Origin of the sequence: Pararhizobium sp. PWRC1-1 (assembly GCF_049897905.1) — a bacterium.
Taxonomy (GTDB): Bacteria; Pseudomonadota; Alphaproteobacteria; order Rhizobiales; family Rhizobiaceae; genus Pararhizobium.
The window spans coordinates 1-56198 of record NZ_JAFCXE010000030.1; the positions used below are offsets into that span (position 1 = coordinate 1).

The window sequence follows — 56198 nt, forward strand, 5'->3', positions numbered from 1 at the left end:
CGAATGCTCGCCTGCGGACGCTCGAAATCCATTCGTTGCGAGGCACCGACGGCAGCAACGAAATAAGTAACGCATCAAAGACCGAATGATGACCCGTCGCTGAGCGGTGCACCAACGCCCACCCGGATTGGTTCCGAGCCATGTTCAGCCCTTCGGTAACCGCGGGTATCATCAACGCGCACCAACTCGCGGGTTACCGATCGCACAATGTCTATCTGCGGGGATCCTCGCATGTCCCCTTACCGCCTCATGCAATCGCCGACGCCATGGACGCACTGTTCGAGAGCATATCGGAGGAATCCGATGTGCGCGTGAAGGCAATCCTCGCCCCGTTCCTATTCACCTATATCCACCCATTCCCGGACGGGAACGGACGCACAGCGCGCTTTATTATGAATGCGCTTCTTGCCGAGAGCGGAGCGCCGTGGACCATCATACCTGTCGTGCGCCGTGACGAGTACATGAACGCCCTGGAAGAGGCGAGCCAGTACGAAAACATCGTGCCTCTCACGAACTTTGTCTCCGAGCTGGTTAAAGCGCCAGCACCGTCCACGCAAGCCACTGCTGGCCGGAAAGACAACTAGAGCAAGGGCAAACCCCGACTGCGTTTTGCCATTGGCCTCAAGGCCGGCAATGACATCGAACTAAGACCCAACCCGCACGCCTTTCATTTCGTCACAAGCTCGTCAGGTGCGACACTCAGTCCCTCCGCGATCTAACCAAGGTCGGTGAGGGTCGCATACTTTTGGGCGCGCTCGATTGAACCGATGTGGCGCGTACTGCTAGTGGCCGTCCAACCACGCAACCTCATCGGCGCCTAGACTGATGTCGAGCGCGGAAAGGCTATCGTCCAGTTCGGCCACCGTTCTCGGCCCTATGAGCGGTACGACCGGGAAGGGCTGGGCCAGCACATAGGCGAGCGCGATGTGGATGGGCTTCCGGTTCAGGCGCCCCGCCAGTTCAATGGCGCGATCGCGACGGATGAAGTTGCGCTCGCTGTACCAGCAACGCACCAACTCCTCGTTGTCGTGCCTGTCGCGGCCGGCACGATCTGTGAAGAAGCCGCGACCCTGACTGGACCAGGCGAAATTGGGTATCTGCATTTCGTTGAGCCAGTGCTTCCAGTCGCCATCGGAGGCAGCGACGCAGCCTGCCCAGATCGGATCCTGCATTTCGGCCAGCGAGAAGTTGTTGGAAAGCGCTCCGGGCACAGTCTTGCCGTTTGCCTGTGCATACGCGACCGCCTCCACCATTCGGGCTTGCGTCCAGTTCGATCCGCCGAAAACACCACGGATGCGCCCGGCGCGAACTTCTGCGTCCATCGCGTCGACGAACTCGCCGACCGGCACCTGTTCGTCGTCGCGGTGCATGAAATAGACATCGACATAATCGGTCTTAAGCCGATCAAGCGACTGCGAGAGCTGCTTGCCGATTTGATCGGGATAGACGAGGGGCGAGTGCGCGCCCTTGCCGATCAGTACGACCTCCTCGCGCGGCACGGCACGGCTCGTCCACCAGTCGCCAAAGATCGTTTCGGTGAGCCCGCGGTTGTAGATCCAGGCTGTATCCAAAACGTTGCCGCCCGCCTCGTAGAACGCGTCGAGCGTCAGCGAGGCGGCGGCGAAGTTGGGGAAAAATTCGAAGCCGAGCGCCACCGCCGACATCGGCTTTGCGATTCCAGGAATTTTCCGGTGCGGCAGCGTATTGCCGGCACGGACGATCTCGCCGCGAATGTTCAAGCGGCGTTGGGCCGCCTTTTCGATTCCATATTCCAGACCGAGGGCGCCACGCCACTGGTCCATAACCCGCAGATTGCCGATGGAATCCTCCCAGGTCATGCCGGGCGCTGCAAATTCCTGTCGGCCTTCGCGTATCGCTTCTCTCGCGGCGTCCACCTCGAAGGAATAGAGCCAGCCCTTTTCATCAATCTCCACAGTCTCGCGGTTGCCGTCGTTGTGGGTGATGTCGATCTTTCCGATACCGCCGGTGTGACCCGACGCGAACCAGAATTCAGGAACCTCGATGCAGCCCTTTGCGCCAAAGATGCGCAACATGTTATCCTGCTTCGCACGAATGGAGCACGAAACCTCGGCGACGGTGCCGTTTGGAAATTTAAGCAAAGCGGATGCCCATTCATCGACGTTGGTTTCGCCGAGTTGGCCCATGCCGAGAACCTGCAGCGGTTCAAGGAAAGGCTTGCCATCCGCCGCACCGGCGATGAGCCGCGCCATGGAAACCGGATAACCACCAACGTCGAGGATACCACCACCGGCAAGTTCGTTGGAAAACAGCCGGTGCTCAGGTTTTACCGCACCCATGTCGAAGCCGAAACTTGATTTGATCGCCCGAACAGCGCCGATCGTGCCGCTGCGAACCAGATCGGCGATCTTCAGGGTTTGCGGATGCAGGCGGTACATATAGGCCTCACCGGCAAACACGCCGGCCTTGCTGGCCTCGTGGTAAATTGTCTCTGCTTCATAGGCCGACAAGGCGATCGGCTTTTCGACCAGCACATGCTTGCCGGCACGGACGGCCTTGATCGCCCATTCCGCATGACCGGTGTGAGGGGTGGCGATGTAAACCGCGTCAACCTGCGGATCGACAAGCAAGGCCTCGTAACCGTGCAGAATACGCGCATTGGGGAAATCGTCCGAAAGGCCGGGCTTTTCCGGGTTGCGCGTCGCAATCGCCGTCAATACACCGGTCCGGGAATGGGCAATGCCATCGGCAAAGGTTTTGGCGATGGTGCCCGGACCAATGATCCCCCAGCGTATCCGTTGTGTATCGCTCATGGCGGTGCCCTCTAATGTCCTTATCGGATGCGATTTCCGGTGCTGTCGAAGAGGAAGGATTTTTCCGCCGAAAGGCCAACAGTCAGCGTGTTCCTGGAGCTTGCCCCGCGGAACCCTTCATACTCGACGATGATCCGCTCCTCGGCGGAGACATGGGCGTAGACGTAGCTGGTATTGCCAAGATGTTCGGCAACGTCGATCTCAAGCGTCAGGTCGGCATCGCCCGTGCCTGCGTCAAGGAAATGCTCAGGCCGGACGCCTAAGGTCACGGCGTCGCCCGCTTTTACGGCCTCAGTGCCTACAGCGAGGTTCAGTTTGACGCCCGGCTGATTGGCGAGCGCCACGGTCACGTATCCGGCGTCGGCGGCAATGACGCGGCCTTTGAGGAAATTCATACGCGGCGAGCCAATGAAACCGGCGACAAAGGTATTGGCCGGGTCGTCGTAGAGGTCGAGCGGCGCGCCAACCTGCTCGACCTCGCCGGCACGCAACACGACAATCTTGTCGGCAAGCGTCATCGCTTCCACCTGGTCGTGTGTCACGTAGATGACAGTCGATTTCAGCGCCTTGTGCAGCTTGGCGATTTCAACGCGCATATGCACCCGCAATTCGGCGTCGAGGTTGGAGAGTGGCTCGTCGAAGAGGAAGACGTCCGGGTTTCGCACGATGGCGCGGCCGATGGCGACACGCTGGCGCTGGCCACCCGACAGCGCCTTCGGCTTCCGTTCCATCAGCGGACCCAGCTCAAGGATGCGGGCGGCATCGTTGACGCGCCGGGCGATCTCCTCTTTGGCCATGCCGGCGAATTTCAGGGCAAAACCCATGTTCTCGCGCACCGTCATATGCGGGTAGAGCGCATAGGATTGGAAAACCATGGCGATGCCGCGCTTGGACGGATCGACATCGTTCATCCGTGTCCCGCCGATGGTGAGTTCGCCGGACGTAATGTCTTCCAGGCCGGCGATCATCCGCAGGAGTGTCGATTTCCCGCAACCGGACGGCCCGACGAAGACAACGAACTCGCCGGTCTTGATCGAGAGGTCCACACCCTTGATGATCTCCAGGGCGCCGAAGTTTTTACGTATGTCGGTCAGGCGAACATCGGCCATTTGAGGTTCTCAATTGATCGTGAAGGTGATGGTCTGGGTGTCGAAGCGGCGGCTCTTGACCGTGAGGTTGAGCACACCCGGTTCGTCGCCGGCCTCGACCCAAAACCCCGTGGCGCCGCCTTTTAGCGTGTGGTCTATAGGGCCGATGATGCGGCCGGGGCCTTCAAGCGCTAGGGACACCGGTTCCTCGAAGAACGGCAGCAGGTTGCCGCACTGATCAAGCGCGCGAACGACGACACGAACGGCATCCTTCTCGCCACTGCGCAACGCCGTCTCGTCGGGTGTGACCTCCAGTGTGGTCGGTACCGGATCGGCGGGCATGGTGATCGTCTTCACGGCCTTCCCATCGACAAACCCTGTCAGTGTGCCTTCGCGCCAGACGCGGCCCCAGGTGCCGAATTCCTCTGGCGTCACGTGGCGCAGATCGAGCACCACGGGTGGATGCAGCAGGTGCGGATAGTTTTCCGCGTCGGGATAGATGCGTTTGGCCGGCCACTCGCCGAATTTCACATCGATATAGTCGCAGTTCGTCAGGATGATCAGGGGCAGAACGCCACCGATATTGCGCTCGCCGCGCGCCCAGAACGTCACCGGCTGCAGCACGACATTGTCCTTCGGATTGCCCTGCGAGGAATAGGCGTATGCAGCGAGTTTCGGGATGCGATACATGTCAAGCACACCGTGATAGCAGATGCGGTCGCCGGAGCCGAAGTCCTTGTGGGTGTTGTAGTCGAACATGCACCAACCGGTGGAGCCGGAGATATTCGTGTCACCGGCCACGGCATTGAGGATCAGCAGGTGACGGGTGACATGTTCGGCCTGGCGCTGTTCCTGGTCGAAGCGTTTTGTCGGATACATGTGGCCGTTATACTCGGTGATCATGTAAGGTATCGGCTTGGTGATGCCGGTCGTCTCCACCCGGTCGCGCAACACGACGCGGCCGCGATTGTTGCCCGGCATTTCCTCTTGGCCGAGAATGAAGTCATTCATCGTGTAGACGTCTTCCAGCATCTCCGAATTGGTGATGAAGCGCACTCCGCCGGTCTGGCGTGTCGGGTCGAGTTCGCGCGCCAGCCGGTTCGTCTCCGCGTAGAAGGCCTGGTTGTCCTGGCTTTCATTGATGCGAACGCCCCAGATGATGATCGAGGGATGATTCCAGTCGCGCTCGATCATGCGGCGGACATTTTCGATCGATTCCTGCTGCCAAGCTTCGCCGCCGATATGCTGCCAGCCGGGAATCTCCTCGAAGCAAAGCAGGCCGATCTCGTCGCAGCGGTCGAGGAACCACTTTGATTGCGGATAGTGCGAGGTGCGCACGATGCTGCACGCGAGTTCATATTTCAGGATATCGGCATCTTTTTCCTGCGCCCGGCGGCCCATCGCATAGCCCGCGTGTGGCCAGGCCTGGTGACGATTGAGGCCACGCAGTTTCAGGGGCTTGCCGTTGAGGAGGAAACCATCCGGCGTGAATTGAGCGGTGCGGAAGCCAAAGCGATGGGTCAGGACGTCTTCGCCATGTTCTGTTTCAAGCTTGAGCGACAGGGCATAGAGGGTGGGGTTGTCGAGATCCCACAGATCGATGCCGGACAGATCCGAGAAGGTCAGGAAGACTTCATTGCCGCTCACAGCAACTGTCGCGGAAGCGACTTCGCCACCGCCCGGCCGTCGGATTTTTGCGGCAAGCGTGCCGGAAAGGCTGAGACCTTGCGGGTTGGTGAGGAAGACGCGCGCCGTCACTGTCTTTACTTCGGCAAGGGCATCCGGCGTTTCGATCTTGACGTTGGCGATCGAGACCGGGCTTGCGATCTTCAGCCAGACATCGCGGTAGATGCCGGCATAGCAGAGGTAGTCGATCTGGCCGCCGAACGGCGGGATTTCGGGGTTTTCCGAACCGTCGATCTTCACGGTAACAAGATTTTCGCCACGCTTCAGATGCGGCGTTAGGCGAGCCTCGAATGGCGTGTAGCCATCCTTGTGGGCGATGATCTCTTTGCCGTTGAGATAGACGACGCTGTCTGCCATCGCCGCATCGAAGACGAGCGATACTTCGCGGTCCTCGAATTCCGGCCGCCACTCAAAGCGCTTCTGATAGGTGAAGGGCTTCTGGTATGCGGTCTCGTCGAAATAATTGTAGGGCAGTTCCACGGCGCTGTGGGGTAGGCGTACCGTTTCGCCCGGTTGAAGGCTGTTAACGCTGGCCTGATCGAAACCATGGCTGAAAATCCAGTTTCCGTTGAAACCTTCGGTAATGCGCATTGACGAAATTTCCTATTTCACTGAGCCCAGCATGCCTTGGACGAACTGGCGCTGCATGACGAAGAAGACGAGGAGGGTGGGCAGCGTGGCGAGGATCGTACCGATCATGACCACGCCGTAATCGGGGTAGTAGGCCGAGGCGAGCGAGGAGACGACGAGTGTAATCGTCTTGGTGTCATTCGATTGAAGGACGATGAGCGGCCAGAGATAGTTGTTCCAGTTGACCATGAAGACGATCACGAAGGCGGCCGCATAGGTTGAGCGCATCACCGGAACATAGATGTAGAGGAAAATCTGCCATTCCTTGAGGCCGTCTACCTTGGCAGCATCCCGCAGCTCCGTCGGAAATGCTTTGGTCGACTGGCGGAAGTAGAAGATGATGAAGGCAGAGGCGATCGTCGGCAGCAGGATGGCGACATGCGTGTTGATCAGTCCCGTTTTTGCCATCATCATGAACAGCGGGATCATCAGCGCGGCAAACGGGACCATCAGCGTCAAGAGCACCAGCGAATAGATCCGGTCGCGTGCCTTCGATTTGAACATCTCGAAGCCATAACCTGCGAGCGACGAAACGAGGATCGTCAGCAGTGTCGCCAGCACGGCGACTTTCGCCGAGTTCCAGAAAACCAGTGGCACATCGACCAGCGTGAAGAAATTCGTGACATTGGTGCGAAAGGCCTCTCCGAAGCTCATCTGGCCGCTGATAATGTCGATCGAGGTGTTCGTCGAACTGATCACCATCCAGAAAAAGGGAAACAGCGACAAGAAAGCTGCAACGCCGAGGAAAGCGTATTGCGACGCAGTTGTCAGGATGCGCGAGACGTTCATGAGCGGTCCCTCGCGGCATAGAACTGCAGGAAGGACAAGAGAGCCACCATGAGCACGATCACGTAGGAGATCGTGGCCGCATAGCCGAAACTCGGCATGAAGCGGAAGGTAAGGTTATAGATGTAAAGCGATAGGGTGATGGTCGCGTTTGCCGGGCCGCCGCGTCCCTCGGTGAGGTTGTAGACTTCGTCGAAAAGTTGAATCGTGCCGATCGTCGAGATGATCGTGGTGAAGAGGATCACCGGCTTCAACATGGGCACCGTTATGTAGAGGAACCGCGCCCATGCCGGTACGCCGTCAATCCGCGCCGCCTCATAGATCGACTTGTCGATGTTCTGGAGCGCGGCCAGATAGAAGATCATGTTGTAGCCGGTCCAGCGCCAGGTGATGGCAAGGATCACCAGAACCTTGGCCCAGAAGGGCTCTGTCAGCCACCCGATGGGCGTGTCGATGAAGCCAATGGCGAACAAGGCCTGGTTCACCACGCCGTCGACGGAAAACATACTCTTGAACAGAACCGAATAGGCGACCAGAGACGCGACGCAGGGCAGGAAAATCGCCGTGCGGAAAAAACCAATAAATTTCAACCGGTCATTGTTGAGCACGGAGGCAAGCAGCAGCGCCAGCACGATCATGATCGGGACCTGCATTACGAAGAAGGTGACGGTATTTTTCAGCGCCTGGAGGAAAACCGGATCGTTCCACAGCCGGACCACGTTTCCGAAGCCGGCAAACTTCATCATCATGCCCTTGCCGGAGAAAAACGACAGATAGAGCGAACGCAAAATTGGATAGACAAGGAACACTGCGATCAGAAGGAGCGAAGGGGCGATGAACAGCCAGCCATTCAGATCATAATAGCGTTTCAACCCGCCTGTTTTGCCGGTAGCCATGGGACGACCTTCGTTGCCAAGGAACAAGGACCGGAATGCCACGCCAAGGGGTCGCGCGACATTCCGGGAAAAGACGGGCGGTCGCAGCCCGCCGGGGAGGATTTTTACTGAATCTGGCCCTGCGCCTGGCTGTCGATTGCCTTAAGCACATCGTCAACCGGAGTACCCTGTCCGAGGGAGGGCAAATGTGCCGTCACGGCCGTGTCCACCTCGTTGGTGAAGACGCCATAGTTGACGGAGGGGACTTTCACCAGCCAGTCGGAAAAATTCTGCCAGACCTTTTCGCCGCCGAAGAAGGGATCGGCTTCCGAGTAGGCCTTGCCGGTGCGCGCGGCGAGCAGCGAACCGACGGCGCCCCGCTCGGCCAGAATCTTCTGATAAAAATCGACGTCCTTGGCGTAGACTTCATTCAAAAAGTCGATCGCCTCGTCTTTTTCTGCGGAATTCGCAGTAACGTACCAGCTCGACCCACCGAGGTTCGAAGCATTCGAAGCGCCCTCGACATTGAGTTTGGGTATCGGCGCTACGCTCCACTTGCCGGACTGGTCAGCCTGCGCTTTGACGGTGCCGGTGATCCAGACGCCCGTCGTTACGGTCGCAACATCGCCCGTGGTGAAGGTTCCGACCCACTCGGTCCAGCCCGCAGCCGGCTTGTAAATGCCCGCTTGCAGGATCTTCTGTTCAGTTTCAAGCGCTGCCTTCAGCGCCGGATTGCCCTCGATGGACAGCTTGCCGTCCTTGTCGAAATACCAGCCGCCGGCGGACTGCATCAGAATGCGGATGAAGCCAGCGTCATTGACATCCAGGCCAAGCATTTTCTTGCCGGTCTTGGCCTCCACCTGCTTGCCGATCTCTATGAAGCGATCCCAGGTGAGGTTTTGCATATCCTCGGGCTTGAAGCCGGCCTGTTCGATATAGTCTTTACGGTAGTAGAGGCCAGTAACCCCGGAATCGAACGGCATGCCGTAGACTGCCCCATCGACCGTCATCAGTTGGACCTTGTAGGGAGCGAACCCGGAAAAATCGATCTTGCTGGAAAGCTCGGCGAAAGCGCCGGGGAAAGACTGGAGATATTTCTGCGCGCCGTAATCCTCGATCAGGACAATATCCGGTAGCGCGTCCGTCGTGCCGGAAGCAAGTGCGGTCTGTAGCTTCTGCTCGACGTCGGCCTTGGCGAAATCGACGATGTTAAACGTGGTGCCGGAATGCTGTGCCGTGTAACGCGCGGCAGCTTCCTTCATGATGGCGACGTTGAAGTTCGGGTCCCAGCACCAGATGGTGACTTCGCCTGCAAAAGCAGCCGTGGATGCAAAGAGGCTTGCGCCGGCAAGGGCACCGGCCAAAAAGCGCGACAGAATCGTCCTGTGATACATCGTTTCCTCCCAAGAAACTCTAATGGGGCAGGGTCTCCTCTCCTGCACCTCTGCAAAATTTACTCAATTTTCGAAAACAAGCAAGGAAAATTTAGTAAATATTTATCGCATAACGAAGGCTGGAAGAAAGCGTCAGGATTCCAGAGGTTTGCGGCAGCTGCCGCGCCAGATCAGTTCCGTGGCAATGCGGACCTGCTTGCCGTAACTACGGCCCGAGAGCCGCTCCAGCAGCAGATCGACCGCCGTCTCGCCGATATGCTCTCCATGGATGCGCACGGTAGTGAGGGGTGGCGTCAGGAACTGAGCGACCGGGATGTCATTGTATGAGATGACAGCGATGTCGTTCGGGATAGACAGGCCGGCCTCCTGAATGGCGCGATAGGCACCGATCGCCATATTGTCGTTCGAGGTTACGATGACGTCTGGCCGCTGGGCCAGAGCCAGAAGCTCTCGCGCCAGGCGGTAGCCAGTTTCAAGCCGCAGGCTTTGACCGCCCGAGCAGTCGGCAAGCGCCAGCAAAGCCGGATCGAATGTATTGTTTTTCTTTTGCCAGTCAATATAGGCGGCGCAGCGCCTTTCGGCGAAGTGCTGGACGCTGCCGTTCAAGCTTTCGTGGCTGCCGATGAAGCCGATGCGGCTGTAGCGGCTGGATTTCAGGGAATCCAGGATCTTCAGCGTGGCAAGACCCATGTCGGAAAAGACGCTGTCGATCCAATCGCTCCTGGGATCGAAATCGGCAAAGACGACATGCCGCGCATGCTCGGACAACCAGGTGATCTCTTTGTCGGAATGTTTGCCGATGACGATGACGCCGGAGGCGCTTTCGAGCAGTCCCGCTTCCGGCAGCGCGTCGGAGTGGAAGACTTTGACAATCTCCGTTTTGAGGTCGCGGCAGCGGGTTTCGATGCCGAGCCGGACGCCGACATAGTAGGGATCGGCGATCTCGTCCGACGGTTCTAGGAAATGCACAATGACGAGTTTGGTCAATGGGCTGGGTGCCGTTGCACCATTGGCCTTGTTGCGGTTGCGCGGCGTCTCGTAATTCAATGCCTCTGCGGTCTCGATAATGGCCTGTCGCTTCGTGGGAGAGATCGACAGTACGGGGTCGTAATTCAGCACCCGCGAAACTGTCGCCGAAGACACGCCGACTGCCTTGGCGATTTCCTTGATCGTTACCATTCCGTCATTCCATTTTTTTCAAGCGTCACACTCTGCCATATTCACAAAATTTCCGAAATGGTTTTCAGTAAATGTTTACTCGGCAAGGTAGGTTGCTTCTGTGATCGGCGGTGTTTGGCCTAATCCCTGGTGGGTTGGTGGCACAGGCAGCCGTGAAATTTCATCAGGTATCCATATATCTGTCGGCGACGGAACCGATGCTGTGGCATCGTGCAGCGTCTCCGGAGAGGCGTTTTCGGGGCTCTGCTCGATGATTGTGGTGGTTTCCCAGTTTGCGACAAAGCGTTTGATACATTATCGGTCGTTTTGAAGTGGCGAGGGGGCGTGCTGTTTTACGCCGATTCTCTGATTGAAGTGCAATCAAAGGAAACGTCGGACCTGCGCTGGTCGGTCGCCCAACAAGGGAGCGAACTTTTGCCGGGCGGCGGACCTCGTCAAAACTGCCGGAATTACCAACCAGGAGGATGTGCGTGCGGTTGCCATCCCGCGAGTCTCCGTGACCGGCTACATGCTCGACGGAGTAATCATTGGGGCAATGCGCACCCGGGAATTGCGCAATAGCATGTTCATTTCGACCGTCATCTTCCTCGTCACGGCATTTCTATTGCAGCAAATCTTGGGCAGTCACGGGTTGTGGATCGCGATGATGGTCCTTATGGTTGTTCGTGCCGTGACCTTGGCGATGAATGTAGGGCGCATAATTGTGAAATTATAAACGGATTGGCGCTTTGAGCCCGCTGGCACGCCGCTCGATGGCCCCGACATTGTACTCGCGCGAACTGCAGGACCTCGGTATCAATCGCGCCGACATCGACAGCGTTGCCCGCTGATGACGCGGCGTTTCTGTGTCTCTTGCCTCCTGCCAGGCGCTGTGCTGGAGACGTCTTGCTTCAAGATGAGACCTTACAGGTTTCGCATGGCTTGGCTGCGGCCAGGCCTATTGATGGCAGCGGGAACGCGTATCCGTTCGAAGCGATACACCTCCTCCCACGACGGGCTTTCTCGTTTTCAGGCACGGTGTGAGAACCCGTCTACCAAAGGTCAATGTGCGTGCGACCTTTGGTCGTCGGATCCAGAAAGAGCGCCGGGCGGGTCGCCAACGACGTGCGAAATCAATAGTAGGATGAGATGCACGCCCGTCGCGGACCGTGGAAGGGCTGGAACGTATTGTCGTAAGCCCTGTAGGACCGGTAGCGCGCATAGCACCAGCGTGTGTGCGTGTTGCCGCCGTAATAGACTTGCCGGTAATTGCGTGGCGCATAGTAGCGCGGACGATAATAGGTCGGGCCGTAGTAGCCCTCATCATAGTAGCTTGGGCCATAATACCTCGGCTGCGCCAGTAATCCGCCGATAATTGCGCCGGTCGCGAGTCCGCCAAGTGCCCATGCCCAATCGTCGTCACCGTTGTGTCTATACCCACGGTAGCCGCGGTAGCCGCCCCGGTATCCGCCCCGGTATCCACGGTCGTAACCGCCGCGGTAACGCCTATACTGGACCGGCTGCGCCTCTGCGACGTCGATCTTGGGCACGGCAACGGTGGGAAACGCCATGGCCGGCGGAACGCTCGTCAGCACCGTTACCAGCGACAAAGCAAAGATTGCGAACCTTTTCATTGGCTTCACCTTCCTCCGCGGGGCCTGCGTCGAACCAGGCGCGCAAGGACGCTGCAGCCCCTTAAATGCGCGGCTTAATCTTACCTTAAAATCGATGTCGACGCGAGAAATTATGCATAAGCAGGAGAGTTTTTGCTTCAAATACGAACAACTCGCGTGTCGCATCGTCCTGCGCGAAAGCCTGTTAATCGCGAACATCCGTGCGAACGGCCGTATTCGATGGCCCATTTATAATTTCCCCGATCTCTCGCCCCGTCTCGAAAGGGAAACGCGAACAGCCTCGATTGGAGCGCGCTTCATTCCGCCGCTGGATAATCCGGGAATGAAGGCCAGCTGAAACGTACCAACGACCTCACTTCATCCTCGACGACGCACAAAAATTGATTGGGGTTCTCGTCTATCTCCGAAAATGCTTCGCGGTATCAGACCGCGTCCTCCGGCCGGATGGTTTCCGGAGATGCACCTAAAACGTCATCTGCAAGCAAGCCTGCTTTCGTTACCAGATCGGCCGCGACGCCTTGCGAAAGGTCAGTTGTTTCAAATTCGAAGTCCTCCGTTTCAGCGAGCGAGGGCTCAAGGCGAGCGCGAGCCAATACCCGCTTCGGTATTTAGACGACTACGGCAACGACAGGGCCGCACCACAAAGGGATTTAACAACGCCCATTGCCCCCACCAGCAGCCATTTGACGAGCGTTTCCTACAAATGCGACGGTCGTTAACGACAAGCCGATCTCAAACTGCCTCGGCGTTTCCCGTAATGTACGAACAAAAGATATCGGCAAACGCTTGCCGGACTTCACGTTTTGAAATGAACGGTCATCGAAAATGAGTTCCCATTCTGTGAAAGAACGGTCATGTCTTTGTCAAAGCGTGTCAGAGCCACTGCTCGACGAACGAACCAAAGAGCCGACAGCATGGAAAAACCGATTGGATTGAATCGTCTGTCCGAAAACAACGTCTTCCGTAAAGGCGATGTTTTCGTCCTCTTCGGCGAACTGTTCGGTCGCGGATACGCCACTGGCCTGCTCGAAGAGGCCAGACGGGCTGGAATGGAGATCGTCGGGATCACCGTCGGGCGGCGCGACGAAAACAACGCGCTTCGGCCACTTGACGCCGACGAACTCTCCTCGGCCGAAGCACGGCTTGGTGGCAAGATCATCAATATACCTCTCATGGCTGGCTTCGATCTTGATGCGCCCGCAGACAGCCCGACTCCCACCGACCTCTTGGCGAAGATGACGCTTGAGAGTTGGGAACACGACAAACTCGACTGGGACTACGTCGAGCAGTGCCGAGACATTGCCACTGCGCGTTTTACACAGTCACTGGCAAAGGTCATGGCCGTTCTTGATGGAATGATCGCCGCGGGCCGCAATGTCTTCTTCGCCCACACAATGGCCGGGGGCATCCCGAAGGCAAAGGTATTTCTGGTCGTCGCCAATCGAATCTACAAGGGAGTGGGAACCCGCCACATGTCGTCGCAGGCGTTGATCGACAGCGATATGGGTAAACTCATCTTGCAGAATTTTGACGACGTATCCGCAAACACGTTTCGGCATCTCATCGACTTCAGCGCGGCGATCCGCGAGCGAGTAGAGGCTTCGGGCGGTCAGGTCCGGTATACTGCCTACGGTTACCACGGATCGGCAGTGCTGATTGACGGAAGCTATCGATGGCAGACCTACACCAACTACACTCAAGGTTATGCGAAGATGCGGCTGGAGCGCATTGCAGAAGAAGCCTGGGCGGCGGGTGTCAAGGCAACGGTCTACAATTGTCCCGAAATCCGGACCAATTCGTCCGACGTGTTTACCGGCATCGAGCTGCCCCTGATACCGCTGCTGCTTGCGTTGAAGAAAGAGAACGGTGGCCAATGGGCAGAGGAACAGTGGCAGGCGTGCGAGCAGCTTTTGGCAGACGGTCTGACGATGAAGGATGTGTTCCGTAAAATCACCGACATGCAGGCCAGCGAGGTCATGCGCCCGTTTTATGACTTCTCGGCATGGCCCATGGCAAACAGCCAGGCTCAGGCTGATCTGACAATCGGAACATCCAACGAGATCACCCAGATGCATCGGAACAGCAAGGAGATGATCAGCGACCTTCTGAGCGGTCTCGTCGTGGAGGCGACTGGGCAGCTTATTTTCGGGGAAACCTCAAACCCGTCCGGTCCCGTCCAGTGGCTCAACCACGATATCGTGGCGCGGCGGCTTAACGCTTCCCACCCGCAATCGAAGTCTCCGGCACCGTTGAGCGCACAAGAGGTGGAAACGTCGCACCTCGAGATGGCTTGATGGCTTGCCAAGCCTAGCTTGTAAGCTGGTGTCTATTATGCCGGAAGGAGACGACGGATTTGGCGGGATTGCGCTGGCCAATTGCGATCATGCTTCTCGGGAACAGGGGCGGTAACCCATATTCGCGATGTTGTAGCCGCCATCCACCATGATGCTCTGGCCTGTGACAAACGCAGCTTTCTCACTGCTCAGCCCAATGCGCACGAGCACAGAATGCGGGGCCAGCGTTGCGATCACCTCGGATGGGAACGTCCTGGTCGCCGGCGAGATCGCTTCGAGTGGATAATTCCCGAGTGATGAGCTGTCCGAGATTACGATACTTGTTGCCAGCATAACGCCCATAGCCAACGCGTGGCGCATTCCCTCACGTCTGTTCCCGTTGGCCAAGTTTTCGCCCTGTGCGCCGCGATCGGCTCATCCGGTAGCCTCAAGAATCATGTTGAGTGGAGTCTCGGCTGCCCGCCGCACACGAGTAAAACCACCTGACCGGATAACCTCAGCCAACCGCTTTTCTCCTGCTTGAGCGCCAAGCGCCAGTATTGTCCTCGAGGGTGTGCCCGCCATCGGCTCGACGACCATCCAAGTGCCGTCGTCCTTAGTGCTTTGCGGATTTGAACAGCCGCCGCCTCAGGGTCGCTATGTCGTGCAAGCAGTCGAAGCAGGTGATCAGGTCAATGTCGTGCCCATCGACGTGGTTCCTGCTCTCAAGCGGCACGAATCGTGCACCCGGAATTGCAGCGGCGAGTTTACAGCCTTGATCGAAAGGCACGCATCTCACCACGGCTAAGCGCAATCAACGTCGGGACGCGAAGCGTTGCAGCGAGACCCAGCACATCGATCCCCTGCATGTTCCAGAGTAATTGCGCGGCAACCCAACAGGAAGGCTCACGAAGCCGAGTATTTCACCGTCACGCCGCGCTGCCGAAAGTAGGCCTGCATGAGCTTTCTGCCAGAACGGTTGTTCTGCACGAGCCTAGCCGGGTCGAATAAGGCCTCTTTCAAACCCGCCCGCATCAACGCTGCCTTGAGGTTAGCGATGTGCACGTCGATGTCGGCGTTGTCCGCCTGGAGCGATTCATAAATGCGGTTTGTTGCATCTGCTACGGTCGGTTCGCTCACTCTTGCACTCCTGTTGTTGTTTGGCTGGCGCTTACCACATTTTTTGGCTTGACCCTATCGTGGTGAAAAATGCCGAAGTCAATGGGTGACGGGGGATTGAAATAGCAGATTGTCCAGGAGTTCACGTCCCGTGACGTAGGGGAACGGATTTTGTATGCTGCCGTTCACTGGGAAAAGCGTATCGTCCTTCTCGCGGCACTATCGCCAGGAACCAGTTCGTCAGTCCTTGGCCCGGCGTTGAGAGATGACCATACCGCCGATGATCACGACAATGCCGAGGCTCGCCAGCCAAAACGTCGATGTCGTCGATTTCAGAAGGTCGATTGCTACGCTGCCGGTCATCTGTCCTCCGATTATCAGCGGTATTCATGGCGCCGATCCGCGTGATCACCCAGCTTCCGGAGGCAACGAAGACAACACCGACGGGGCCTCCCAGATAGGCGTACCAGGGGCATCAAATGCGCCGGCGGGTATGAGCCCGCCGATGGCAAGCCCGATGATCGTCAGGAACCCAAAGCCGACAATGTGATTCCAGGATTTCGTTGCGCTCACCCTTGTTCTGAAGGGCAGCATGCTCATCATCCTTTCGAGTTCAAAATGACCGTGTTCTTACTTTCCGCCTGTCTGCCGGTATTCTTGTGGCCCTAAGCCGTCTGCTCAACGGGCGTCTAAGCTTTTCCACGTCACCGCTCATCGCCTCCTTTCTGCGCCGTCAACTGCCGGTTCGGCAAGCCGAACAGTCCCCATTTATCCGCAGAGAAGCTGAAGGCCAGCTGACCCGCAAGGCCAAGGGCCATCGTACCTGGAAGCCCGACCGGCGAATTCAGGGCAAGCGAAGACAATATGACGGTAGCAGCTCCTGATATGCCTCCAAGGTAAGCTCAGAAGGGGGGTGGGGTGCTCCTCTCGCTTTTCCCTGCAATCCGGTAAAAAAAGGCAAGAAGAACAAGCGCCGCAACTGTTCCGGTACCGTGCGCAATCCAGGATGACAAAAGTGGATTGCCAGCGCGAGCGAGCTCGCCATTCAAATGCACCATCAGGCTCAGCAGCCCACCGGACCAAACGCGATCACAAAGACAAGCGGATTGGCCTTTCGAAGTGGGCTTGAAGCGATTTGAGAACATCGCAGTACCGATATTGATAGTATCAAATCCGGAACGCAGGATGAATGCTAAAGGCTCGGCCTACCATGCTGCCAATTCTGAATTGGGTGGCGGTTTTGCGAATCCCTCTGTCACTTCATCCCCCAAGCGTATCCGACATCGACGATGTCGGCGACTTCAGCAATTTGTACCCTACGAAAGCCGCCCTCCCCCTAACATCTCGTATGCTCTGTGGCTGGCACGGCCCCCACGCAATCCGGCCTGTCAGTGCCGGGGCGTATGTTACAGTAGCAACATTGGCGTCCCACTATTTTTCGTTCACGACATTCACTCTAAAATCGGCACTGTAACTGAAATGTGGATGACACAATAAGTGAATTTCCGACGCCGGGACCCGTGACAGAATACCTGCGCGGCACCGTCATCAGGATCCTGGTCATTTTCGTGCACGGCGTGGGAATAAGCTGATCAATGTGCACTTCAGCCCATCCTGATACCGCATCGGCACGCTCTCAGTGTTCTTGGCCATCCCGCACATCGTGGGATTTAGCTGCGTCCGCAGCGCTCCCAACGATCGCCCTTGGCGCATTTAAGACGTTATACAATTTGAACGACAGAGGCCCTGGTTCGAACCCGTTCAGGGCGTTGGGACCTCTTAATGGGAGGTTATGACAGCGCTTCCAATAGTGTTTTCGCTGCCTTTACATCCGTCGTATCCAGACCCTCATCAAAATACTCGAAAATCGGCTTCAACAATGCCCGCGCCTCGCGCAGCCTGCCGTCGGCAGTCCACAGCACCGCCAGGTCAGTCGCGGTTCGGAGCTCCCACGCACGTGCGCCCATGGTCGCACTTTTACCGATTGCCAACCTCAAACATGCCTCGACGTCTTCGTCGGAAGATTGCGTGGATGACAGTAGGCTGGCCTTAACGCGAAGCAATTCCGGCAGATAGCAGAGGTCTCCGAACGTCTCGACGTTTTCGATAGTTCGGTTGATCCTGGCCAAGCCTTCATCGAACGCGCCGGTCGCCGCCAAGCCCTTGACGAGGGAGATTTCGAGCATGGTCGTAAACACCTCGTAAGTCGCAGAGTGGAGCTTCACGATGCATCGTCGCAATGTTTCGATCCCGAGTTTCACCTCGCCTCGGCGGATGGCCACTTCCCCTTGGAATCCTTGAGCTACAGACACGTATGGAGAGAGGAAGTGTAGCCCTGCGCGCGAGATCAACCATTCGATATGCTCCTCGGCACTCGGCAGATCGTCCCGCCACAGGAAGACAGCAATGCCGCCCAGAAGCGCGATGCACAGGGTAAGGGAATGGTCCAGTTTTGCTGCATCGCTGATCGCCCGGCGCGCTTGGGCATCAGCTTGCGCCGGATAGCCCTGCAGCCACAGGTTCCGGGCAAGTATCCCACCTGCGAGATGCTTTCCTTCGAAGCCCACGTAACTTGCAGGGGTTCGCTGGGGCCGCGGTTCGCTTCGCGCTGCGGCCTCAAGCTCAATACGCGCTTTGACCAGATCTCCCGAGAAATGCAGCGAATTTCCAAGAAAGAAGTGCCCCAGTTCAACTGTGGCAGAATCTTCTATGGTTGCGGCAATCTCGGAACAACGGCGCGCGTAGTGAAGGGCAGCGTTGAAATCGCCGATACGGAGGTTGAACATGCTCAACGGACCCAATATCCGCAACTGATCGAGTGCATTGCCCCGCTCTTCGGCGATTTGAAGACCGCGCGTGAGAGCGGCTTGCGATGTTTCGCGGCCGCCTTGCAGATACATTCTGGAAACTCCAAGACCAGCTTGCAGGTGCATTTCCTCGATGCTTCCCTTGGATGCATCATCCATCGCAAGGAGCGCGCGTTCCGACCATCGCTGGCATTCAGGAAAGAGCGACATCACCTGGAAAACCGACGCTGCGGCAGCCGCAAGCCTGATGCCGACATCAATATTGCCATATTCCCCGAAAGACCACTCTAATGCCGCTCGAACATTGTTGATACTGACAAAATACGGCAGCCGCTCCGGACCTGTCGACAACGTTGGCCAGTCCGGTCCGAATTGCTCCAGCCAACGTCGATAATACATCGCGTGACGCGCAGCCAATCCCGCACGATCTTCGTCGCTTTGACATTGGAGCGCATACGCCCGCGTCGTGTCCAGCAGACGGTAGCGCATCGTGGCGCCTAGGGGATGGGTTGCGAGCAATGATTTGGCGACGAGATTGTCGATCGCTTCGAAGACAGCCGGGGGATCCGTGTCCGATGTGGAAATCACCTCCAATGCAGCATCGAGCGTGAAGTCCCCGACGAAGACTGCCAGCCGCCGAAGCACGATGCGCTCCATTTCTGTAAGAAGCCCGAAGCTCCAGTCGAGCGTTGCCTGCAGCGTTTTTTGTCGCGGCGGTGCTGTTCGCGATCCGGCCCACCCCAAGGTCAAATGCTGATCGAGCAGCGTGGCGGTCTGAACGAGACCGTAACTTTCGACGCGGCGCGCTGCGAGTTCCAAGGCGAGCGCCATCCCGTCGAGTTTTCGGCAAATGCTCGCAACGATGCGAACATCCTGATCGCTGAGATTAAGCGATGCACCGCTCGCAGCCGCACGTTCTATGAACAGCCGCGTTGCTGGAAAGGACAGAACGGCCTCGGTGGAAAGCTCTGGATCATCCGGCGAACAGGCGAGGGTGTCGAGCCTGTAAACGCTTTCAGCTTCGATCCTTAAAGCCTCGCGGCTTGTTGCAAGGAGAAACACTTGGGGCGCGGCCTGCATAATCGTTGTCACGAGATCAGCAATGGCATCTATCAAATGCTCGCAGGTATCAAGGATCAGCATGACCCGCCTGTCGCGCAGGTAGGCAATCAGGGTAGGACGGACATCGTCGGATCCAACCGGCAGACCGAGCATAGAGGCGATCCCGGCTGCGACCAGGCCCGGATCGCTCAACATGCCATAATCGGCAAACAACACGGCGCCTTGGAAGGTGGGTGCGAGGTGATGTGCAACTGCGGTGGCGACGGTTGTCTTTCCGACGCCACCGACGCCGACTATAGTGACCATTCGCGCCGCCATCAACTTTTCCGCGAGACGCAAAACATCCTGCTCGCGTCCCACCATCCGATCAAGCCGCCCTGGCAGTAAGGCATGACGGAAATCGACGTTCGCAGAACCGTGTCGCAGCTGGCCGGATCGCGAAACTGGCGCTACGAAACAATATCCCCTCCCGGCGACAGTCGTAATATAGCGTGCTCCGTCCTGTCCGTCCCCCAGCGCCTTCCTCAGCCCGGTCATGTGAAAACGCAGGCTGCCTTCATCGACAATGACATCCGGCCAGACGCGGGAAATTAGGTCCTTTTTGCTGACGACCACGTTAGGAGCGAGAGTAAGAGCAACCAGCAAGTCGAGGGCACGCGCACCCAATTCGACCGGAATACCGTCCTTCGCGAGCAATCGCTGACTGACGCTCAAACAGAACGGACCGAACGATAGGTCATCGGCATTGGCATCGCCGAAACTGTTCATATCCTTCGCCCCAGCCGCTTCAATTGGCCGTTTATACTCCAACGGTCTTTGTGGCGCTATCGCAGACGATTGCCTATCGCGGCCGCCTTAAGTGCATATGATCGTAAAATCGACCTCGATATTGCCGCGTGTCGCCCTTGAAAACGGACAGATCCGTCGTGCTTCTTCTATCAACGTCGAGGCGACGTCGCGTTCCAGACCGGGAAGTTGGATGACCAGACGAACGCCGATGATAAACTCCTCGTCGTCCGACGAAAGGTCCACTTCGGTATGGATCCTGACATTGGCGGATAAGGACTTTCCGGTCTGTCGAGCCACTTGTGCAACGGAGCTTGCGAAGCTCGCTGACCAGCCGGCTGCGATGAGCTGCTCCGGATTGGTCCCGATGCGGGTCGAACCGGGATCCGAGAGCCTGATGTCGAGCACACCGTCCGCGCTGCGGGCGACGCCGTTCTCGCGTCCTCCAGTGGTTTCGGTGGTGGCCGTGTAGATCAGATGCATGGTCTTGTTCATGGATTTGTCTCTTGAGCGGAATACGCCCATTGGAGAAATCGGCGCTCACAGTGTGTGCGCCGAGGCTTCAGCATATGTTCAGCCGGATTTGCGAAGGCTTCGAAAACCGGCACGCACCTCGTCGGTAAAAAGCTTCGGCTGCTCCCACGCTGCGAAGTGTCCACCCTTGGGAAGCTTGTTGTAGTGCACGAGATTTGGGTACGCCTTTTCGGCCCAGGCACGCGGTGTCTGGTAGAGTTCGTCCGGGAAAACGCTGACCGCGACAGGCACCTTGACCCCCTTCGGAGCGAAGAAAGCGAGCTTGTTCTCCCAGTACAGGCGCGCAGCCGATACGCCGGTGTTTGTCAGCCAGAACAGCGTCACGTTGTCGAGGACATCGTCCGGGGTAAGGCCTTCATCCTGGCCGTTGAACGATCGGGCGATCATGTCAAGGCTCGCCCCGTCGTGATCGAGCATGTAGGTCGCAAGAGCGATCGGAGAGTCCGTCAACCCGGTGAGGGTCTGTGGACGGGTTCCCATCAGAAAAGCGTAGGAGACATGCTTGTAGAAAAAGACAAGCTGATCGTATGAGCTCTTTTCTTCATCCGAGAGATCGGCTGGACGGGGGGCTCCGGCAAAGGCTGCGTTGTTGATGGCGTCGGGAATCGCGCCCGGCATGTTGGTATGGATGCCGAGCAGTTCCGGCGGAGCCTGCACGCCCATCATGTCGGTCACGACAGCGCCCCAGTCGCCTCCCTGCGCGACAAACTGCGTGTAGCCCAGGCGTCGCATCAAGGTGGTCCAGGCGGTTGCGATGCGTTCCGGTCCCCATCCCGTCGCTTCGGGCTTTCCGGAGAAGCCGTAGCCCGGCATCGACGGGATGACGATGTGGAATGCATCCGAGGCGCTGCCGCCATGGGCCGTCGGGTCGGTGAGCGGGCCGATGATCTTCAACTGCTCGATGATCGAACCGGGCCATCCGTGCGTCACGATCAGGGGCAGGGCGTTTTCGTGCTTGGAACGGACATGGATGAAATGGATATCCAGCCCGTCGATCTCGGTGATGAAATTCGGCACGGCATTGATTCGAGCCTCGACTTTGCGCCAGTCATATTTGTTCTGCCAGTGATCCAGCAATTGCCGGGTCGTCTTCAGTGGCACGCCCTGGGTAAAGTCGCTGACCGTTTCCTTCTCAGGCAACCGCGTGTGGGCGAGACGGTTGTGAAGGTCGTCGAGGTCCGCTTCCGGAATGTTTACGTGAAACGCGCGGATGGCTTCCGTTCCAGCCGCAGCCGTCGAAAATGCGGGAAGCAAGCTGGCGAGGCTTAAGACAGCGATCCCGGATGCGGCGGCGGCTAGCAGCCGGCGGCGGTCCTCGTCGATAACGTCGGCCTTGATTGCGGTCATGATCGTTCTCCTCGGTAAAATCGGGTTGAGCGTCTGCACCCCTGTGCTGCTCTAAGGGTTACGCCGGGGTCATTGAATGCACACGTTAGGCGTTGTTAGATGATGATAGCGGCCCTCGATGTGCCAAAAGCAGTGCGAGATTGGCGTCCAAACCTTGCCAGAATAGGGCTTTGAAGCCTGCCGAGGCACATGGCTCGCAGACGTCGCTAATCGCAGCTATTGACGTCTAACAACGCCTAACGTGCGGTTTCTGTCTCGGTGGCGTACCTCTTGGAGCAGCACAAACGTGCAGTCGCTCAATCATCAAAACCTAGGACAGGAATACGTTATGACCCACAAGATTCTCTTTACTGGCAAGACACACAACACCAATGGCCGCGACGGTGGAACCCGCAGCAGCGACGGCTTTCTGGACATCAAGATGAAGCAGCCGCATCCGGCCGCCGAAAACCTGTTCGGTGCCGCCTGGTCGGCCTGCTACATGGGTGCCATCGAAGTAGCCGCCTCGCATAGACAGATCAAGCTCCCGGCAGGGATTGCAGTCGATGCCGAGATTGACCTCAATGTCGATGACGGCAACTACTTCCTGAGCGCCCGTTTCAATGTCAGCATACCCGGCGTCGATCCTGTGATCGCCCACGAGTTGCTCGCCGCCGCTCACAGCATCTGCCCATACTCCAAAGCAACGCACGGCAACGTCACCGTTGTGACCAACCTCGTCTGAGCGCGGTTCCTCGGGTCGGTCCGCAAGAGGCAGACAGACCCGGCAACCACTGGGTTATCGAGGCATCGGTTACCCCGATGGCGTGAGGAGGTCTGGAGGGAGCATATGTTGAAATTAACGACGCAGCGCAAGACATACCATGACTTCGCCGCCCTGCTCGATACCGCGATCTACCAACCGTTGCCGGATGAGTGGCTTGTCGGAATAACCGATGTCATCGATTCAACCTCGGCGATTGCATCGGGTCGCAACAAGGATGTCAATTATGCGGGCGCATCCGCAATCGCGGGTTCGGGAATGCGTCGAACAGTTTCAACTCTCTCCGCGGCGAGGTGCTGCGTTCGCCCTGCACCCGACCTACGGGCATCGCAACGGCAGTTCTCTCTCCAGCAGACTGCAGCATACGCGCGCGACTCTCTCCAACTTGGTTTGCGGGCGGGTCCGGCCGCCGGCGGCCCAGGCTGAGAGAGCAGGGGAGGTGAGGATGCTACTACCTCCCTGGCCGCCAGACAGAAAAACGCCGGGTCACGGGGATCAAAGCCTACAACTTTGCTTCTATCGGGCGCGAAGCTACGCAGTCCGGCCCATTCTTGGGCGATGGTTCAAACCGGCAGGATCGTCGATTGTTCGAGGAAGTGCGCAGCGTAGGCGACATCGAGATCTTCCGGTTGGGCGTCGCAAGGATCGCTTGGTGTAGCGTCGGCGGGGGATACCATCAAGCGACCGGATTCCGGTTTGAAATAGTAGTCCTACGCTAACTCTGCAACACTCGGTGTGTCGGCAAGATTGTACTTTGCCGGGACATCCATCCTCGACGAACTCGGCGACCTGCCGTTCAGTGCATCAGGTGGCGCGTTGCTCATCCACCTCCTGAGCAGGCTCTACGAGCGCACCAGTGTCGTCAACACCACCAACCTGAGCTTCAGCGAATGGGCCAGCGTTTTTGGCGATGCCAAGATGACCACGGCGCTGTTCGACCGCCTGACGCGTCATTGCCACATCCTCGAAACCGGAAACGATAGCTTCCGCTTCAAGAATAGCTCTGCTCACGAACCGAAAAACACGAAGGAGAAAAATAGAAACTGACCTCTACACCGGACCCGAAACATAACTAAAAGGCGGGTCAAATCTCGGTGGAAATACCGGGGGTGCGGACGAAAACTTGGACCACCAAGAGGTAGTTCATGTATTCCTATGCAGACAGACTTCGAGCCGTTGAGCTTTAAGTCAGGCTTGGCAAGCGACTTAACGCGACCATTCGGCACCATCGCGCTTGCCATTCAGACTCATCTGATGTTGACCGGTCCATTCGCCGCCAGGATTGTAGGAATAATTGACGTCGAAGGTGGGCGAGAGTTTCCAATCCCCGGACTGATTCATCAGAAAGGCGATTACTGTTCCACTGTTCCACTGTGCTCGGCAGCGACCGGATGCCGCAGCGAAAAGCTCAGACGCTTTCACGGTGCGTGGCTGGTTTCATTGCTTGATCACTCGCAGCATCGGTCTCCCCTCGAGATCAGCTGGCTCGAACCGGGCGTAGAGGTCAAACGAAGTGATGATTTCTCCGGCATTGAAGCGCCTGCCGTGGACGACGAGATGCCCGAGACCGAATATGGCTAGAAGCGTTTCTGTCGCGTCGCCCTTTGGGACATCTAAGACCAGATTGGTCTGGCCGAAATAGTCGAGGCCAGTGGTCCAAGCCCTCGTCACGAGTCCATCCTGGGTGACGAAAGCGCCGAAGGCCAGCATCGTCGCTGTCTGTATCGGTTGCTCCAAGTGACTGTTGGCGTAGCTCAGGTAGTCGTCGAGATTGACGCGGCCGACGATCAGGTCGAGATAGTGCAACACAACCGCGCGCATCGGGGTGACCTGGTGAATACCGAGCAAAGCTGTGGCAATTTCATTATGAGCGATTACGGGATCATTCTCGTCGTTCATGATCATGAACCGGAACTTCGCTTGATGGGCCGCACGGCACAGGTCGTCGTATCCAGCCGTTGCATCGATGCAGAAGGTCTTATCCCAGCGCCTCGACCGGCGCGGGATTGCCGACGAATAGGCGGGTTGCGCCACGCAGACCGTGGAAGACGCCTTTGTCGTCCAGTTTCTCGCATTCATAGCCTTCCAGGCTCCAGGCTTCGATCAATGCCTCGGCCGACCAAGCGGGCAACTCGTCAAAATAGAGCGTTGCCTCAAAATAATGAATAATGTCGTTTGCCACTTCGATGCCTCTTGCGGTTGGATCTCTCAGTGAGAGTTGAGCGGTTGTCACGCGCTCAGCGCGTCGGCGCGGCCGAAATGACCGCAATGAATTGGTCCAGTGCCATGCGTTCGGGAACCATGGCTTCCTCCCAGAGACTCTCTATTAACACCCCCTCGCGCGTGAATTTCACGCTGAACGAATTGCCGGTGATATCTAATTCATCGTGATGCCCCTCACGGACATTTTTGGCATAGCCGAGGTATTGCTCGCGATCGGCTGGAGTGGGTATGTCACTATCCACGAGTTTTTCGATCAGCGTTCTCACCCGATACGTCATACATCTTTCAAGGAAATTCCGTAAAACTCGAGCAGCGATCTCCCATCCTTGATCCTTAGATCGGCATCTGCCCCACCAGCAACCAACAGTTTTACCATCTGGAGATATCCGTCTCTTCTGTTGCTTGCCGCATAGGCCAAAGGCGTGCTGCCGCCTTGATCCTGTGCGTCCACAAAGGCCCCGGCATTGATCAATGCCCGAGCCACATCGATGTGCTTGTAAAGCGCCGCATAGTGGAGCGGTGTCATCTTTCGACGGTCCGACTTATTTGGATCGGCATGCTTTTCAAGCAGCAGATCGACCGTGCTCTTATCGTTTTCTATGACGGCGCGAAGCAGAATCGAGCTGCCATCCCTGGCATCGACCGAGTTCACGTCGATGCCTTGCTTGACGAGGACTTTCATCGTCTCGAAATCGTCGATGACGAAAGCCCGTTGTAGTTCTTGATCCAGTTTTTCAGCCATAGTCAGTGCATTTGGGGCAGGGGGCCTGTCGGGGCTTCAGAGATGGGGCAGTCCTAGCCGGCAAGGTCGAGGGAGCCAGACTGGAGCTTTTCGACAATCAGCGCAAGCCTGAATGTCGATTGGCACTCGTCATGCGGGGTGCTCAATGCGGACGAGGTCGGCAAAGATCATCCGCAAATTGCGGCCATTGACTTGCTGCCGGTTTGCGAAGCGGCGAAGTTGACTAGATGGTGTAACGGGCGGTGCCTAGCCAGCCAAGATGACTTTGGTGCGCGTCTGGTGCGCCGCAAAGGCAGCATCACAACGGATATCGACCTTGGGGTTTGATCTCTCCGAAACCCTCCGGTCAATAAAGTCCCAGAAGCACATCCGTACTCTCGAGCGCAGGCCCGACGAAGATCTCCTTGGGTTGCTGACGAACCGGCAATCGGAGGGCCACTGTTCCTGGATACGAGTGTCTATCTGGATGTGCTTCAAGGGCGCTCGCCGGTGGAGTTCGATATGCTGCTGACATATCGGCTATGCCACCATTCGGCAACCTGCCTGTCTGAGCTGACCCATGCCTGCGGCCGGCTGGAACCCAAGCATGCCTCTACAAAAGCGGTCCTCACAACGATCGCCGGGACCTTAGATGACATTCCGGAACATCGACTTCACACCCCAGATGCAGCCATTTGGGGACAGGCCGGCGTGTTGGCGGGTCTGCTTTTTCGCTTGAGCAACCTGCCCAAGGGGCAGGGACATGAGCGCCGCTGCGTCAATGACGCCCTTGTTTTTCTACAGGCACGCCAGCTAGGTGCGAGCGTGGTGACGGTCTTTTCTATCCGTTCCGGCCGGTAGAAGTTGTAGCCAGCCTTACAGGACACACTGTGGTCTGAAAGCGTTGCGAGCACCACTGATGCCGCGCACGCGGCACCAAGGGGACTGCCGGAGTGGAGGCGGGTTACCTGACGCCGTATCGCCTGCGCCGCAACCAATATCGAGCACGCAATCAGACCGCCTGATTGCGGCGGCCACGTGGGCGTTGAGGAGGGCGAGCTCAGCGTCGTAAAAATCTGGGAAATTCACGGCTGTTTCTTCATCCGCCCTCTATCCCTCCAAACCGAAATTCGTGATAGCCTCCTGTGGAGGCCGCTCAAGTAGGTAGAACGCACGATGTAGCTGCGCGTGCCCTACTACGGTAACGAGGCGGAAAACAGCGTCGCGATGCGGCCCGCAAGCCTCTGGGCGGCGGCCGACTGGTGGCCTTGGTGCGTGACGATATGAAACCGCTTTGGGTTCGTGGTGGCGCGATCGCAAACCGGGACTAGGCCAAGGTTTTTGCAGGTTTCGGTGCCGTAGGGCTCGCGCACCAGCGCGATGCCCAGCCCTTCAGCTGCGGCAAGCAGCGTCAGGTCGTAACCCGGCAGGTGTCGGTCCTGGGAGCGAAGGGGTAGGCGGGCATTGTCCAGCCAGATAGGCCAGCCGTCATCGTGCTGGTCATGGATCAGTGGGTAAAGAAGAATATCCTGTGGCTCCGGATCGCGCGGAAGCGTGGCGGCGAGCGCGAGCGTGGCATAAGGTCGGAATACTTCTCCTGTGAGCGGTATGGTCCGGCTGCCCGGCCAGGGGCCAGTGCCGTAGCGAATTGCGATCCGATCCGCCGCCAGCGGCATGAGCCGGGAATCGATGTCGAGCAGGATATGCAGATCTTTCGGTTCGCCCTCCAGCCGGGCCATCTTTGGTATCATCCACAACCGCGCGAACGAATTGATCACACCGGTGCGGACGATTGGCAGGCTGGCATCGCGCGGGCCTGCGAGGCTCATATCGCGCAGCTGGAGCAGGATGTGTTCCAGCTGGGCAGCCATGTCCTGCCCCGCCTCCGTCAGCCGTACCCCGCGGCCGTGGCGCTCGAAAAGCCGAAAGCCGGCCCACCGCTCGACCACAGCGATACGGCGGCTGACCGCGCCATGGGTGATTTCAAGCATATTCGCCGCGCCGGAGAACGTTCCGGTCTCGGCGGCCCGCAATACGGCTTCGAAGGCTTCAAGAGGTGGCAAGATGTGCTCCATGCGCACAACAGAATGTCGATATACGCCATTTGTCAACAGTCTATGGTGTGGCAAACCACCGCCATGACATCGACAAAAACCCTACCAGCCAAGACAAACTTTTTGCCCGCCCTAGCTGTCGCCGGGACGGTCATCAGCTGGGCAGCCTCGTTTGCCGCCATCGGGCTTGCTCTGCGCGAGATGCACCCCCTGCCTATGGCGAGCGTTCGCTTCGCGGTCGCCTCCCTGCTTGCCATCGCGTGGTTACTGTGGCGGCGGCCTCCTCGGTTCTCGCTGCGTGATCTCGCCGTTATCCTAATCTGCGGCATGCTCGGCATTGCCTCGTACAATGTGCTTCTGAACTCCGGACAGGCGACGGTCTCGGCGGGAGCCGCAAGCTTTATCGTCAACACCCAGCCGCTGTTCATGGTCGGGCTCGCCGTTGTCTTTCTCAAGGAGCGGTTCAGTCTCTGGGCCTGGGGCGGCGCGCTTCTGGCGCTCGGGGGCGTTGCGGTCATCGCGTCCGGCCAGCCGGACGGTATGACGTTCGGTGCCGGAGCAATGCTGATCGTCGGCGCGGCGGCAAGTGCGGCGTCCTATTCGGTGCTGCAGCGGCCGCTGCTTGCCCGGTACGATTCCATCTCCGTCACCGCTGCGGTGATCCTTGCCGGTACGATCGCGCTGCTTCCCTGGCTGCCGGCGGGTATTGGCCAACTCTCCGCAGCCTCCCAGCCGACTGTCGGCGCTGTTCTTTTCCTCGCTATCGCGCCTGCCGCCATCGGCCAGACGTGCTGGACATTTGCGCTCAAAAGCTTTGGTGCCGCTCGGGCGGGCCAGTTCCTCTATCTCATTCCGCCGTGCGCTGTCTTTTTCGCCTGGGCCGGGCTTGGCGAGGTGCCGGCGATTGCAACGCTGGTTGGTGGTGCTTTTGCGCTCGGTGGCGTCATTACGGTGAACACGCTCGGCAGGCGATAGCCGCCTGCAGGACGTGGCGCACGCTGCTTACGGATCTCGGCATTGCGCCGACGAATGTACGCCAATAGGCTTACTAGAAGCGTCTCCAAAACGGTGTAGATTGCCGAATGATACAGTTGAGCGAACAGCGCGCAGCTTAAGTTTCTCTGCGAGGTAAACGGCTCTGTCAAAGTGCGACACATTGCGGGACGCGGAATTTGACTTCACATAGCGTGCTTCTTGCGGAAATTACACTTGCTGCAACGACGATGGCGCAAGCATCCGATTGGCGAGACGGTATCGACGCATTGCTGGAGAGGTTGGGTCGTGCCGCCAACGTCAGTCGCGTTTACCTTTTCGAAGTCGAGCAAACCAAAGATGGCATGCTTGCGCACGGCTGTTTCCACGACTGGGCAGCCCAGGGCCTCGATCGGCTTGCCAAATCGGCTCGATATAAACGAGAGATCATCGAGAACTACGATCCAATATTCGATTCGTGGATAGTGAGCCGCAGGCGCGGTCAGCTTATTAAAGGCCACACCCGTGACCTCAAAGGCGTGCTCAAAGAAGACTTCGATTATCAAAAGATCAAGTCTTTCATGTCGATGCCGATATTGGTCAACGGCGCTTGGTGGGGGCATCTCGGGTTCGATGATTGTGTTCGGGAGCGGGAATGGTCCATCGACGAGATCCATCTTCTCCAAACAACCGCAGCGTTGATCGGCGCATCTGCCACGCGAGAAGAAGCGACGCAAAAATATCATCGGAATGAGAAGCTGAGGGCTGCAATGGCGGACGTCGCCCTGGACGCGATCATCGTGATTGACGGTGATGGAATTGCCAGGGACTTCAATCCGGCAGCTGAGGCGATATTCGGTCGGTCTCGCGTTGATGTCATCGGTCGGCCGATTTCCGATTTGATTGTCCCTGAGAAACTGCGAGCGAGCCATGAACGCGGCTTCAAGGCAGCGACACAAGACCGGCAGCTTCGATTGCCAGCGGTGCGGCGCGAAATGTCAGCCCTCCGCGCCGACGGAACCGAGTTTCCAATCGAACTGGCTCTCGTTCAGGTCGATCAAGGCAACGAAATACTCTACGCCGGATTCATTCGGGATCTCACCGATCGCCAGCTGGTTGAGAACCGTATGCGCCAGGTGGAGCGCGAACGGGCCAACCTGGCGCGTTTCTTCTCGCCGCAACTTGTCGATCATATGATTTCGATCGAAAAGCCTCTGTCGTCTGATCGTTATCAGGCTGCCTCCGTTCTATTCGTCGATATGATCGGCTTCACGACGTTTTGCGCAGAAAACATGCCCCGAACGGTAATCGACATGTTGAGGGAGCTGCTATCAATCCTCAGTCAGCAGGTTTTTGCGAACGATGGCACCATCGACAAATTTCTTGGCGATGGCCTGATGGCTGTCTTTGGATCGCCCCAGTCTGGGCCGTTCGATTGCACCAACGCCATTCGTTGCGCACTATCGATGCAAAATGCTGTTGCGGAATGGAATCTGCGCGCAAACCGGTCTGATGTGGGCGCCATTAGGGTCGCTATCGGGATTCATTCCGGACATGTGATCATTGGAGATATCGGAAGCGAACACCGGCTTGAGTTCGCTGTTCTCGGCGACACTGTAAATATAGCAAGCCGGGTCGAAGGAAAGTGCCGCTCACTTGCCGCGTCCATCCTGGTTACCGGCGAAGTCATGGCTGCTTTGGAGACAGAGGGTGGCAGGGACGTTGCAAAGGATTTCGAAGACATGGGAGAGCAACAACTTAGAGGTCGTAGTTCCAGCGTTCATCTCTACGGAGTGAAAAGCTAGAAGCAGATTGCAGATATTACTAACCTGTGAGGGTTTTAAACCCCCTCCTTGGGAGGTCGGCTTGAGGTTGGCGCCGCCCCCTGTCACGGCTTCACAAACCGATAGGCGGAGCGATCCGTCTCGCCCACAATTGAGAGATTGAACACCTTGATCGATGCGAATCGTCCCTGTTCGTGAGCATGATGCTTTCCGCGTCCAGTACGAAGCCGGCCGCCTCCACCTCCTCGCCGACGGAGGCAGGCATCGATCCGATGCGACGACGACTGGGCATTGCCCGAACCTGCTCCGGCGGCGGCGGCGTGATAGACGATGACGTAGAACCCACTAGGCTTCAGCCGTTCGTAGGCGGCTCGATTGAAATCGGCCAGGCTCGCCGCGACCCTGTCGGCGGCAATGATCGCCACGGACGCAGGCGGGTCGGTTGGCCGTGAACACCACATAACTTCAATCAGGCGGCGCGCCTCTGGTTGCCGGTTTGCGCGGCTTGGCTATTACCCAGTTGGAACTGCGAAATCAGCTCGTGCAATTTGCGGCTTTCGTCGGCAAGCGTTGCACTTGCCGCATTGGTTTCCTCGACCATCGCCGCATTGCGTTGTGTCACTTGATCCATCTGGTTCACTGCCGTATTCACCTCCGCCAATCCAAGCGACTGCTCACGTGAGGAGGTCGCAATGGCGTCCATATGCTGGTTGATGGTGACCACATACTTCTCGATGGTCTTCAAGGCGTCGCCTGTCTCGCGAACGAGTTTTACGCCGCTCTCTACCTCTGTGGTCGAATTGCGGATCAGATCCTTGATTTCCTTGGCTGCCTTGGCAGAGCGCTGAGCCAACTCCCGCACTTCCTGCGCGACCACCGCAAACCCCTTGCCGGCCTCTCCTGCGCGCGCAGCCTCGACCCCGGCATTGAGCGCCAGCAGGTTAGTCTGGAAGGCGATCTCGTCAATCACACCGATAATGTTGGAGATCTCACTGGAGGACGCCTCGATGCGCTGCATCGCGTTGATGGCATTGGCGACGACTGCGCCGGAATGCGCAGCGCTTGTGTTGGCGCTGACGGCAACGCTGCGAGCCTCGTCAGCCCGTTTGGAAGCATTGGAGACATTGGCAGTGATCTCGTCGAGTGCTGCCGCCGTTTCCTCAAGCGATGCGGCCTGCTGCTCGGTACGCTTTGAAAGATCATCCGAACTCATGCTGATTTCCCTTGTGCCGCTATCGATCGATCCAGCTGCCTGCGCAACCGAGGTCAAGGCCCCGCTCAGTTGCTCGACAGCGGTGTTGAGATCGTGGCGCAAATCTTCGAAATCTGGTGCGAAGGGCTCCAGAAGTTGAAAGCCGAGATCACCTGAGGCCAGACGCCGCAAACCGGTGGCTAGGCTAGACGTCGCTTGCTGAAGCCTCAACCGCGCTGCAGCTTCCGCCTCCTCGGTCAGGCGGCCACGGTCAGCATCCGCCCGTTCGCGTTGCAAAACTGCGTCGGCTTCAAGCCTTTTATTGCTAATAGCTGCTAGCCGGAAAACTTCCACGGCAGCGGCCATGTCGCCGATTTCATCATGCCGTTCAGTGCCCTGAAGGACAAAGTCGGTCCGGCCGTCGGCGAGCTGTTGCATGTCGTTCGACAGCGTCTTGATCGGCTTGATGATTGTTTTGCTGCAGATATACAGGAGTGCCAGGGCGGCAATGCTGGTGGCGCCGAGAATGCAAATTAGCATTTTATCGATGAAGAACGACAGTGCCTCACTGTCGCGCATCACCTGGTCGGAGAGTGCTTGGATATTGTCGCCGGCTTTCGCCATGGCTGTTTCCAATGTTGAGAACTGCGTCTTGAATGCAGGCAAGTCCGCCAATGCCTTTGCTGGCTCCGTCGATGCCTCTCCAACGATCGAAGCTGCGCCGTCGATATAACTCTCCAAAGGGTTATCCAACGCGCTCAGCACAGCGTCAATTGAAGGATCGACGGCCAGTTCCTTGTTAGCGGCGAGCGATGAGCGGAAGGATGAGATGTGCTCGGTCAAGTCGGCATTGACGTCCTTGATGTCGATATCGGCCGCTGGATCTTGCGCAAGCATTGCCGAAAGTACGTCCGCGCGGAGGGCATCGTGCATCATGTCCGCCTGCATGTGATTCCGTAGAATGTTGGCAACCTTGGCCACGCCCTCGACATTTCTTGTCAACGTATTCGCACTCCAGAGCCCCGCACCCGCAGCGCCGCCTGCAAGAACAAACATTGCCACGCTTACAATCATCATCTTGGTCCGGATCGTCGCCATTCTGCCGTGCCCCCTTAAAAACATTGTTATTCAGATTCACGGAATATGCTTAAACAGCACTTAAAAAGCATTGGCTAAAACAAATATTTTGCCTTCGAGAGGGTATCCTCCGAGGCAGGCAGTCGCTCCAGCTCTGGGGACGTCGTGAAATTCGGCGGCATCAGTGCGACGTTTTTTATTGACTGCGGCGCTCGGTACGCCTGGTTGAAAACTGGACGGTCTATCCGCGAAATTTAGCCTTTGCAGAGACAAATGGCGGCAGTCCATAGTGCGCCACGCACGACGAGCCGAAACAGTGGTGACAATTCATGTCAAACTAGGTTCGCGCGTAAGGTCAGGTCAATGAATGAGCTTGTCTCGTCTCGCGGCTTCCGTAGTTCTGACGATTTCAAGATCGTACTTCTGCGAGAGCACATCGATGTGGTTCGTCCGAGATTTGGATCGGACCGTGAAAGCGTATGTCCATATCCAGAACTAGGTAAAATGCCACTAGGGGCTGATGGCCGTGGCCTGATACCACACAACCATCCAGCGGCCGTTGCGCTCTTCATAAGCGTCTGTGTGCCAGTACTCACCGCGCCCCTCTGTCCTCTCCGCCCTAGCCAGTTAAGGCGAGCCCACACCCCCCCGCGACTTTCTCTCGGCTCGGAAAACCGATCGACAACGGCTTCATCGAGGCGTTCGACAGCAAGTTCGAGGCGGAGAGCCTCTTGCCTCCCATCTAGCCTGAAGGTCTAGGTATGGGCCTATTCAGTTCATGAACCCCAGACGACCGATTGTTCATGCCGCTTGATCAGGTGCTTGAGATTGTCGAAGCCCGTGCGGATGTGGCGAGCGAAGTGATCGACTGAGGGAGCGCGGGCCGCATCCGAGCGCTTTAGAAGGCCCAATGCGCGTTCGGGATGCGGAATGGGAACGGGAAGCGCTGTGATCGATTTTTCGTTGCGCAGCGCAAAGACGACGCTGTGCGGCATGATCGTCAACGCGTCGGCCGCCTTCATATAGTTGACGACGCTCATCAGTGAGCCGCCGGAATAGCGGATCTTGATCTCGGTTGCGCCGAACGACAGCAGCATGCTGCGCAGGTCAGCGAGCAGCGGGCTGCCGGGCGGCGGGGCAATCCAGGGGAAATCGAGCAGGTGTGCAGGCTGCGGCTTACGCTTCAGCAACAAGGGATGGGTGACGCGGCAGGCAACCACATTGCGGCCGGGGAGGATCTGCTGGAATTCGAGGCCGGAGCCCTCATCGAGGATATCGATCGGGCAGATGGCAAGGTCGATCTGGTCGGCGTGGAGCGCAGCGCGCAAATCAGGGAAATAGCCGTAGGTCTGGTCGATGCGCACGTCCGGATGGAGGTTCTGGAACTCGGCGATCATGCCGGCGATCAGCGCATCCATGAAGAAGGGCGTGCCGCCGACGCGCACCACGCCGCTCTTGCCGACACGAAAGCTCTCGACGACATCGGAAGCCTTGCGCGATGCCGACAGCATCGTCTGGCCGTGATCGGCCAGCGCCCGCCCCAATGGCGTCGGCTGCAGCGGCCGGCGGCCCTTGATGAAGAGCGGTTCGCCGATGCGGGCTTCGAGCATGGACAGCGTGCGGGAGACTGCCGGCTGCGAGAGGCCGAGCAGGGCCGCGCCTTCGGTGACGCCGCCTGTTTTGACAACGGCCGCAAGCTGAACAAGGTGGCGCTCATCTATTTTCATAACGATATGATATATTAATCCGAAATAAAATCATCACTCACGCGCCGCGTTTGGATTAAATTCATCTCCACCAGCCGATGTTTTGGAGGAGAAGCATGACCGGTCCGATGGCGCTGAATTTCAGCGAGGCCACCTCGCATGACATGTTCACGAAACGACTTCCGCAATCGAAGGACGATAGCCTGCCGAAGGTTCTAGCGGCAGCGGTGACGCATCTCCATGCCCTGATCCGCGAATTGCGCCCCAGCCAGGCGGACTGGCGCAAGGTCATCGAATTCCTCACCGAGGTCGGACATACCAGTGACGAGCGGCGCCAGGAATGGGTGCTGCTGTCGGATCTTCTCGGCGCATCGGCGCTGGTCGAGGAAATCAATTCGCGCCGCCCGAAGACGGCAACGCCCAACACCGTACGCGGGCCGTTCTTCCGTGCCGATGTTCCGCACAAGGCGCTCGGCAGCAATATCTCGCTCGATGGCGTCGGCGAAAGGATGGAAATATCAGGTCGCGTTCAGGATCTCGATGGCGATCCGGTCGCCAATGCCGAAATCATCACCTGGCAGGCCAATGCGGAAGGGTTCTACGAAAACCAGCAGCCGGACCTGCAGCCGGAATTCAACCTGCGCGGACTTTTCCGCACGGATGCGGAAGGCCGTTTCCACTATCGAACCGTCAAACCCTGCGGCTACGGCGTGCCGGACGATGGGCCTGTCGGCGAGCTGCTGCGGCAGGCGGGCTATCCGCTGCACCGCCCAGCGCACCTTCACTTCATGATCAAGGCACCGGGCTTCGAAACGATCGTCACGCATATCTATGACGGCAGCGATCCGCACCTGGCCGAGGATGCCATCTTCGGCGTCAAGCCCGAGCTGGTGCACATTTTCGAGCGGCAGGGCAAGGGCGCACCGGCATGGAAGCTGGACCTGACCTTCGTGATGGTTCGCGCCAGACAGGGGACCGACACATGAGCCGGGATTTCACCTATAGCGGCAGTCCGGCCCATATCGTCTTTGGCCAAGGCAAGAGCGCTACCGCCGCTGATTGGGTGGACAAACTTGGGTGCAGCCGGGCGCTAGTTCTGTCGACGCCTCAACAGATGGGGGATGCGGAAGCACTCGCCGTAAAGCTCGGACCACTCGCTGCCGGCGTCTTTGCCGGTGCCGTCATGCATACGCCTGTCGATGTTACCGAAACGGCGATGAAGGTCGTGGCCGAAACCAGGGCGGATTGCGTCGTGGCGCTCGGCGGCGGATCGACGACCGGGCTCGGCAAGGCGATCGCCTACCGGACAGACATGCCGCAGATCGTCATTCCGACAACCTATGCCGGATCGGAAGTGACGCCGATCCTGGGTCAAACCGCAGGCGGGCGCAAAACCACCGTGCGGCATGAAAGCATCCTGCCGGAAGTGGTGATCTATGACCCGGCGCTGACGCTGGGCCTGCAGATCGGGATGAGCGTCACGTCGGGCCTGAACGCCATGGCCCATGCGGTCGAGGCACTCTATGCGCAGGACCGAAACCCGATTTCGACGCTGATGGCGGTCGAGGGGCTGCGCGCCTTCAAGACCAGCCTGCCGGGGATCATCGCGACGCCAGCGGCGCCGGATCTGCGCGGCGATGCGCTCTACGGTGCATGGCTTTGCGGCACGGTGCTCGGCACAGTCGGCATGGCGCTGCACCACAAGATCTGCCACACGCTCGGCGGCACGTTCGATACGCCGCATGCCGATACGCACGCGATCATGCTGGCGCACACGGCCGCCTACAACGCCGTTTCGGTCCCCGATCTGCTGGCGCCTGTCGCCGGGATCTTCGGCGGTTCGGTGGGTGGCGGATTGTGGGACTTTGCCAGGGAGATCGGCGCGCCGCTGGCCTTGCGGGATCTGGGGCTCACCGCAGCCGATCTCGACCGTGCGGCTGAGATCGCCACCGAAAATCCCTATTGGAATCCACGGCCGATCGACCGGAAATCCATTCGTGCCCTGCTGCAGGATGCCTGGGAGGGCAGGCGGCCGGAATAGACTGAACGCAGACACGTCAATCTCTGGGAGGAGAGGACAATGGGAGGAGGAAACATGTTTACGAGACGCGATTTTCTGAAGACGACGGCTGCAACCGGTGCACTGGCCGCGACATCCGGGCTTGCGACCCCTGCGATCGCTCAAGGGGCGGCCATCAAGCTCGGCTATGTCAGTCCGCAGACGGGACCGCTCGCCGCGTTCGGCGAGGCCGACAAGTTCGTCATCGACAGCTTCCTGGCAGCCACCAAGTCGAAGGGGCTCAACTACGAGGTCGTCGTCAAGGACAGCCAGTCCAATCCGAACCGGGCGGCGGAAGTCGCTAAAGAACTGATCGTCGATGACGAGGTAAACCTCGTTCTGGTCGCCTCGACGCCGGAAACAACCAATCCGGTAGCGACCACCTGCGAGGCTGAAGAAATGCCGTGCATTTCGACGGTCGCCCCGTGGCAGCCGTGGTTCATCGGCCAGCAGGGCAATCCGGGCGACCCGGCCTCGTGGAAACCGTTCAACTACGCCTATCACTTCTTCTGGGGGCTGGAGGACGTCATTGCCGTCTTTACCAACATGTGGGCGCAGATCGAGACCAACAAAAAGGTCGGCGGCCTGTTCCCCAACGATGGCGACGGCAATGCCTGGGGCGACAAGACCGTTGGTTTCCCGCCTGTCCTGGAAAATATGGGTTACGGCCTGGTCGATCCTGGCCGCTACCAGAACATGACCGACGATTTTTCCGCGCAGATCAACGCCTTCAAGTCCGGCCAGTGCGAGATCATCACCGGCGTCGTCATCCCGCCGGATTTCACCACCTTCTGGAACCAGGCCAAGCAGCAGGGGTTTGCGCCAAAAATCGCGTCAATCGGCAAGGCACTTCTTTTCCCGCAAACGGTGGAAGCGCTGGGCAATGCCGGACATAACCTCTCGTCGGAAGTCTGGTGGACGCCGAGCCATCCCTTCAAGTCGTCGCTGACGGGGGAAAGCGCTGCGCAGGTGGCGGTAGCGTTCACCAAGGCGACAAGCCGGCCCTGGACGCAGCCGATCGGGTTTGCCCATGCCCTGTTCGAACTGGCGGTGGACGTGATGAAGCGCGCCGGCGATCCGACCGACGGCGATGTCGTTGCGCAGGCGATCGCCGCCACCAAGCTCGATACGCTGGTCGGACCAATTGCGTGGGACGGCAAGGGTCTGCCGCCGTTTGCTGCCAAGAACATCGCCAAGACCCCGCTTGTCGGCGGTCAATGGCGGCTGAAGGACGGCGGCGGATATGATCTTGTGATCACCGACAACAAGACGGCGCCGAACATTCCGGTCGGCGGCAAAATGGAAGCGATCGGGTGATCGCCTAGCCCTTGCCGGCTCTCCTTCAGGACAAGAGCGGGGGCCATCTTCTTCCCGCTTGAGGGGAGAAGCGACGAAGCGGCGCCTTTCACACTCCCCGTCTGGCTTCCTGAGAAAAGGGGGAGGGGCAATGCGGCAAACGGACTGGAACGGAAACCATGGCTATTCTTGAACTTGACGGGATCTCGAAGAAGTTCGGCGCGCTGACCGTCGCCGAGCAAATCTGCTTTGCCGTCAACGAAGGCGAGGCGTTGGGGATCATCGGGCCGAACGGCGCCGGCAAATCGACGCTGTTCAACCTGATCACCGGCAATATCTCCGCCGACAGCGGTAGCATCCGGTTTCTCGGCAGCGATGTGACGCGCACGCCGCCGATGGCGCGCTGTCTGTCCGGCATGGGCCGGACGTTCCAGATCCCGCAGCCGTTCGAGAAACTGACTGTGTTTGAAAACCTGCTGGTGGCAGGGGCTTTCGGCTCGCGACAGACCGAGGCCGACGTCTCGGACCGCTGCGCCGAAATCCTCGTGGATACGGGGCTGATCGACAAGGCGAATGTGCTGGCCGGCGGCTTATCGCTTCTGCAGCGCAAGCGGCTGGAATTGGCCCGCGCATTGGCAACTGAGCCGAGGCTGCTGCTGCTCGATGAAATTGCCGGCGGACTGACCGAAGGTGAATGCCGCTCGCTGGTCGCCACCATCCACGCCATCCACGCCCGCGGCGTCGCCGTCATCTGGATCGAGCATGTGCTGCACGCATTGAATTCAGTCGTCGAACGTCTGCTGGTGCTGCATTTCGGCAAGGTCATCGGCATCGGCAAGCCCGACGAGATCATGGCATCGCGCGATGTCCGCGAAATCTACCTGGGGATCGAGATCTGATGGCCCTGATAGAGACCAAAGGGCTGACTGCCTCCTACGGCGATTTCCAGGCGCTGTTCGGCGTCGATATCATGGTCGGCGCAGGCGAAACCATCGCCATCATCGGTGCTAACGGCGCGGGCAAGACGACGCTGATGCGCTCGATCTCGGGCGTGCTTGCCAATGCACCGGCGTCGATCCTTTTTCGCGATGAGCCGATCGGAGCGCTGGCGGCGCCGGATATCCTCGCGCGCGGCGTCGCCATGGTGCCGGAAGGGCGAAAACTCTTTCCGTCGCTGAGCGTCGAGGAAAACCTGCTGATCGGAAGGTATGGCAGAAAGATCGACGGTCCGTGGACGCTCGACAGTATCTTCGCGCTGTTTCCGATCCTGAAGGAACGGCGCAACAACCCCTCGACGGCGCTTTCCGGCGGGCAGCAGCAGATGGTGGCGATCGGCCGCGCGCTGATGTCCAACCCGCAAGTGCTGCTCTGCGACGAGATCAGCCTCGGGCTGGCACCCGTTGTTGTGCGCGATATCTATGCGGCCTTTCCGCGCATCCGAGACACCGGCGCCTCGATCGTCATCGTCGAGCAGGACATCGCACAGGCACTGAAGGTGGCCGACCGCGTCTACTGCATGATGGAGGGGCGGGTGACGCTCTCCGGCCGCGCCGCCGATCTCAGCCGCGACGCCATCCACAAGGCCTATTTCGGGACGGACCATCATGAACTGGCTTGATACCATTCTCCAGGGCGTACTGCTTGGCGGGCTCTATGCGCTGTTTGCGGCGGGCCTCAGCCTCGTCTTCGGCATCATGCGGCTGGTCAATCTCGCACATGGCGACCTGATCGTGCTTGCCGCCTTCCTGATCCTAGTGCTGGCGACGACACTCGGACTCAACCCGTTCGTCGCGGCAGTGATCGCGATGCCGCTGATGTTCGCCGTCGGCTGGGCCCTGCAATATTTCCTGCTCAACCGCACGCTCGGCAAGGATATCCTGCCGCCGCTGCTCGTCACTTTCGGGCTGTCGATCGTCATCCAGAACGGCTTGCTCGAAAGTTTCTCCGCCGATAGCCGTCGCGTCTTTGCCGGCAGTCTTGAGAGCGCCTCGGTCAACCTCGGCCCTGTCACCGCAGGTATCATGCCGCTGATGACGTTCTTCTCAGCCGTCGCCGTTATCGTCTGTCTCAACCAGCTGATCTACCGCACCTCCGTCGGCCGCGCCTTTCGGGCTACGTCCGACGATCCGGTGACCGCCGGGCTCATGGGCATCCGGCCGCAGCGCATCTTCGCAATGGCAACAGGGCTTGCCATGGTGGTGGTGACGATAGCAGCACTCTATCTCGGCACCCGCGCCAATTTTGATCCGACGTCCGGACCGTCGCGGCTGATCTATGCCTTTGAAGCGGTGATCATCGGCGGGCTCGGTTCGCTCTGGGGGACGCTCGCCGGCGGCATTATTCTCGGCGTGGCGCAGACGGTGGGGGCCGCGATCAATCCGGAATGGCAGATCCTTGCCGGCCATCTGGCGTTCCTTGCCGTTCTTCTGTTCAAGCCGCGCGGCCTTTTCCCGCGCGCGGTTGATTGAGGTGCATAGATGACCATGGCCATTCCCTCTTACACGGTCGAAACACGCAACAGGGCGTCGACGCTTTCGGCAATCGCGGTCATCGCCCTGTTGCTGCTCGCTTTTGCTGCACCGTTCATCGTCTCGCGCGGCGTCATCCAAGACCTGTTCTTCATCCTCACCATGCTGGTGCTGGCGCAGAACTGGAACCTGCTTGCCGGTTATGCCGGGCTGATCTCGGTCGGCCAGCAGGCCTTTGTCGGCTTCGGCGCCTATACCATGTTCGGTGCTGTCATCCTGTTCGGCGTCGATCCGGTCGTGGCCATCCCGATTGCCGGTGTGTTCGCGGTGGCACTGGCAATTCCGACCGCCTTCTTCACCTTCCGGCTCTACGGCCCTTACTTCGCCATCGGCACCTGGGTGGTGGCCGAAGTGGTGCGGTTGCTGCTGGCGCAGTGGAAGGCGCTTGGCGGCGGCACCGGCACCTCGCTACCGCGCGATGCCGCCCGCGACATGATGGGCGTCGGTTTGCTGCGCGATCTCTTTGCCATGAAGGCCTCGCAGGCGGGTGACGCGCTGACCTACTGGCTGGCGCTGATCCTCGTCGTCGCGACCATCGGGTTCATCTATGGTCTGTTGCGCAGCAAGCAGGGGCTCGGCCTTGCCGCGGTCCGCGACAATGAACAGGCGGCCCGCGCGGTCGGTGTCGATGCGCGGCGGATGAAAACGCTGGTCTATCTCGCGACCGCCTTTATCACCGGGATCGCCGGGGCACTCATCTACGTGCAGAAGGCGCGCATTTCGCCGGACGCCGCGTTCTCGGTCACCGACTGGACGGCCTACGTCATCTTCATCGTCGTGATCGGCGGCATCGGCACGATCGAAGGCCCGATCCTGGGTGTCATCATCTTCTTTCTCCTCCAGAACCTGCTTGCCGATTATGGCTCCTGGTATCTGCTGATGCTGGGCCTTCTCGGCATCGTCGTCATGCTTTTTGCCCCGCGCGGCCTCTGGGGATTGTTCTCCGACCGCACCGGCATCCAGCTTTTCCCGGTCCGCCGCGTCCTGAAGGGCGGGCCGCTCAATCTCACGCATAAGGGAGGGCCCCATGGCTGACATTACCACCGACATCCTCATTATCGGCACCGGCCCGGCAGGCTCGGCCACCGCAGCCCTGCTTTCGTCCTACGGGGTCGAGAACCTGGTGATTAACCGCTACCGTTGGCTCGCCAGCACGCCGCGCGCCCACATCACAAACCAGCGCACCATGGAGGTGCTGCGCGATCTTGGCCCCGACGTGGAGGACGAGGCCTATATGTTCGCCGCAGAACAGGACCTGATGGGCGAGAACGTCTTCTGCACTTCGCTCACCGGCGAGGAAATCGGCAGGATGAAGAGCTGGGGCAAACACCCGCTGTCGCGCGCCGAGCACCAGCTGTCGTCGCCGACGCACATGAACGACCTGCCGCAGACCTTCATGGAGCCGCTGCTGTTCAAGACGGCCTGTTCACGCGGCAGCCAGTCGCGCATGTCGACGGAATATCTGAGCCATGTGCAGGACGGCGATGGCGTGACGACGACCTGTCTCGACCGGCTGACCGGCAAGGAATTCACTGTCCGTTCGAAATATCTGGTCGGCGCCGATGGCGGCAATTCCAAGGTGGCGGAACATGCGGGCCTGACCTTTGAAGGTAAGATGGGCGTCGCCGGATCGATGAACATCCTGTTCAAGGCCGACCTGTCTCGTCTCGTCGCCCATCGCCCGTCGGTGCTCTACTGGGTGCTGCAGCCCGGCGCCGATGTCGGTGGTATCGGCATGGGCCTGGTGCGCATGGTCAGGCCCTGGGATGAATGGTTGATCGTCTGGGGCTATGACATCAACCAGCCGGCGCCCTCGGTGGATGAGGACCATGCGAAAAAGGTGGTGCGCGATCTCGTCGGCGATCCGGATCTTGAGATGACCATCAAGTCGGTCTCCACCTGGACCGTCAACAACATGTACGCCACCACCATGTCGAACGGCCGCGTCTTCTGCATGGGTGATGCCACGCACCGTCATCCGCCGTCGAACGGGCTCGGCTCGAATACCTCGATCCAGGACGCCTTCAATCTCGCCTGGAAGCTGGCTTTCGTCATGAAGGGCACGGCGGGCCCAAAGCTGCTCGACAGCTATCAGGCCGAGCGCGCGCCGGTCGCCAAGCAGATCGTCACCCGCGCCAACAAGTCGATCGAGGAATTCGGACCGATCTTTAAGGCGCTCGGGTTGCTCGATTCCATCGACCCCGTAAAGATGCAGCAGAACATGGACGCCCGCTGCAACAATACGGTTGCCGCCGAAGAGCAGCGCGCCGCCATCCGCAAAGCGATCGCCGACAAGGTCTATGAATTCGATTGCCACGGTGTGGAGATGAACCAGCGCTATCGTTCAGGTGCCGCAGTCACCGACGGGCAGGCGGAACCGGCCTTCACCAAGGACCCGGAACTGCATTGCCAGCAGACGAGCTGGCCGGGTGCGCGGCTGCCGCACGCCTGGGTGTTTTCCGCGAGCGGTGAGAAGGTTTCGACGCTTGATCTCACTGGGCATGGCAAGTTCACGGTGCTGACCGGAATCGGCGGGCAGGGCTGGGTCGAGGCGGCGCGCAGTTTGGCCAAAGAATTGGGCATCGACATCACCACGCATGTCATCGGACCGCGCCAGCACTGGCAGGACTTTACCGGCGATTGGGCAAACATACGCGAAATCCGCGACAGCGGTGTCCTGCTCGTTCGCCCTGATCACCATGTTGCCTGGCGCAGCGAGGCGATCGGCGACGATCCGGCAGCCGAACTGCGGCGGGTGCTGACCGCCATTCTTGGAAAGTGAGAGCATGATGGACGCGCATGAAAAGGGCTTCTTTACCGAAGAGAATTCCGTCGAGGTCGTGACCGGCCGCAACAGGAACGCCGGGGACGAGCGACTGAAGCAGATCATGGATGTGGTCACGCGCAAGCTGCATGAGGCCGTCAAGGAGATCGAGCCGACCCAAGACGAATGGATGCAAGCGATCCTGTTCCTGACGCGCACCGGCCAGATGTGCAACGAGTGGCGGCAGGAGTTCATCCTGCTCTCGGATTCGCTGGGCGTCTCGATGCTGGTGGATGCCATCAACAACCGCAAACCGTCAGGCGCATCCGAAAGCACGGTGCTCGGACCGTTCCATGTCGAGGGCGCGCCGGAACTGCCGATGGGCGCCAATATCTGCCTCGATGCCAAGGGCGAGGACATGGTGATCGGCGGCCGTATTCTCGATACGGCGGGGCAACCGATCAGGGATGCGGTGATCGATGTCTGGCAGGCCAATGACGAAGGCTTCTATGACGTGCAACAGCAGGGCATCCAGCCGGATTTTAACCTGCGTGGCGTCTTTCGCACCGGTGTTGATGGTCATTATTGGTTCCGGGCCGTCAAGCCGAAATACTACCCGATCCCGAACGACGGCCCGGTCGGCCAGATGCTCGATCATCTCGGCCGCCATCCTAACCGGCCGGCGCACCTGCACTACATCATCAAGGCTGACGGCTTCGAGACGCTGATCACCCATATTTTCGATCCCGACGATCCCTATATCAATTCGGACGCGGTCTTCGGGGTGAAGGAAAGTCTGCTCGCCGAATTCCGGCACACGCACGATCCGGACCGCGCCAGGACGTACGAATTCAGTGCGGATTTCTGGGAGGTCGAACACGATTTCGTTCTCGCCCGTGATGGCGAAAAGAGCGGTTAGGACGATTGCCTCAGGGGCATTGGGGCCGTGCTCTCAGTATCACCGGTTCGACGGGCAACACCGTTTCGATGTCGTCCACCGTTTCGCCATTCAGCAGCCGCAGCAGGATGTCGGCTGCGGCGCGTCCGGCGCCAATTTGCTGGATGGGGACGGTGGTCAGTTTCGGCCGCGAGGTCCGAGACAAGGCGGACGCCCCCTTTGGCAACGCTTGGCTGCCTCGGCCAGGCTATGGCTGGCTTCAAGCGCGGCATCGGGGAGCTGGTAAAGGCGCTCCGCGAGTCGAAGCACTTCTCCATTCCGTTCCATGCGATTTATCGTGGCGGCTGTTACGCCAGCATCGCAGCTCGGTCAGAGGCGCAATCCACGCGCGTCGGAGCGTGGGCAATCTGGCGTTGGGACGTGGGCTCGGGCCTTAATACGAAAGCCCTGAACTATGGGCCCATAATGCGAGGGTTTGGATCACTTATTAAAAGCCAGGGAGCCATTCACTAGCCGGGTTCTGCTGCGCCCCACTTGTTGAAAAGCGGTCCATCTACTACATCTTGGGTATGTTACACGCAGAGGGGCTCCATATTGAACGAATTTCTGGGTAATGGCATTGAACCTGTCCTGCTTGGCGCTGGCCTGACCCTGGCAGGCGTAGTTGCGGGCTGGCTGATAGCGACGCTTTCCCAAAAGGTAGCAGGTCGGTCCGTGCAACGCGGGGCATCAGCCCTGGAAGCCCGGCAGCTTGCAGTTCGCTCAGTCATCGCACTCGACGATTTCGTCGGGGCCTGTCATGCGGCGGTCAATGATACTGCGGAATTCAACCCCGCGGATCCTACCGAGTTCGTATTCCATGCGGAAGATCCGCGTCTCTTCCTGCCGAGGGATGCAGAGTGGATTGTCATGAAACCAGACATCGCCGAACAGCTTTTGTGGATGCCGAACCGCATCCGCAATGTTCTCGACGGCCTCGATTCACTTGATTTTGTGCCGCCAGGTTTCGACGATCTGTTCGAGCGCCGGGAAGAGGACTTTTCCCGGCTGGGTATACACGCGCTTGACTTGATCGAGACGATTTCCTCCGAATACGCGGTTCCAAAACCTGAGCGGCCATCCTACTACGATCCGCGTCAGGACTTTCAGGGCCGTATCGACAGGATTTTGGCCGCTCGCAGTCGTCGCCGCCAAGCAGGTTTCGTTCTCAAGGACGACGAAGACTCCAACGTCACATCACTTTTTCCCAAGCGTCGCCGCGAGCCCGCACCTTCTGCTCTCGACGCCGATCCGAAAGGCTGACGATCACCCGGTCGCTCGAGGCCCCGCAGACGAGGAGAACGTTGTGGTCAGTCCGGTTTCATCCATATCCGCAACTTCGGCGCCTTCAGTCACCAAAGTCGAAACGAGCCCTTCGATCACATCTGAACCGGATAATGCCTGGGTGGCATTGCGGCAATCACAGATCACAGCCGATCAGATCGCGCAGAAGAGGCACGTGGAAAACAAGGCGTCAAACGAAGGCAGCCCGCAAGGTGATGCCGACGCCGAATCGCAGCGGGATGAGGAAGGAGATCGCGAAGTTGCAATGGACGCGGATGAACCCGTTCCTGCCAACTTGTCCGGAGAAAGCAACCTGATTGGCACGCGTAATTTTGATGATGACACGCCGTTTGGCGAACGCGTAGCAATCGTTTGCGCCCCAGCGAGGGCAAATGGCCAAGCAGCCACTGCCCTCGTTTACGTTGTGGGGTGTGATACACAATCGTGGATCACACCCATATTCGTCAAATCGTCTGGACGTTTTCAGCTTTCGATTTGCCAGTTTTGCGATCCTGACCGACATCGTAACTTACTTGTTGACCTTCGCGAAGTGAGCCTCCGCTCTGAAGCGCCGACACATGCACAAACACATCGGTACCTCCATTCTCGGGCGTGATGAAGCCAAAACCTTTGTCTTCGTTGAAGAATTTTACCGTACCAGTAGCCATTTTGAATCCTTTATCCTGTGCAGCCAGCGCTGCTGCATGCAGAATAGATTTCACGTGGCTCGTCCGCAACCTCCTGAACTTCGGATTTCTTGGCAAACTCGGAATTTTCGCCGACGATAGCCTTTCGCCGATGGCGAGAGGGCTGCAAGATTGGTTGCCGGCGTGTGCGCACGGTCACAGGATTGCAGAAGAAGCGGGGCAGCCCTGCGGATAGAACACGCATCATCGATTGCGAGTGGGAGCGTCCTTTCCCATATGAGGTGTCAAGCACACTCACTGAGCACCCAATCTTGCCGCGCCTCGACAGCTTAAACTGTGCGAGCCCATGCGCGCGATGGAGAAGTCATGCAGACGATGCCAAAGACGTTGATTGAAATGAGCTGGAATGAGCGTTCGGGCATGTTGACCGTTGTGGTCGATGCTCTGCGCGCGATGGCCGATGAAGCCTTGGAACAGGGGGATGCCAGACTAGCCGCGAATGCGGTGTCGATCGCGTATTCGATTATCGGTTGTGCGGCGGATCGTTCGGAGGATCATGTCCAGGCTGCAGCTTTGTTGTTGGAACATGGAATCCAGTTGATGCAGGCGCATGAGTTAGGCGCTCCAGAGAAGAAACTGGTTCATTGAACCGACGCCGTCCGTAGCCGCACCGCAGAGCCGTGGTTCTGCTGCATTGCATCGTTGGCCAACTCGTCCGCAATTTCAAGCGCGCCTAGGTCTTCCGAGCTCACCAGTTGCCTGGATCTGCGGTGTGATCCACTGCTGCGAACTCCACGGCCTTGGCTCGATCCAATTCGATCGTGACGATCACATTGTTGTCGTCGATTACCGAATAGAGGAGGGGTGCCGGACCCTTCGTGAGCGCCTGATAAGCAAGCAAGGCAGCCTCCTCGGCGGAGTCTGCTTCAATGTTCTGCGTAGTCGTAACTGCAAAGCTGACCATGATTTCCCCTCCGGCTCGTCTGTCCGGACGAGCATATCGGCTGGCCGCAACGCGTACCAGATTTGAAAAGCAGTATTTTTGTATTTCGGACGTCCCGTATTTTTAAGCTGGAAGCTGCGCGGCGGCCTCGTCGGTCGAGATGAAGTCTGCCTTTTCGCCAACTTATGCAAGACTGGCTGCCGCCGGACCGGCGGAGAGCCTTGCAGCTGGAACGCGACCGCCACCCATTCTGTATGCGTCAACATGAAGAGCATGCGCCTGTATGTATCCGCCAGCGTCGAACAGTGCGAGGCGAACTCCAGCGGGCCAAATCGGCTTGGGCAAGTCTCCTTGAAGCGATTTTCTCAGGGGTATGAAAGAGCTACTTTCCATTTAGGCCAATCTGAGTGAGGTTATCCATCACTGTCGATGACACGGTTTGGCGGCGTAGATTCCACCGTTGAAGACCTTCAAAGAAACAGAAAACCGGACTCTAGAGACGACGTGCCGATGGTGACGCCGAAATCGGCTATCTTGTCGCCATTAACGTCGGCCGAAAGCACTCCGTTGGTGAAACGGACCTGACCTGCCTCGGTAAAGGCGCTCGACCCGATGAAGGTGAAAGCCTGATTACCAATGACAAACGTGTTGGCGTCGACCGCACCCAGATCGACACGGTCTCCCTGCGCGCCGGAAAAGCTGATGATGGTGTCCCTTGCGGAATATGGGCTTTCCGCTACGCTATGAAAATGAAACGTGTCGGCTCCCCCTTCGCCGTCCAATCGGTCGATACCAAGACCACCGGTTAGCAAGTCGTTCTGGTTTCCGCCAAACAGCTTATCGTTCCCTGCCCCTGCCAGGAGTGTGTCGTTGCCGGCGTCCCCGTAGAGATAATCATCGCCAGCCAAGCCTGACAAGCGATTGTCATCGACATTGCCATAGAGCTGGTTACTTCCACCGTTTCCGGTCGCCTGGAGGGCTCCCGGACCGGAGAATCGCAATTTTTCGACGTTGTCGGGCAATGTGTAGGATACCGTGGCGTAAACGGTATCGAAGCCGCCTCCGGGCTGTTCCTTAATTTCAGTTGTAGGCGCCGAAACGTGGAAGATGTCGTTCCCACTCGTGCCCACGAGCACGCCGGGTGGTGGCGGGCCTGCGTCGTCCAGTTCATAGGCGCGGAAATAGTCGATGTACATCTTCTGATGATTGAGTGCTGGATCGATCGGCCAGCCGCCACCTGCGGCCAGATTGATCATGAACATCAGGTCGGTATCGAGGCCCGCTGGTGTCGCAATGGAAAAATGCGCGCGGCCGTCGAAGGAGAATATCATCATATCGGGTTTGATTTCGACGCCGTATGTATGCCACCCGGTCGTCATAACGCCGGTGCCGACGACGTCGTGATGATACTGGCTGGTGTGGCCTTCCAGCACTGTCCCATTCCAATTCCAGTCGTGCAGGATGCTGGCGTATCGATCCGGTACCGCACTGCCGTGCTGTTCCAGCACATCAACTTCAAAAACGTGATCTCTCGCTGTTGAGAGGCGTTCCTTCTCGCTGGCCCAGAAACTGGGCCAAACACCTTGGCCAGCGGGCAGCCAAGCGCGCATTTCATAGTATCCATAGGGATTACCGTCCTGAGGTGTGGCGCTCGTTCCGTCCGGGAATGTATTCGAGATCAGCCCGCTCTGGAGTTGGCCTTTTGCGTTCCGCGTCATTTCGATCTGTAGTGCAGTTTGGCCTCCCTGACTGACGATCGAAAACGGCGAATTGTTGCCACCCGCGGGCAGGAACTGGGCACTGCCAAAGCCCCCACCCCAAGCCTGTGCAGTGTACCAATTGGCCGTTGCCGTTGCTGTGTTGGCAACGCTTAGACGATTGAATTCATCAGCAAAGACAATGGAATAGTTGAGTGGTACGGGCATGGTTTCCTCGCAAAATATTATGAAAGACAATTAAGAGGCGCGCCAAAAGCTTCAAACTGCGGTAAAAATCGCACGGCCAGTACAGTGGCGTATATTGCAACTGCACCTTTGACTTGACGTCGCCCTGCAGCGGGACCGGTGTCACGTCGCAACAGGTAACGGAGGCAATTCGGTGCGCAACTCAACACCAGCTGGCTCTCGTTGCTGGGGCAGCTGCGCAGGTTCTAGCGCCTTTTCCAAGGTGGTGATCGTTTCCTTGGCGGCGACATTGGAATGCGGGATATACTCAAACTTGCCCTGCCGTCCCAGGCAGATCACATCCTTGGACGCCAGCCGGGCGATCGCTCTATCGCGGCGTGCCTTGAAGCCTTTTTCCGGAATTGGGTAGGCATTCCTGAGTCCGGAACTGCCGATTAGGACGAGTTCCCCCTCGATGATTTTCATGGCACGAAGGTGCGCTTCCACATCAGCAAATGCCTCCGCTGGTGCCGGCGCCATCATCCCAGGCGGGACGGTGATTTCCACCGTGCAGTGCTTGTCGTAGGAACCTGGACCGGGGTAAAAGTCGGAATGAACGGTGATACGTTTCCAGTTCCCGAATTTGTGAAAATTATAGAGGATGGAGCAGCCCGGCAACCAGGATCCGCGCAGCGCCACGAACAGGCTGACAAGCGTGACAGTCGGCAGGTTTGTTTCCGGCAACCCGCATAACCCCGACGCTTCATCCAAAGGTATCGTCGAGATTAGTTTTTTGGCGAGATGCGTCCTGTTCGCCGTGGTCACCGCGGTGATACCGGCTGTGGTTTCAATCTTCAGCGCTTTTTCGTCGAAAACGAACTCGACGCCTTCATCTCTTAACCGGCAACGAGCCTTTTCATAGTAGCAACCAAATCCACCGGGCGGTCTCACTACCGTCTCGCCCCACGGCGGGATTTTTTTCCTCTGTCTCCGGATGAACCTGGCAATGCGAAATCTGAGCGAGGTCTCGCGGGAAAGCCATTGCATGCGTTTCAAGGCGAAATCGTAGTCGATATCTGCCGCATCGACCCCGAATAGACGTTTTATATAAAGGTCGAGGCCGACGCGCTGATACAGAAAATCGCCGATCCGCGACTGGGCATAACTGCGTGCATCGTCCTGTCTGTCCTTGCGAAAACGGCATGACAGCAGGCTGACAAGGCAAAATATGCGTTCGACCAAGCTCAGCGACGACGCCTCCGTGTGCCAGTCAAAGGGGTATTGCCCGAGGGAGCCGTTGGTGCAGATCTTCTTGACCTCGACAGCCTTGGGTATGCACGAGCCGAGCAGTTCGGGAAAATGCTTGAACTGTTCGTCGGTGGTATTGAAGCAGATGGCGCCGATATCGAACTCCATCCCCTCGATCAAATAGGACTGGTGGTTGCCTCCCGGCACCCTGTAGCTTTCCAGGATTAGGACCGAGTTTTTATCGAGCAAGTGTTTCGCTGCGGTCAAGGCAGAGATCCCACAGCCCATGATGATGTAATCATACACCCGTGGTTCATTCTCGGCATGTTGCATCAACTGCGCCTCCATTCGGTCCATAAAATATAACAACTGCTCGAAGACTGTAAAAATCGGCATGTATGGCGCGAAATAGGTCAAGTATAGACATTCAGACGTATGGCGATCCCTGGGTCTCTCTCTTTAAGCTTCCGTTTTATGGTATGCCTTCTTCCGGATCGATTTCTGCCGACATGCGGCATGCTTAACGAGGATGTGAAAGGATGATTGTTGCACTGGTGTTGGCGGGTCTCGTGTCCTTTGCTGCGGCGCTAATTTTGCGCATCGGTGCGTTTTACATCTTCGCGGTGCTTGTCAGCCTGATCTACCTCATGCTGACATATCAATCCGGCTCTCCCTTCGCGTCACTTGCGCCGGTGCTCGAATTATTCCTGGTGATGCAGTTTGCTTATGTGGCCGGTGTTCTCTTGCCTTGCCCAAAGCTGCAGCAGTGTATCGATTCCTGTCGTAAGAAGGGTGGCTGATCGAGGCCGACCTTCTAATTCTTCGGATTGTTGTTGGTAGAGGCGAGATCGTGCGGTGTTAAGCTTGGCACGGCCGCCCGAAGTTTTGAGCCGTTCGAGGGGGCAGCGATCACCTCCACAAGGTCGCGTGGTTCGATCTTTGAATCGGCCGAGGCGTCGATCCGCACCGTTTCCCCATTTTCGCCGCGCCGCGCGATTTGAAATCGGATGGCGTCGTCGTCGTTTTTTTCGTCAAGCATTTGGCGCTGCTTCTCGTAGGCAGTTTCCTCGATAAGCAGGCGAGCGACCTTTGTTTGAAGATCGGCCTTGGCGATGTCCCGGACAACTTCGTTCAGTTCCGTCTGGATTTGCGAATTCATCGAATTGACGAGCTCCTCGGCATCGCGCCTGTTCTCTTCCAGAAGTTGCCGGGCACGGATCAACTGGAAATCGAGGTCCAAAAGCTTGGATTCTGCATCCGATTCGTCCCTGTCCAGTGAAAGGCGACGCGAGCTCTGGATAAGGCCCTTATCGACGAGCGAATTGATGCTGGACAGCTCCTTCTTCACCAGCTCGACCTGCCGTTGTTGGGCACCGATCTTGTTCTGCAATGTTTCGATCTCGTGTATGTAGAGATCGCCGATACCCTTGGCGGCTGCAATCTTGCTTTCGAGTTCGATGCGGCGCAACTTCATGAGATCGAGCTCCTCTGCATGGATGGCATCGACGCCGTCCGCGCCACGTAACTCATCGGGTGTCTCGAAATCCGGTTTCCCCTCTTTCTCAGCCTTGAGGCGCGTGCGACGCATCAATAGGCCGTTGTAATCAAGTTCAGCGCCCCCGAGGGTGCCTGCGGCCTGGATCCGGTCGCGTTCCAGCCGGGAGCCTATGGCATCCCGTTCTCGCTCGAGACCGCCTGCGAGGCTGATCGCCTTCATCACCGTCAAATCAGGGCTGTAAGGATACTGTCCTGGCTTGTCGACGGCGCCGGCAATATAGATAGGCCCGTATTGCGCGATCTCCACGGCCGCTGATGGCGTGTTCGCCAGGCCGGCACTCTGCTGCAGAAGGATCGCGATGCGGGCCGACAGCTCCTTTGTCGTCAAGCCCATAGCCGTGACCTCGCCGACGAGCGGGATCGAGATGGCGCCATCGTCATTGATCATGAAGGTGCCATTCAGAACGCTCCAATCCTTAGCCTCGGCCTCGCCTGGACGCCATTCGACCACCCTCAAGGCTATCCGGTCCTGGGTAACAAGCCGGTACGGGTCAGCTGCCGCTGGCAACAACATAGCGAGGTTCGCCGCTGTAAACGTCAGAAGGTGGGTGAAATAGCCGGTTCTCGGATTTCTGCTGCGCATGGTTTCACCTCGTGGTCGTGATGATCAGGGGCCTCGTGGATCCCGGGTGGATGAAGGACAAAACAATGTCGGCCATTCGCGCAATTGGTTTGGGCAATGGTGCGCTCAAGCGGCGCGCCAGCGCGATGTCGTCTGCATGTGCCGCGCCAAACAGCCGGAGACACAGAACGTAAGTGAAAATGGCAACCGCAATGGCTGCAAACAGTCCCGGCAGATGACCTATGGCACCAATGGTCACAAACGCGGCACCCGCGGCTGCGAGCGCGGCGAGAAGAATGCGCAGGAACGCACCGAACGGAAAGCTAAAGCCGAGTCGCGTGGTGATAAACCAAAGGCCGACCGCAACCATGGCAAGTTGAACGATGGCGCGCGAGATTGCCGCCCCGACCAGGCCAAAGACCGGGATCAGCAGAAAGCCGAAAATCGCTGATAGCAGGGCGCCGGAAAGCGACGAAAAGAAAATGAAGTCGCTGCGTCCCAGTGCGTTGACGAGATGGGAACCGATGACCGTCGTAATCGTGAAGGCGGCTGCCGTAACGATGACCATCGCTGCCGGGGCGGCAGGTTCGAATTCCGGGCCATAAAGAAGGGTTACGAGACTTGGAACGACAGCCGCCATTCCAAGGCAAGTTGGAAGGGCAAGCGTTGCCAGCAGGCGTGTTCCCTTTGTGAAAGCAGATTGCAATCCGGCCCTGTCATCCTGCCCATGTTTTCGCGCCAGCATGGGCAGGAATGCGCCGGTCAGAAGAAGTGGTCCTTGCGAAGCAAGGCCGGAAAGAGCCAGCGCTACGCTGAACCAGCCGACTTCCCGATAGCTCCAGAAGACCTGAAGGAATAGGATTTCGATGCGTGACCAAACGAAGGTGTTGCAGACATTGGCTGCCCAGGAAAACCGTCCGTATCGCCACACCTCGCTGGTAAGGGAAGGAGATACGTTTCCGGAGCGCCAGATAACGGAGAGGGTGGCTGCTGCGAGGCAGACTTGTCCGGCGGTGTAACCGGCAAGTGCGCCCGCGACGCCATAGAAATGCGCACCTCCATAGACAGCGCCGATTTGTGCGACCATCGACACGCAGGCGAGGGTCGCGAGTGTGTGGAACCTGTGGGAACTGCGAAGGTGCGCGGTGCCGAACAGGGCGAATGATTGAAGCGACGTCAAGGCGGCGACGACAACGATAACGATCAGGGGAATGCCGGCGGTGAAGTCATGTCCCGAAAGATCTTGGGAGACGAGAGGGGCATCCGTTCCGGTCGAATAGAAAGCTGCGAGGGCGGTAACGCCGAGCACGTGGTAGAGCAACAGGCGCCTTGCTAACACGGCGGGCAAGGCGTGGGCGGCGGCATTGTTGTCCTGTCCCCGCAACTCGGCAGGGAACCGTCCGACACTCAAGGCTGTTCCGCCGTCGATGATCGGGGCGAGCATTGCCGCGATCCATATTGCAAAAGCAACCATGCCGGCCCCGTGAACGCCCAGCAAGTTGGCAACAATTACACCACTCACAAAACTCGCAAATACAGTCGCAAGTCCTGCTGCGGCAGTAAACAAAGAATTGCTTGCAAAGCTGTTCATTGTAGTGCCTTTTCTGTATATTTAATCACACTTAAGTTTAAAAAGATTTGATTAAAACATAAATATACTTTATTGAATTAATAATGTGATGTGAGGGATGTCATCATGACTTTGTTTTTCAAAGTATCTTTAAAAATTTATTGTGTCAGTGTGGCGGTGCTTGCCGCTTCGGCTTACTTCCCGTCGACGGCGTCCCCCCGGGCCGACGTGATCGATCCCGACGCTTTCGCTCTGGATTTCGACGAGAACTTTGATTGGCTCGATGTTTCCGCCCGGGGGCCGGGTACCCGCTGGACGGCGCACACGCCGTGGAATGGAGATTTTGGCGATGCCCAGTTCACCGACCCGGTCCCCGACTTTCCCTTTACGGTGAAAAACGGGGTGCTGAGGATCGAGGCTCGAAAGTCTGCCGATGGAAAATGGAAATCCGGTCTGCTCGCTTCGACGGATGCGAATGGAGATGGGTTCAAGCAGCTCTACGGCTATTTTGAGATGCGTGCCCGTTTTCCGGCCGGCGAAGGCGTTTGGCCTGCGTTCTGGCTCACCAGCCGCGGAGCGGAGAAAGCCATCGAGGTCGATGTGGTTGAGCATTACGGCCATGCTCCCAACCAATACACCGCCTCGCTTCATATCTGGGACCGCAAGACACCAGCACTCGGCAAGAGTTTCCACCAGAGTGTGCCGGTAGTCGCCGGAGCACTGTCGACGGATTTCCATACTTACGGCGTTTCCATACAGGAAGATCGGATAAAATATTTCCTGGACAGGAAGGAAGTGTGGTCCATCGAAACACCGCGCGAACTGGAGCATCCCTTCACGATCCTGATCGATCTCGGGCTCGGCGCTGGCTGGCCGATCGACAAAACGCCAAATCCTTCGGTGATGGATGTCGATTATGTTCGCGTCTGGACTATGCCGCCGGATTGATGGGATGTTCGAACGAGAACTGGCCAAGTCCTGCATGCGAGAGGAGCGCGTCATGCTGCTGCCCTCTCGGTGATGGCGACAAGCTGGTCCATCTGGCAGCCGATATCGAGCGCCGGACGGCCTGCATGTGAAAGGGTCGCCTCCCGTTTCATGCGATAGAGGGCGGAATCGCTCCACAGGCGGCGCAACTGTTCTGCCCACAGTTCCGCCGCGTCGTCGCGGCGCAGAAGGACACCACCAGGACCGACCGATTCCGGCAAACCTCCACTATCGCTGGAGAGGACTGGTATCCCGCTGAACTGAGCCTCGCTGACAACTCTGCCCCAGGTTTCGTCCCATTGGCTGGGAACAAGAAGAACGCGCGTTTCGGCATAGATGCGTTTCATATCATCGCTGCGCGCGACGAGGCGTACATTGGGGAGCCGCGCGAGGTGGCGTCTCAATTGCGTTTCGCTCTTTGAGGAAAGTGGCCAGCCGCGAACGAACAGGAAAGGGATGCCGGGGCTCAATTCCGCGATCGCAAGCGCCAGATCCAGGCCCTTGACCGGTACGGGATTGACGAACGTCACGTATTTGCCGTTTCCAGGCGTACGATAATGTTCGGGACGGAATATCGGCGGGATCACCGCGGGCTCGATGCCGAATTTCGACTTGAAGCGCGCCGCAGTATAGCTCGAATTGGCGATGTACGAAGAAAACGGGAGCTCGCCCTCCGTTTCACGCCACGCACGGGGACCGGTATCGAATTCAAGGCCGTGAAGATAGGCCACGCTCGAGATGCCCCGGTTGCGGAAGGTGCGTCCCATCTGCACCATGTTACCGTTTTGCACGACCACGACCTTGGGAAGTGCAAGGCCGCGCAGATCCTTCCATGGCTTCAAGGAGCGATAGACATCATAGCCGAGCGTACGATCGACCGAGATTTCGCTTAAGCGCGCCCGGCTTTCAAGAAAGAGCGCCGCACCGAAAAAATCCCGCAGGGAGAGCTTGGAAAGAACGGCCGTCCTGTGGCCGCGTCCATTCAATTCCAACGCAATCTGGTGCGTGTTGATTTCCAATCCGCCGAACAATTGCGGCAGGTGCGGCGTTCCGCTGGCGAGCAGCAAGCTCATGACGAGGGTTCCTTGTCTGCCGGCTGGCGCGACGTCATGAAAAGCCACTCTTGGACGCCGGTCCGCCGTTCGTTCATCAATTCGACCGCGGTGCGAGGCAGCCATTTGGCGATCAACGGCAGTTTTTTTGCCGGGAAATCGCGGGCCGTGCGGGGGCGGGCGTAGATCGACGTAATGTCATGCGTTTCGCAAAAGCGCTGAAGCAGAGCTTTGCTACACCCGGCGACAAGCCCGTCATGTGTCTCGACCAAAATGTCTGCTTGGTTGAGTTCGGGAATTTTCCCGTTGTCGAGAAGGACCTTTTCACCGCCTTCGATGTCGCAGAGTACGAGCGAGCGTGAGCTGGTTCCGGCAAGAGCCTTCTGAAGGTCCGCGATGTCGCAAAATCCGTGCATTG

General features: G+C 58.3%; 50 protein-coding genes and 10 pseudogenes (1 of these 60 running past the window's edge). 25 read left to right on the forward strand and 35 right to left on the reverse strand.

Annotation, left to right across the window (positions count from 1 at the left end):
- Positions 1–140: 140 nt before the first annotated feature.
- A complete protein-coding gene (locus tag ACP7E0_RS30670; RefSeq protein WP_426130640.1) occupies positions 141–584 on the forward strand; it encodes a Fic family protein in 444 nt (147 codons plus the stop codon).
- A gap of 198 nt (positions 585–782) precedes the next feature.
- Here the strand turns inward: ACP7E0_RS30670 and ACP7E0_RS30675 are convergent, their stop codons facing one another.
- The 7 genes from ACP7E0_RS30675 to ACP7E0_RS30705 form a co-directional block, all read right to left on the reverse strand.
- A complete protein-coding gene (locus ACP7E0_RS30675; protein WP_426130642.1) occupies positions 783–2792 on the reverse strand; it encodes an aldo/keto reductase in 2010 nt (669 codons plus the stop codon).
- Between the two features lie 20 nt (positions 2793–2812).
- Positions 2813–3901, reverse strand: coding sequence for an ABC transporter ATP-binding protein (locus ACP7E0_RS30680; RefSeq protein WP_426130644.1), 1089 nt, complete (start codon positions 3899–3901; stop codon positions 2813–2815).
- 9 nt (positions 3902–3910) lie between these two features.
- The gene (locus ACP7E0_RS30685) at positions 3911–6157 is read right to left on the reverse strand and encodes a glycoside hydrolase family 2 protein (RefSeq protein ID WP_426130645.1); all 2247 of its coding nucleotides are present in this window, start codon (positions 6155–6157) and stop codon (positions 3911–3913) included.
- A gap of 12 nt (positions 6158–6169) precedes the next feature.
- Entirely contained in the window at positions 6170–6985 is an 816-nt protein-coding gene (locus ACP7E0_RS30690; RefSeq protein WP_426130647.1) for a carbohydrate ABC transporter permease, read from the reverse strand.
- On the reverse strand, positions 6982–7878 hold the full coding sequence (locus ACP7E0_RS30695; protein WP_426130649.1) for a carbohydrate ABC transporter permease: 897 nt from the start codon (positions 7876–7878) through the stop codon (positions 6982–6984). The genes ACP7E0_RS30690 and ACP7E0_RS30695 overlap by 4 nt, the downstream gene beginning before the upstream one ends.
- Before the next feature lie 104 nt (positions 7879–7982).
- Positions 7983–9251 carry an ABC transporter substrate-binding protein gene (locus tag ACP7E0_RS30700; RefSeq protein ID WP_426130651.1) on the reverse strand — a complete coding sequence of 423 codons (1269 nt, stop codon included), beginning with the start codon at positions 9249–9251 and terminating at the stop codon, positions 7983–7985.
- A 132-nt stretch (positions 9252–9383) separates the two neighbouring features.
- A complete protein-coding gene (locus ACP7E0_RS30705) occupies positions 9384–10430 on the reverse strand; it encodes a LacI family DNA-binding transcriptional regulator (RefSeq protein WP_426130653.1) in 1047 nt (348 codons plus the stop codon).
- 496 nt (positions 10431–10926) lie between these two features.
- Between ACP7E0_RS30705 and ACP7E0_RS30710 the strand changes: the two genes are divergently transcribed.
- Complete coding sequence (locus ACP7E0_RS30710; RefSeq protein ID WP_426130654.1) at positions 10927–11145, forward strand: hypothetical protein; 219 nt, start codon at positions 10927–10929, stop codon at positions 11143–11145.
- Between the two features lie 397 nt (positions 11146–11542).
- Here the strand turns inward: ACP7E0_RS30710 and ACP7E0_RS30715 are convergent, their stop codons facing one another.
- Positions 11543–12043: a BA14K family protein gene (locus ACP7E0_RS30715; RefSeq protein WP_426130656.1), complete on the reverse strand. Its 501-nt coding sequence runs from the start codon at positions 12041–12043 to the stop codon at positions 11543–11545.
- Between ACP7E0_RS30715 and ACP7E0_RS30720 the strand changes: the two genes are divergently transcribed.
- Both ACP7E0_RS30720 and ACP7E0_RS30725 read left to right on the forward strand, forming a co-directional pair.
- Complete coding sequence (locus ACP7E0_RS30720) at positions 11979–12380, forward strand: hypothetical protein (RefSeq protein ID WP_426130757.1); 402 nt, start codon at positions 11979–11981, stop codon at positions 12378–12380. The two genes, ACP7E0_RS30715 and ACP7E0_RS30720, sit on opposite strands and share 65 nt — an antisense overlap.
- A gap of 577 nt (positions 12381–12957) precedes the next feature.
- Positions 12958–14337, forward strand: a complete 1380-nt coding sequence (locus ACP7E0_RS30725; protein ID WP_426130657.1) for an enoyl ACP reductase FabMG family protein — start codon at positions 12958–12960, stop codon at positions 14335–14337.
- A gap of 414 nt (positions 14338–14751) precedes the next feature.
- On the opposite strand, the pseudogene ACP7E0_RS30730 reads toward ACP7E0_RS30725, so the two are convergent.
- From ACP7E0_RS30730 to ACP7E0_RS30750, 5 genes and pseudogenes are all read right to left on the reverse strand, one after another.
- A pseudogene (locus ACP7E0_RS30730) lies at positions 14752–14880 on the reverse strand (SAM-dependent methyltransferase); the annotation flags it as partial.
- 15 nt (positions 14881–14895) lie between these two features.
- Positions 14896–15025 (reverse strand): annotated as a pseudogene (locus tag ACP7E0_RS30735) (SAM-dependent methyltransferase); the annotation flags it as partial.
- Positions 15026–15209: pseudogene (locus ACP7E0_RS30740) on the reverse strand (alpha/beta fold hydrolase); the annotation flags it as partial.
- Between the two features lie 13 nt (positions 15210–15222).
- On the reverse strand, positions 15223–15456 hold the full coding sequence (locus tag ACP7E0_RS30745) for a hypothetical protein (protein WP_426130659.1): 234 nt from the start codon (positions 15454–15456) through the stop codon (positions 15223–15225).
- 219 nt (positions 15457–15675) lie between these two features.
- Entirely contained in the window at positions 15676–15798 is a 123-nt protein-coding gene (locus ACP7E0_RS30750) for a hypothetical protein (protein WP_426130661.1), read from the reverse strand.
- Between the two features lie 255 nt (positions 15799–16053).
- Here ACP7E0_RS30750 and ACP7E0_RS30755 point away from each other — a divergent pair.
- A pseudogene (locus ACP7E0_RS30755) lies at positions 16054–16160 on the forward strand (DMT family transporter); the annotation flags it as partial.
- Between the two features lie 12 nt (positions 16161–16172).
- Here the strand turns inward: ACP7E0_RS30755 and ACP7E0_RS30760 are convergent.
- The 4 genes and pseudogenes from ACP7E0_RS30760 to ACP7E0_RS30775 form a co-directional block, all read right to left on the reverse strand.
- Positions 16173–16570 (reverse strand): annotated as a pseudogene (locus tag ACP7E0_RS30760) (DMT family transporter); the annotation flags it as partial.
- Positions 16571–17225: 655 nt separating this feature from the next.
- Positions 17226–20072, reverse strand: coding sequence for an ATP-binding protein (locus tag ACP7E0_RS30765; protein ID WP_426130662.1), 2847 nt, complete (start codon positions 20070–20072; stop codon positions 17226–17228).
- 87 nt (positions 20073–20159) lie between these two features.
- Positions 20160–20585 (reverse strand): Ohr family peroxiredoxin, encoded by a 426-nt coding sequence (locus ACP7E0_RS30770; protein WP_426130664.1) that lies wholly within the window; start codon positions 20583–20585, stop codon positions 20160–20162.
- 78 nt (positions 20586–20663) lie between these two features.
- Positions 20664–21971 (reverse strand): epoxide hydrolase family protein, encoded by a 1308-nt coding sequence (locus tag ACP7E0_RS30775; protein ID WP_426130666.1) that lies wholly within the window; start codon positions 21969–21971, stop codon positions 20664–20666.
- Between the two features lie 328 nt (positions 21972–22299).
- Here ACP7E0_RS30775 and ACP7E0_RS30780 point away from each other — a divergent pair, with 328 nt between their 5' ends.
- The 3 genes and pseudogenes from ACP7E0_RS30780 to ACP7E0_RS30790 all read left to right on the forward strand — a co-directional run.
- Positions 22300–22695, forward strand: coding sequence for an Ohr family peroxiredoxin (locus ACP7E0_RS30780; RefSeq protein WP_426130667.1), 396 nt, complete (start codon positions 22300–22302; stop codon positions 22693–22695).
- A 105-nt stretch (positions 22696–22800) separates the two neighbouring features.
- A complete protein-coding gene (locus tag ACP7E0_RS30785) occupies positions 22801–23160 on the forward strand; it encodes a DUF3095 family protein (RefSeq protein ID WP_426130668.1) in 360 nt (119 codons plus the stop codon).
- A 309-nt stretch (positions 23161–23469) separates the two neighbouring features.
- Positions 23470–23781 (forward strand): annotated as a pseudogene (locus tag ACP7E0_RS30790) (ATP-binding protein); the annotation flags it as partial.
- A 390-nt stretch (positions 23782–24171) separates the two neighbouring features.
- Here ACP7E0_RS30790 and ACP7E0_RS30795 read toward each other — a convergent pair.
- From ACP7E0_RS30795 to ACP7E0_RS30810, 4 genes are all read right to left on the reverse strand, one after another.
- Positions 24172–24639 carry a hypothetical protein gene (locus tag ACP7E0_RS30795; RefSeq protein WP_426130670.1) on the reverse strand — a complete coding sequence of 156 codons (468 nt, stop codon included), beginning with the start codon at positions 24637–24639 and terminating at the stop codon, positions 24172–24174.
- Positions 24640–24712: 73 nt separating this feature from the next.
- A complete protein-coding gene (locus tag ACP7E0_RS30800) occupies positions 24713–24916 on the reverse strand; it encodes a hypothetical protein (RefSeq protein WP_426130672.1) in 204 nt (67 codons plus the stop codon).
- 55 nt (positions 24917–24971) lie between these two features.
- The gene (locus ACP7E0_RS30805; RefSeq protein ID WP_426130759.1) at positions 24972–25235 is read right to left on the reverse strand and encodes a hypothetical protein; all 264 of its coding nucleotides are present in this window, start codon (positions 25233–25235) and stop codon (positions 24972–24974) included.
- A complete protein-coding gene (locus ACP7E0_RS30810; protein WP_426130674.1) occupies positions 25232–25699 on the reverse strand; it encodes an ankyrin repeat domain-containing protein in 468 nt (155 codons plus the stop codon). Before ACP7E0_RS30810 ends, ACP7E0_RS30805 begins: the two co-directional genes overlap by 4 nt.
- A 316-nt stretch (positions 25700–26015) precedes the next feature.
- Between ACP7E0_RS30810 and ACP7E0_RS30815 the strand changes: the two are divergent.
- Positions 26016–26512: pseudogene (locus ACP7E0_RS30815) on the forward strand (hypothetical protein); the annotation flags it as partial.
- A gap of 141 nt (positions 26513–26653) precedes the next feature.
- Here the strand turns inward: ACP7E0_RS30815 and ACP7E0_RS30820 are convergent.
- Both ACP7E0_RS30820 and ACP7E0_RS30825 read right to left on the reverse strand, forming a co-directional pair.
- Positions 26654–26767: pseudogene (locus tag ACP7E0_RS30820) on the reverse strand (methyltransferase); the annotation flags it as partial.
- 107 nt (positions 26768–26874) lie between these two features.
- On the reverse strand, positions 26875–27741 hold the full coding sequence (locus tag ACP7E0_RS30825; protein ID WP_426130676.1) for a LysR family transcriptional regulator: 867 nt from the start codon (positions 27739–27741) through the stop codon (positions 26875–26877).
- A gap of 75 nt (positions 27742–27816) precedes the next feature.
- On the opposite strand from ACP7E0_RS30825, the gene ACP7E0_RS30830 reads away from it, so the two are divergent.
- Complete coding sequence (locus ACP7E0_RS30830; protein ID WP_426130678.1) at positions 27817–28707, forward strand: DMT family transporter; 891 nt, start codon at positions 27817–27819, stop codon at positions 28705–28707.
- Positions 28708–28904: 197 nt separating this feature from the next.
- Positions 28905–30509, forward strand: coding sequence for an adenylate/guanylate cyclase domain-containing protein (locus tag ACP7E0_RS30835; RefSeq protein WP_426130680.1), 1605 nt, complete (start codon positions 28905–28907; stop codon positions 30507–30509).
- Between the two features lie 83 nt (positions 30510–30592).
- On the opposite strand, the pseudogene ACP7E0_RS30840 reads toward ACP7E0_RS30835, so the two are convergent.
- The 3 genes and pseudogenes from ACP7E0_RS30840 to ACP7E0_RS30850 all read right to left on the reverse strand — a co-directional run.
- Positions 30593–30883, reverse strand: a pseudogene (locus ACP7E0_RS30840) (class I SAM-dependent methyltransferase); the annotation flags it as partial.
- 74 nt (positions 30884–30957) lie between these two features.
- A complete protein-coding gene (locus ACP7E0_RS30845) occupies positions 30958–32778 on the reverse strand; it encodes a methyl-accepting chemotaxis protein (RefSeq protein ID WP_426130681.1) in 1821 nt (606 codons plus the stop codon).
- A gap of 755 nt (positions 32779–33533) precedes the next feature.
- Positions 33534–34484 carry a LysR family transcriptional regulator gene (locus ACP7E0_RS30850; RefSeq protein WP_426130683.1) on the reverse strand — a complete coding sequence of 317 codons (951 nt, stop codon included), beginning with the start codon at positions 34482–34484 and terminating at the stop codon, positions 33534–33536.
- A 95-nt stretch (positions 34485–34579) separates the two neighbouring features.
- Between ACP7E0_RS30850 and ACP7E0_RS30855 the strand changes: the two genes are divergently transcribed.
- From ACP7E0_RS30855 to ACP7E0_RS30895, 9 genes are all read left to right on the forward strand, one after another.
- On the forward strand, positions 34580–35449 hold the full coding sequence (locus tag ACP7E0_RS30855; RefSeq protein ID WP_426130685.1) for a dioxygenase: 870 nt from the start codon (positions 34580–34582) through the stop codon (positions 35447–35449).
- Positions 35446–36504, forward strand: coding sequence for a maleylacetate reductase (locus tag ACP7E0_RS30860; protein WP_426130687.1), 1059 nt, complete (start codon positions 35446–35448; stop codon positions 36502–36504). Before ACP7E0_RS30855 ends, ACP7E0_RS30860 begins: the two co-directional genes overlap by 4 nt.
- A gap of 54 nt (positions 36505–36558) precedes the next feature.
- The gene (locus ACP7E0_RS30865; protein WP_426130689.1) at positions 36559–37839 is read left to right on the forward strand and encodes an ABC transporter substrate-binding protein; all 1281 of its coding nucleotides are present in this window, start codon (positions 36559–36561) and stop codon (positions 37837–37839) included.
- Positions 37840–37997: 158 nt separating this feature from the next.
- Positions 37998–38717, forward strand: a complete 720-nt coding sequence (locus ACP7E0_RS30870; protein ID WP_426130691.1) for an ABC transporter ATP-binding protein — start codon at positions 37998–38000, stop codon at positions 38715–38717.
- Positions 38717–39436: an ABC transporter ATP-binding protein gene (locus ACP7E0_RS30875; protein ID WP_426130693.1), complete on the forward strand. Its 720-nt coding sequence runs from the start codon at positions 38717–38719 to the stop codon at positions 39434–39436. Before ACP7E0_RS30870 ends, ACP7E0_RS30875 begins: the two co-directional genes overlap by 1 nt.
- Positions 39423–40286, forward strand: coding sequence for a branched-chain amino acid ABC transporter permease (locus ACP7E0_RS30880; RefSeq protein ID WP_426130695.1), 864 nt, complete (start codon positions 39423–39425; stop codon positions 40284–40286). Before ACP7E0_RS30875 ends, ACP7E0_RS30880 begins: the two co-directional genes overlap by 14 nt.
- Positions 40287–40295: 9 nt before the next feature.
- The gene (locus ACP7E0_RS30885) at positions 40296–41381 is read left to right on the forward strand and encodes a branched-chain amino acid ABC transporter permease (protein ID WP_426130697.1); all 1086 of its coding nucleotides are present in this window, start codon (positions 40296–40298) and stop codon (positions 41379–41381) included.
- Positions 41374–43128: an FAD-dependent oxidoreductase gene (locus ACP7E0_RS30890; RefSeq protein WP_426130699.1), complete on the forward strand. Its 1755-nt coding sequence runs from the start codon at positions 41374–41376 to the stop codon at positions 43126–43128. Before ACP7E0_RS30885 ends, ACP7E0_RS30890 begins: the two co-directional genes overlap by 8 nt.
- A 7-nt stretch (positions 43129–43135) precedes the next feature.
- Entirely contained in the window at positions 43136–44029 is an 894-nt protein-coding gene (locus ACP7E0_RS30895; protein ID WP_426130749.1) for an intradiol ring-cleavage dioxygenase, read from the forward strand.
- A 10-nt stretch (positions 44030–44039) separates the two neighbouring features.
- On the opposite strand, the gene ACP7E0_RS30900 is transcribed toward ACP7E0_RS30895, so the two are convergent.
- Positions 44040–44234, reverse strand: a complete 195-nt coding sequence (locus ACP7E0_RS30900; protein ID WP_426130700.1) for a substrate-binding domain-containing protein — start codon at positions 44232–44234, stop codon at positions 44040–44042.
- Positions 44235–44602: 368 nt separating this feature from the next.
- Between ACP7E0_RS30900 and ACP7E0_RS30905 the strand changes: the two genes are divergently transcribed.
- Both ACP7E0_RS30905 and ACP7E0_RS30910 read left to right on the forward strand, forming a co-directional pair.
- Entirely contained in the window at positions 44603–45310 is a 708-nt protein-coding gene (locus tag ACP7E0_RS30905) for a hypothetical protein (RefSeq protein ID WP_426130702.1), read from the forward strand.
- Positions 45311–45353: 43 nt separating this feature from the next.
- Positions 45354–45704 (forward strand): annotated as a pseudogene (locus ACP7E0_RS30910) (hypothetical protein); the annotation flags it as partial.
- Positions 45705–45795: 91 nt separating this feature from the next.
- On the opposite strand, the gene ACP7E0_RS30915 reads toward ACP7E0_RS30910, so the two are convergent.
- Positions 45796–45999, reverse strand: coding sequence for a cold-shock protein (locus ACP7E0_RS30915; RefSeq protein WP_426130751.1), 204 nt, complete (start codon positions 45997–45999; stop codon positions 45796–45798).
- A 345-nt stretch (positions 46000–46344) separates the two neighbouring features.
- Between ACP7E0_RS30915 and ACP7E0_RS30920 the strand changes: the two genes are divergently transcribed.
- Complete coding sequence (locus ACP7E0_RS30920; protein ID WP_426130704.1) at positions 46345–46626, forward strand: hypothetical protein; 282 nt, start codon at positions 46345–46347, stop codon at positions 46624–46626.
- A gap of 100 nt (positions 46627–46726) precedes the next feature.
- On the opposite strand, the gene ACP7E0_RS30925 is transcribed toward ACP7E0_RS30920, so the two are convergent.
- From ACP7E0_RS30925 to ACP7E0_RS30935, 3 genes are all read right to left on the reverse strand, one after another.
- The gene (locus ACP7E0_RS30925) at positions 46727–46942 is read right to left on the reverse strand and encodes a hypothetical protein (protein WP_426130706.1); all 216 of its coding nucleotides are present in this window, start codon (positions 46940–46942) and stop codon (positions 46727–46729) included.
- A 449-nt stretch (positions 46943–47391) separates the two neighbouring features.
- Positions 47392–48846 (reverse strand): family 16 glycosylhydrolase, encoded by a 1455-nt coding sequence (locus ACP7E0_RS30930; RefSeq protein ID WP_426130708.1) that lies wholly within the window; start codon positions 48844–48846, stop codon positions 47392–47394.
- Positions 48847–48987: 141 nt separating this feature from the next.
- On the reverse strand, positions 48988–50469 hold the full coding sequence (locus ACP7E0_RS30935; RefSeq protein WP_426130710.1) for an NAD(P)-binding protein: 1482 nt from the start codon (positions 50467–50469) through the stop codon (positions 48988–48990).
- A gap of 122 nt (positions 50470–50591) precedes the next feature.
- Between ACP7E0_RS30935 and ACP7E0_RS30940 the strand changes: the two genes are divergently transcribed.
- Positions 50592–50852, forward strand: coding sequence for a hypothetical protein (locus ACP7E0_RS30940; RefSeq protein ID WP_426130712.1), 261 nt, complete (start codon positions 50592–50594; stop codon positions 50850–50852).
- Between the two features lie 14 nt (positions 50853–50866).
- On the opposite strand, the gene ACP7E0_RS30945 is transcribed toward ACP7E0_RS30940, so the two are convergent.
- Positions 50867–52192, reverse strand: coding sequence for a polysaccharide biosynthesis/export family protein (locus tag ACP7E0_RS30945; RefSeq protein WP_426130714.1), 1326 nt, complete (start codon positions 52190–52192; stop codon positions 50867–50869).
- 4 nt (positions 52193–52196) lie between these two features.
- Positions 52197–53762 (reverse strand): polysaccharide biosynthesis C-terminal domain-containing protein, encoded by a 1566-nt coding sequence (locus ACP7E0_RS30950; protein ID WP_426130715.1) that lies wholly within the window; start codon positions 53760–53762, stop codon positions 52197–52199.
- A gap of 90 nt (positions 53763–53852) precedes the next feature.
- Between ACP7E0_RS30950 and ACP7E0_RS30955 the strand changes: the two genes are divergently transcribed.
- Complete coding sequence (locus ACP7E0_RS30955) at positions 53853–54689, forward strand: glycoside hydrolase family 16 protein (RefSeq protein ID WP_426130717.1); 837 nt, start codon at positions 53853–53855, stop codon at positions 54687–54689.
- A 50-nt stretch (positions 54690–54739) separates the two neighbouring features.
- On the opposite strand, the gene ACP7E0_RS30960 is transcribed toward ACP7E0_RS30955, so the two are convergent.
- The gene (locus ACP7E0_RS30960) at positions 54740–55801 is read right to left on the reverse strand and encodes a glycosyltransferase (RefSeq protein WP_426130718.1); all 1062 of its coding nucleotides are present in this window, start codon (positions 55799–55801) and stop codon (positions 54740–54742) included.
- Positions 55798–56198 carry the 3' portion of a hypothetical protein gene (locus tag ACP7E0_RS30965; RefSeq protein WP_426130719.1) on the reverse strand. Its footprint extends 457 nt past the window's final position, so only the last 401 of its 858 coding nucleotides appear in the window; its start codon lies beyond the right edge, outside the window; the stop codon is at positions 55798–55800. Before ACP7E0_RS30965 ends, ACP7E0_RS30960 begins: the two co-directional genes overlap by 4 nt.

What these genes read in the sequence shown, in the direction of transcription:
- ACP7E0_RS30850 (WP_426130683.1), bottom strand. Translation starts at nt 34,484, where the DNA reads ATGAAAATAGATGAGCGCCACCTTGTTCAGCTTGCGGCCGTTGTCAAA.
- ACP7E0_RS30720 (WP_426130757.1), top strand. Translation starts at nt 11,979, where the DNA reads ATGGCCGGCGGAACGCTCGTCAGCACCGTTACCAGCGACAAAGCAAAG.
- ACP7E0_RS30855 (WP_426130685.1), top strand. Translation starts at nt 34,580, where the DNA reads ATGACCGGTCCGATGGCGCTGAATTTCAGCGAGGCCACCTCGCATGAC.
- ACP7E0_RS30780 (WP_426130667.1), top strand. Translation starts at nt 22,300, where the DNA reads ATGACCCACAAGATTCTCTTTACTGGCAAGACACACAACACCAATGGC.
- ACP7E0_RS30865 (WP_426130689.1), top strand. Translation starts at nt 36,559, where the DNA reads ATGTTTACGAGACGCGATTTTCTGAAGACGACGGCTGCAACCGGTGCA.
- ACP7E0_RS30765 (WP_426130662.1), bottom strand. Translation starts at nt 20,072, where the DNA reads ATGAACAGTTTCGGCGATGCCAATGCCGATGACCTATCGTTCGGTCCG.
- ACP7E0_RS30805 (WP_426130759.1), bottom strand. Translation starts at nt 25,235, where the DNA reads ATGACGTATCGGGTGAGAACGCTGATCGAAAAACTCGTGGATAGTGAC.
- ACP7E0_RS30810 (WP_426130674.1), bottom strand. Translation starts at nt 25,699, where the DNA reads ATGGCTGAAAAACTGGATCAAGAACTACAACGGGCTTTCGTCATCGAC.
- ACP7E0_RS30685 (WP_426130645.1), bottom strand. Translation starts at nt 6,157, where the DNA reads ATGCGCATTACCGAAGGTTTCAACGGAAACTGGATTTTCAGCCATGGT.
- ACP7E0_RS30770 (WP_426130664.1), bottom strand. Translation starts at nt 20,585, where the DNA reads ATGAACAAGACCATGCATCTGATCTACACGGCCACCACCGAAACCACT.
- ACP7E0_RS30670 (WP_426130640.1), top strand. Translation starts at nt 141, where the DNA reads ATGTTCAGCCCTTCGGTAACCGCGGGTATCATCAACGCGCACCAACTC.
- ACP7E0_RS30950 (WP_426130715.1), bottom strand. Translation starts at nt 53,762, where the DNA reads ATGAACAGCTTTGCAAGCAATTCTTTGTTTACTGCCGCAGCAGGACTT.
- ACP7E0_RS30700 (WP_426130651.1), bottom strand. Translation starts at nt 9,251, where the DNA reads ATGTATCACAGGACGATTCTGTCGCGCTTTTTGGCCGGTGCCCTTGCC.
- ACP7E0_RS30920 (WP_426130704.1), top strand. Translation starts at nt 46,345, where the DNA reads ATGCAGACGATGCCAAAGACGTTGATTGAAATGAGCTGGAATGAGCGT.
- ACP7E0_RS30940 (WP_426130712.1), top strand. Translation starts at nt 50,592, where the DNA reads ATGATTGTTGCACTGGTGTTGGCGGGTCTCGTGTCCTTTGCTGCGGCG.
- ACP7E0_RS30845 (WP_426130681.1), bottom strand. Translation starts at nt 32,778, where the DNA reads ATGGCGACGATCCGGACCAAGATGATGATTGTAAGCGTGGCAATGTTT.
- ACP7E0_RS30960 (WP_426130718.1), bottom strand. Translation starts at nt 55,801, where the DNA reads ATGAGCTTGCTGCTCGCCAGCGGAACGCCGCACCTGCCGCAATTGTTC.
- ACP7E0_RS30795 (WP_426130670.1), bottom strand. Translation starts at nt 24,639, where the DNA reads ATGATCATGAACGACGAGAATGATCCCGTAATCGCTCATAATGAAATT.
- ACP7E0_RS30930 (WP_426130708.1), bottom strand. Translation starts at nt 48,846, where the DNA reads ATGCCCGTACCACTCAACTATTCCATTGTCTTTGCTGATGAATTCAAT.
- ACP7E0_RS30715 (WP_426130656.1), bottom strand. Translation starts at nt 12,043, where the DNA reads ATGAAAAGGTTCGCAATCTTTGCTTTGTCGCTGGTAACGGTGCTGACG.
- ACP7E0_RS30750 (WP_426130661.1), bottom strand. Translation starts at nt 15,798, where the DNA reads ATGACCGGCAGCGTAGCAATCGACCTTCTGAAATCGACGACATCGACG.
- ACP7E0_RS30915 (WP_426130751.1), bottom strand. Translation starts at nt 45,999, where the DNA reads ATGGCTACTGGTACGGTAAAATTCTTCAACGAAGACAAAGGTTTTGGC.
- ACP7E0_RS30870 (WP_426130691.1), top strand. Translation starts at nt 37,998, where the DNA reads ATGGCTATTCTTGAACTTGACGGGATCTCGAAGAAGTTCGGCGCGCTG.
- ACP7E0_RS30785 (WP_426130668.1), top strand. Translation starts at nt 22,801, where the DNA reads ATGTTGAAATTAACGACGCAGCGCAAGACATACCATGACTTCGCCGCC.
- ACP7E0_RS30885 (WP_426130697.1), top strand. Translation starts at nt 40,296, where the DNA reads ATGACCATGGCCATTCCCTCTTACACGGTCGAAACACGCAACAGGGCG.
- ACP7E0_RS30675 (WP_426130642.1), bottom strand. Translation starts at nt 2,792, where the DNA reads ATGAGCGATACACAACGGATACGCTGGGGGATCATTGGTCCGGGCACC.
- ACP7E0_RS30945 (WP_426130714.1), bottom strand. Translation starts at nt 52,192, where the DNA reads ATGCGCAGCAGAAATCCGAGAACCGGCTATTTCACCCACCTTCTGACG.
- ACP7E0_RS30895 (WP_426130749.1), top strand. Translation starts at nt 43,136, where the DNA reads ATGGACGCGCATGAAAAGGGCTTCTTTACCGAAGAGAATTCCGTCGAG.
- ACP7E0_RS30875 (WP_426130693.1), top strand. Translation starts at nt 38,717, where the DNA reads ATGGCCCTGATAGAGACCAAAGGGCTGACTGCCTCCTACGGCGATTTC.
- ACP7E0_RS30860 (WP_426130687.1), top strand. Translation starts at nt 35,446, where the DNA reads ATGAGCCGGGATTTCACCTATAGCGGCAGTCCGGCCCATATCGTCTTT.
- ACP7E0_RS30705 (WP_426130653.1), bottom strand. Translation starts at nt 10,430, where the DNA reads ATGGTAACGATCAAGGAAATCGCCAAGGCAGTCGGCGTGTCTTCGGCG.
- ACP7E0_RS30880 (WP_426130695.1), top strand. Translation starts at nt 39,423, where the DNA reads ATGAACTGGCTTGATACCATTCTCCAGGGCGTACTGCTTGGCGGGCTC.
- ACP7E0_RS30680 (WP_426130644.1), bottom strand. Translation starts at nt 3,901, where the DNA reads ATGGCCGATGTTCGCCTGACCGACATACGTAAAAACTTCGGCGCCCTG.
- ACP7E0_RS30690 (WP_426130647.1), bottom strand. Translation starts at nt 6,985, where the DNA reads ATGAACGTCTCGCGCATCCTGACAACTGCGTCGCAATACGCTTTCCTC.
- ACP7E0_RS30830 (WP_426130678.1), top strand. Translation starts at nt 27,817, where the DNA reads ATGACATCGACAAAAACCCTACCAGCCAAGACAAACTTTTTGCCCGCC.
- ACP7E0_RS30695 (WP_426130649.1), bottom strand. Translation starts at nt 7,878, where the DNA reads ATGGCTACCGGCAAAACAGGCGGGTTGAAACGCTATTATGATCTGAAT.
- ACP7E0_RS30725 (WP_426130657.1), top strand. Translation starts at nt 12,958, where the DNA reads ATGGAAAAACCGATTGGATTGAATCGTCTGTCCGAAAACAACGTCTTC.
- ACP7E0_RS30890 (WP_426130699.1), top strand. Translation starts at nt 41,374, where the DNA reads ATGGCTGACATTACCACCGACATCCTCATTATCGGCACCGGCCCGGCA.
- ACP7E0_RS30775 (WP_426130666.1), bottom strand. Translation starts at nt 21,971, where the DNA reads ATGACCGCAATCAAGGCCGACGTTATCGACGAGGACCGCCGCCGGCTG.
- ACP7E0_RS30925 (WP_426130706.1), bottom strand. Translation starts at nt 46,942, where the DNA reads ATGGTCAGCTTTGCAGTTACGACTACGCAGAACATTGAAGCAGACTCC.